A 50194-nucleotide genomic window follows, 5' to 3' on the forward strand; every position below is an offset into this window, starting at 1 on the left:
GCGCCCCACGGGCCCCGGCACCGGTTGCGTGCCGTCGACCGGGACGAGGTGGTGACGGTGGCGGACCTGCTGCCGCCGGGCGCCACCTGGCTGCCGGCTCCGCAGCACACCCTGCCCACGCTGCCGGGGCAGCCGCCGATGGTCGGCTACCTGGTGCTCGTCCCGGCCGACCAGCAGCCGCCGTTCCCGGTCGCGGTGCCCGACCTGCCGCGGTCCGCCGGCCCGGACCTCGGTGCCGAACCGGACGGCGAGCCGCTGATCCGCGTCGACACCGTGCAGCGCACCGCCCGGGTGGCCGGGCAGCCGCTCGACCTCACGTACCTGGAGTTCGAGCTGCTGGCGCACCTGGTGGCGCACCCGAACCGGGTGCACACCCGCGACCAGCTGGTGGGCACGGTGTGGGGCTACGGGCACGTGGGCGACGGCCGCACGGTCGACGTCCACATCGCCCGTCTGCGCCGCAAGCTCGGCGCGGAGCACCGCGACACGATCCGCACGGTGCGCCGCGTGGGCTACAAGTACGTGCCTCCGACAGCACACTGACACCACCCCCGCTCGCCCTGCCCCTCCCCGTCTGCCGACAGCAGATCCCCGTTCCCTCCTCTCCCCCGACCGGGCAGAGTCACCGGCATGAGGCTTCTGATGCTGGGTGGTACGGAGTTCGTGGGACGGGCCGTCGTGGAGGCGGCGCTGGGGCGCGGCTGGGACGTGACCGTCTTCCACCGGGGGCGGCACGACGCGCCGCCGGGTGTGCGGTCGTTGCTCGGCGACCGCACCGCGCCCGGCGGCCTGGCCGCCCTCGCCGACGACCCGGGCGAGTGGGACGTCGTCGTCGACACCTGGTCGGCGGCGCCCCGGGCGGTGCGGGACACGGCGCGGCTGCTGAGGGGCCGCGCCGGCCGGTACGTGTACGTGTCGAGCTGCTCGGTGTACGCGTGGGCCCCGCCCGCCGGGTACGACGAGGACGCGCCGGTGGTCGAGGGGGCGGCGGCCGATTCGGAGCAGACCGACTACGCCCGGGACAAGCGGGGCGGCGAGCTGGCCACCGTCGAGTCCTTCGGCGCGGACCGCTCGCTCCTCGTCCGGGCCGGGCTGATCCTGGGTCCGTACGAGAACGTCGGCCGTCTCCCGTGGTGGCTGACCCGGGCGGCCCGCGGCGGCCCGGTGCTGGCGCCGGGGCCGCGGGACCTCCCCCTGCAGTACATCGACGTCCGGGACCTGTCGGAGTGGATCCTCGGCGCGGTGGAGCAGGAGCTGAGTGGGCCGTACAGCCTGATCAGTCCGCAGGGGCACGCCACGATGGGGACCTTCCTCGACGCGTGCGCGCGGGTCACGGGCGGTGCGGCCGAGCTCCGCTGGACCGAGCCCGGGGTGATCCTGGAGGCGGGCATCGAGCCGTGGACCGAGCTGCCGGTGTGGGTGCCGCCGGGCAGTGACCTGCACGACGCCCTGCACAGCGCGGACGTCTCCCGGGCGGTCGCGGCCGGGCTGGTGTGCCGGCCCGTCGAGGAGACCGTGGCCGACACCTGGAACTGGCTGTGCGGCATCGGCGGTGTCGCGCCCCAGCGCCCGGACCGGACGCGCAAGGGCCTCGACCCCGAGGTCGAGGCGAAGGTGCTCGCGTCCGGCGCCGGCGCCTGAACGACCCGCCCGAGGTGTACGTAGCACCACCCCCGGCCGGGTGTCCCGGCCCCGTGACCGGGCGGGTGTGCTCGGCGAGACTGACGCCATGACCACGGACACGAAGAACGGCAGCGGGCGGACGACAGGGCGGGGCATCGGGCTCGCCGCGGTGCGGGGGCTCGCGCTGGCCCTCGTCTCCCTGCCGGGGGCGGTGCTGTGCTTCTGCCTGTCCCTGGTCTCGATCGCGCTCAACATCTTCGCCAAACCGGGGCTCGAGGTCTCGGACGACAACAACCGCCGCGTGCTGGCGGTTCTCGCCCATCTCGACCACGGCCGGTGAAACCGGACGAGCCGCCCGTTCACCCACCGTGGAGGATCCACAACTTCCGGTGCCAAAGGGGCTGTTGAGGACACACGGTCCTCACGAATCTCGCATCAATTTCCGAGACATCTGAACACCGGTGGGACCACCTCCGTATGGAAGGGAGCCGCTTCACTCCTGTCGGGCGCCTCGATGCCCCCGAAAAAGGAAGTCAGAGGAGTTCCATGGGACGCAACACAAGAAAACGCCGTACGCCGCTGGCCACCAAGGCCATTGCCGCATCGGCGGCCCTAGCGCTCGGTGGGGGCGGGCTGATCTGGGCAAACTTCTACGCCTCGGCGCACGAGGAGAACTCGGCGAACCAGACGAAGTCCGCGGGCGCACAGATCGCCACGATCCAGTGCCCGGACGTCGGACAGAAGCTGACCGACGTGCCGCGACGCGCCCGCAAGGGGGTGGACAAGGAGCTGGCCAACCTCGACAAGCAGATCAGCGAGGCCTACACCCGGCTCGCCTCCACCCGTCAGGCCCAGGCCGGTGACGCGGGCTTCGTCGACAACGCCATCCTCGGCCCGCTGAAGTCGAAGCGGACCGCGGTCATCGACCGGATCGGCATCAACATCCGGCGGGTCGGCGGCAAGGCTCCGGCCAACCTCGAGCAGATGGCCTCGTGTCAGGGCATGGCCGCCGACGCCGACACCACCGACGGCCAGGCCGGCGATGGTCAGAACAACGACGGCCAGAACAATGACGGTCAGAACAACGACGGTCAGAACGACGGCGGTCAGAACGACGGCGGCGGCCAGGACCAGGGGCAGGACAACGGCGGCCAGGACAACGGGCAGGGTGGCAACGGCGGGCAGGCCGACAACGGCCCGGCGGCGGACGACTTCATCAACATCGAGGACGTCCAGCCCAACTCCCGCAACCTGCCGAACGGTCTCGCCGCGAACGGCGACGGCGGTTCGACGGGCACGTTCACCACGCAGTGCGGCACCAACGAGAACGAGAACCGCAACTCGGACAACGTGATCGTGGCGCCCGGCGTGTCCAACGGTGCGCAGCACCAGCACGACTACGTCGGCAACCAGAGCAACAACGCCTTCGCGAGCGACGAGGACCTGGCGAACGCCGACACGTCCTGCCAGAACCAGGGCGACAAGTCCTCGTACTTCTGGCCGGTCCTCCGGATCCAGGACGGCTCGGACGACATCGACGCCGGTCAGCCCGGCGGTGGCCAGGACGGCAACGTCGGCAAGATCGTCGAGCCGGCCGAGGCCCAGCTGAAGTTCGTCGGCAACCGCACCAGCGACGTCGTCGCGATGCCGACGGCCCTGCGCATCATCACCGGTGACGCCAAGTCCCTCACCAACGGCCTGAACAACGCAAACACGGCCTGGACCTGCACGGGCTTCGAGGACCGTCAGGTGACGGACAAGTACCCGATCTGCCCCGACGGCAGCAGCGTGGTCCGACTGTCCAACTTCCAGAGCTGCTGGGACGGCCAGAACATCGACAGCGCCAACCACCGCACCCACGTGGACTTCGTGGAGGCGGACGGCAGCTGCTCGAACGGCTTCAAGGCCATCCCCCAGCTCCAGGTCCGACTGGTCTACGACGTACAGGCGCCGCAGATCGAGAACGGCCAGGTGCAGAACGCCTTCGCGGTCGACTCCTTCCCGGAGCAGCTGCACAAGCCGATCACCGACCACAACGACTTCATCAACTTCTTCGACGACAACGTGATGAACGAGATGGTCGAGTGCATCAACAACGGCCAGGACTGCCAGTAGTCCTGATCCGATAGCGGCAAGAGGCCGGCGGTGGGAATTCCCACCGCCGGCCTCTTGCTGTCGCGGCCCGTGCGTTCAGCCGTGGTGGCCGGCGCCGCCGTCGTGACCGTTCTTGTTGTGGCTGCCGCCGGGGTTCATGTGCTCGGAGCCCTCCTCCATGGTCCCGCCGAGGGTGCCCTGCAGCGACGTGACCGTCTTCTGCTCGCCGACGGCGACCCACTTGCGGCCGACGAGGTAGTAGCCGCCGTAGTCCTTGGCGCTGTTCAGCCACTCGCGCTGGCCGCGGTCGGTGGCGAAGGTGGCGAGGACATACTTCTCCTTGCCCTTCTTGCACAGGGCCTGGCGGATGGTGTCCGCGTCGGTCTGCATGTTCGGCTTGCAGTCGGCCTCGGCCGCGATGTGCTCCAGGCTGCCGCTCACCTCCTTCGGAACGGCCGCTTCGTCCTTGTCGCCGGATCCGCCGCAGCCGGTCAGCGCCAGTATCGCCACCGCGCCGCTCAGCGCGAGCATCGGTCGGGTCACCCTCATCTGTTCCTCCGGTCCTTGTCGGCACGGTCCATGTCACGGCACGGTCCGGACGCATGCCGCACGGAGCCCCGGCAAGAGGCTCTCGCCTTCGATACGGCCGCGGAGCCCGCCGTGCTCAAAATCCCGCTGCCCCGGTGTGCACTCCTGTGCGAGGGTGATCCGGTGGATCAGGACTGGGAAGATCGCGTGGCCGCCCTGTGGGACCGTTTCGACGACTACGCCGAGACGGAGGAGGACGAGGCCCGCTTCCGCGCCGATGTCGACGCCCTGGTCGCCGAGCTGCCCGAAGGCAGTCCGCTCGGGCCGTTCGAGCAGGCCTGCGCCTGGGACTCCACGGGCCACTCCGACAAGGCGGTCCCGCTGTACCGGGAGGCGCTGGAGAAGGGCCTCGCCGACGCCAGTCCCTACAAGGCCCGCCGGACGAAGATCCAGCTGGCCAGCTCCCTGCGGAACATCGGCCGGGCCGAGGAGGGCGTCGCGCTGCTGACGCCCGAACTTCTCGCGCCGTCCGACGAGCTGGACGATCCCGTACGCGCCTGTCTCGCCCTGTGTCTGTCGAGCCTCGGCCGCGACCGGGAGGCCCTGGCACTGGCCCTGGGCGCCCTGGCCCCGCATCTGCCGCGCTACCAGCGGTCCATGGCGAACTACGCCCGGCTGCTCGTGGAGCCCGGGGAGCACCCGGGCGCGTGACGCCGAGGGGGGCAGGTGACCATCCAACGATTCGCTCGTTCTGCTGAACGTGCAGTCACAGGATGTCGCCCAGCGCCCCGCACCTCCCTCCCCGTCCGGCCCGGTCGTCGACGTCGAGCAGGCCGAGGCCGCGCTCGTCGAGCACTACCCGCGGCTCGTCCGGCTGGCCTATCTGGTGCTGCCGCCCGGGCTGGGCCGCAGCCGCCGCGTCCTGACCGCGCACGCCCTCACCCAGCGGGCCCTCCCCCGCACCCGCACCCGCACCCCGGCCCCGATGATCCCGGCCCAGTCCACCGGCCGGGACGGCGACCCGGGGTACGCCCTGGTCCGTCTCCAGGTGCTGCGCACAGCGCTGGAGGCGGGCCTGCCGCTGAGGGCGAAGGCGTGGCCCAAGAGGTCCCAGCTGCCCCCGCTGCTGCCGCACGTGTGGGGTCTGAAGCTGTTCCCGCGCTCCGGCGGTGCCGACGAACTCTCCCTGGACCAGCGGCTGTCCACCCTCTCGGGCCCGGCCCGGGCCGCCTACGCGCTGCTCGGTCTGGAGCGGCTCACGGACGACGGGGTGTGCGAGGTCCTCGCGGCGGCGGGCGTCGCGGACCCGGAGGGCGCCGTTCTGGAGGCCGGCGGGATCCCCGCCCAGTACGGGCTGCTCGACTCCCCCGAGTTCGACCCCTGCTCGCTCCAGGCCCGCCCCACCGACCTGATGCGCCGCCGCCAGCACCTGAAGGCCGCCCTGGCCGCCGGTGCCGCGCTGCTGGCCTGCGGGGCGCTGCTCGGACTGCCCGGCGAGGGCTGGGGGCCCGAGGGCGCCGCGGCACCCCCGTATGCGCAGAACCCGGCCGCGCAGGCCGCCCTGGACCCCTCGAAGCTGACCCGGATGCCCCCGACCGCCTGGCGCAGCTCGGCACGCACCGACTTCTCCGTGTGGCCGGCCCGCGGCGACCTGACCGGCGACAAGGCCCTGCTGCGCCGCGCCCTGGCCGTGTGGGCCCGCCCCGGCGAGACGGTCCAGGTGTCGGTGACCCCCGGCACCCTGTCCGGCGGCCCGGCCGGACCGCCCCAGCTGCTGTACGCGGGGACGGTCGACGCGGCGCGCGTGGTGATCCTCTACGACGGTCTGCGCATCGCCCGGTACGCCGAGCCGAAGGACGGCACCCAGGGCGCCGCCCTCGACTTCGCCCGGGTCGACGGGGCCGGGCGGGCCGAGGCGGGCGCGGTGGTCCTGGGCCGCTCCGACGGCAATGTCCGCTATCTGACGGCCCCTTGGGTGCGCAAGGCCGGCGAGCGGGACCTGATGAAGCCGGGCTCCGGCGCGATGGACCTCGCACTCACCGACGGAGTGACCGCACCGCTGGCCAGCCCGGCGCTGCGGTCCGGCCCCTGCTCCTCGTGGAACGTGCTGCAGGTGACCGACGGCACCAGGACCCGGCTGCTGACCGACCTGGGCGAACTGGTCCCGGCCCGGCTCACCGCCGGACGGCCGGGCGCCCCGCGCGAGGTGTCCGGGACCGAGGCGCTGCACACCTGGCAGCCGTTCGCCTGCTCGCTGGGCACGGTGCGCTCGGCGGGAGTGCGCAGCGTCAACGCCTGGGCGTTCAACGAGCAGCCGCTGCCCGACGCGAGCGGCTCGGCGGCGTGGGTGTGCACCCGGGCCGAGACCTGGCGGGGCGGCGGGGCGCGGGTGCTGGCGCAGTTCCACACGCCGGGCGGGGCGCACGGAGCAGCTGCGGCGCAGGCCGAGAACGTCCCGGCATGCGGGCCACGGGATCCGCATGTGCTGGCCGGGGTGCTGTGGAAGGCGAAGGCCGGTGACTGGTACCTGCTGGCCGCGGGGAGCCGGGAGACCGCGTCGATCCGGGCGACGGGCGCAGTGAACGGGGCGGCGCGCGGCAGTCTGCTGACCGTGCCGGCCGAGCAGGGGGCGCAGGCTCAGCTCAAGGGGACCCTGAAGGACGGTCGTTCGCTGGGCGGGCTGCGCTGACGGAGGCGGATGTGGGGCCCGCTCGGTGAGGCCGGCTGAGCCCCGCGATCGATCCGGGCCGTTCGAGGCCGGAATCGATCGGTAAGGTGTTCGCATGACTACCGGGGTTCGCCGCAGAATGGGAGTCGAGGAGCGGCGGCAGCAGTTGATCGGCGTCGCCCTCGAACTGTTCAGCCGCCGCTCACCCGACGAGGTCTCCATCGACGAGATAGCGTCGGCCGCGGGCATTTCACGCCCGTTGGTCTACCACTACTTTCCCGGCAAACTCAGCCTGTACGAGGCGGCGTTGCAGCGGGCCTCGGACGATCTGGCGGCTCGTTTCGTGGAGCCGCACGAGGGTCCGCTGGGGGCGCGGCTGCTGCGCGTGATGCACCGCTACTTCGACTTCGTGGACGAACACGGGCCCGGTTTCTCCGCCCTCATGCGCGGCGGTCCGGCTGTCGGCTCCTCCACGACCAATGCGCTCGTCGACTCCGTACGGCAGGCCGCGTATGTCCAGATCCTTTCGCACCTGGGCGTGACCGATCCGCCGGCGCGCCTCGAACTGGTCGTCCGTTCCTGGATCTCCCTCGCCGAGTCGACGGCGCTGATCTGGCTGGACGGCCGGCGCATCCCGCGCGAGGAGCTGGAGCCCCAGCTCGTCAACGACTTCGCCGCCCTCGCCGCGGTCAGTGCCGCCTACGACGAGGAGATGGCCACGCTGCTGCGCGGCATCGTCAAGGACGAGCCGGCCGACGGCCCGTTCGCGCTCCTGGCCGGCCGGCTCATCGCCCTGGCGAGCTGACCGAACTCAGCTCTCGAACTTCGCGTACGACGGGTCCAGGTCGCGGACCTCGGCGGAGGCGTGCAGCGCGAGCCCCCCGGCCGGCTTCAGATGCGCCCGCAGCAGCTCCAGCGCCCTCTGCGTGAGCCGGGCCTTGACGTCGTCGGTGCGGCCGGCGAGCAGGGCGATGTGGATATGGACATGGGCGTGCCCCTCGGTCTCGGGGCCGACCACGATGTCCTCGGTCGGGCGGAACCGGGTCTTGCAGGCGGGCGGCCTGGCGGCCGCGATCTCGACCGTCGCCTCGTGCAGCGCCTTCGCGAAACCGGGCCGGTCGAAGTCGCCGGCGAGGTCGGCCGAGTAGTCGACGGTGATCTGCGGCATCAGTGCTCCTGTTCCGGGCGGCCATCACGCTCACCCTAACCGCAGGGCCAGCATCGCGATGTCGTCCTCGCGGTCCTGGCCGAAGCAGCCCAGCAGCACGTCGCAGAGGTCGTCGAGACCGGCCGGGGCGCCGGCGGCGGCCGTGCGGAGCTGGTCCATGGAGGTCGTCAGGGGGGTGCCGCGGGTCTCGATGAGACCGTCGGTGATCATGAGCAGGCGATCGGTGCGGTGCAGCCGGCACTCGGCCGCCGGGGGCCGCTCCAGGCCCAGGCCGAGCAGCGGACCGCGGGCGTCGGCGTACCGGGCGTCGCCCCCGTCGCGCAGGATCAGCGGCGGGATGTGACCGGCGTTGGCGATGCGGACCCGCCCGCTGCCGGGGTCGAGCAGGGCCAGGCACACGGTGGCGGTGACGTCGGGGTGGTACCTCTGGAGCATCCGGTCGAGCCGTGTGGCCAGCACGACGGGGTCGGACTCGTCGACGCAGTAGGCGCGCAGGGCGTGGCGGATCTCGACCATGACGGTTGCCGCGTCCAGGGAGTGCCCGACGACGTCCCCGACCGCAGTGAGGACCCCGTCGCGGGTGCGCAGGGCGGCGTAGAAGTCGCCGCCGATCTCCGCCTGCTCGGAGGCGGGCACGTAACGGACGACGATGTCGACGCCCGGCAGGTGCGGCAGCTTGTGGGGCCGGGGCAGGAAGCTGCGCTGGAGGGTGAGGGCGACGCGCCGCTCCACCTGGTACATCAGCAGCGGTTCGGCGGCGAGCACGGTGGCCTGGGCGAGGCGGGCGCGCAGCCCGTCGTCCGCGGGGTCGCCGGTCGCCGGACGTCGCACGGGCGTGGCGAGGCACACCGTGGTCCGGCCGTCGTGGGCCGTCGCCACGGTCAGGCGGGCGTCCTCCTCGACGCCGGTCCGGAAGACGCCGGCCGGCCACAGCGGCGCGGGGACGACGGTGGTGAGCGCGCCCGTGCGGCCCTCCGCGAGCCGGGTGACGAGCCGGGCCGCCGCCTGGTGGGCGGTGCTGTCCGCGTCCGCGGGGCCGCACCGGGCGGTGCCGCGGTACGGCTCGCCGTCCGGGCCGACGACGAACACCACGGCGGGTGAGGGGGTGAGGCGTGCGGTGCCGTCGGCGGCTGCGGTGGCCAGTTCCCGGGGGCAGCGGGCCGCCTGCACGCTGATGACGGCCTCGGCCAGCAGGGTCAGCCGCCGGACGGTGGTATCGGTGCCGGTGGTGCGGCGGGCGCCGCGTACGGCGGCCCGGACGACGGCCTGGATCTCCAGTGGTTCGGCGGGCACGGTCAGATAGGCGTCCCCGCCGGAGTCGAGTCCCCGGCACCGGTCGCCGGGCGCGGTCGCCGCGGCCGAGAAGTGCACGACGGGGAGTGCGGCCATGGGCGGCTGGGCCCGGAGTCGGCGGCACAGTTCGAAACCGCTCATGTCGGGCAGACCCACGTCGACGAGAGCCACGTCGGGCAGGGTGCCGTCCCGCAGCCGGACGTCGAGCTCCATGAGCGCCTCGCCGCCGCTGGCGACGGGCACGACGCGGTGACCGGCCCGTTGCAGCACCGCGCCCATGGCGTAGCGGCTGGCCGCCACGTCGTCGACGACCAGCACGGTGGTGCCGGGGCTCTGCTGCGTGCCACTGGGGTCCAAGTCGGTGGCCCCTCGGGAGCGTACGGGGATGGGGCGGACCGTGGTTCACGGCCCGCCCCACCCAACGTAGTGCGCTATCCGGCGGACCGGGTGAAGACGGCGACCGTGCGCCCCGGAACGGCGAACGTGCCCGATTCGGCCGCGTAGGAGGAGGACTTGACGGTAGAGTCCGCCCCCGCCGCCTGCACCGGGTGCAGCCGGTAGCCGGCCCCGGCGAGTGCCGCGACGCGCTGTTCCTGCTTCTGTGGCGTGGCGTTGAAGACGACGACGAGGTCACCGAGCCGCATGGTGATCACACCGGGCGTCTCGTCCTGGCCGGACAGCGGGAAGGACAGCCGGGACTGCACCCGCTCGGCCGTGCCGAGGGAGAAGTCCTTCTCGGTGCCGCGGATCCGCAGCAGGTCGCGGTAGGCGGCCGAGGTGCCCTCGATCTGCTCGCAGCCCACCTCGACCGTGCTCAGCAGGGGCTTGGCGTACGGCCACTTGTCGGTGTTGTCGGCCGCCATGGGCAGTCCGCGGCCGAAGCCGTTGCCGTCCTGGCACCTCCAGTGGACGGCGTTGAACCAGTCGCCGCTGTCGTAGGAGTTGCGGTCCAGGGACTTGGAGCGCAGCAGGTCGGTGCCCGCCTGGGAGAGGGCCGGGCCCTGCGAGAGGGTGGCCGTCGCCATGGCCAGGACCTGCATCCGGGCCCGGTCGTCCGCGCTCGTCGAAGCGGGCAGCTTGAAGGCGAGCGCGTCGAACAGGGACTCGTTGTCATGGGCGTCGGCGTAGGCGAGGGCGTCACCGGGGGCGTCTGCGTAGCCGGCGGGCGCGCCGTTGTAGTCGACCTCGGAGCCCTTGACCTCCTTGCCCGCGGTGTCGGTGAACCGGTAGCCGGCGAGGTTGCCGGACAGGCCGACCTTGATGAGGTCCTGGTAGTGCAGCAGGCGGGCCTTCTGCTCGGCCTCGGTGCCGTTGCTCTTCGACGAGTTGGGGTCGGTGTACAGGCCCGAGGCGAAGCCCTGGACGCCGGGGTCCTCGTCGAAGGGGCCGCCACCGCGGACCGCGTCACGGGCCCGGTCGGAGAAGGTGGCGATGCCCGTGCCGGCCATGTTCTTCTGCGTGGCCTGGACGAACCGGGCGTCGTCGGCGATCTCGCCGAAGTTCCAGCCCTCCCCGTAGAGGATGATCTTCTTGCCGTCGACGCCGTCCTCCTCGAGGGTCACCGCGTCGAGGGCCTTGCGCACGGCGAGGATGTTGGCCTTCGGGTGGTGGCCCATGAGGTCGAAGCGGAAGCCGTCGACCTTGTACTCCTTCGCCCAGGTGACGATCGAGTCGACGACGAGCTTGCCCATCATGGCGTTCTCGGTGGCGGTGTTGGCGCAGCAGGTGCTGTTGGCGACCGAGCCGTCGGCGAGGAGCCGCTGGTAGTAGCCGGGCACGATCCGGTCGAGGACGCTGGTCTTCTCCTGGCCGCTCGCGGCGGTGTGGTTGTAGACGACGTCCATGACGACCCGCAGTCCGTCGTCGTTGAGGGCCTTGACCATCTTCCGGAACTCGACCGTGCGGGCGGTGCCGTCCGGATCGGTGGCGTAGGAGCCCTCGGGGACCGTGTAGTGGTACGGGTCGTAGCCCCAGTTGTAGGCGTCCTTCGCGGCGGTCTTCCCGACGCACTCCTGCTGCTTGTCGGAGTCGGCCGGGAAGGAGGCCAGGTCGCAGTCGGGCTTGGCCTGGTCGGCCTTCTTCTCCGGGATGGTGGCGATGTCGAAGGCGGGCAGCAGGTGGACGTAGGAGGTACCCGCCTTCGCCAGCTCGCGCAGGTGCTTGCTGCCGTCGGCGGCCTTGTCGGTGAAGGCGAGGTAGGTGCCGGGGTGCTTCGAGGTCCGGTCCTCCACGGAGAAGTCCCGGATGTGCAGCTCCTGGATCTGCGCGTCCTTCAGCGGTACGGCCCTGGGCTTGGTGTACGCCGACCAGCCGGAGGGCTTGAGGGCCTTGTCGCCCAGGTCGACGACGAGGCTGCGCTCGGAGTCGGCGGTGAGGGCGAGGGAGTAGGGGTCGGTGACCTTGTTGGTGACGACCTTGCGGACGCTGGGCGCCCAGACCTTCACGACGTAGCGGTAGGGCTTGCCCTTCCAGGATTTCGGGCCGGTGACGGACCAGACGCCGGTGGCGGCGTCGCGCTTCATCGGCGCGGTGGAGTCACCGATCTCCAGTGACACCTGCTGGGCGGTCGGCGCCCACACGGACAGCGTGGGGCGGCCCTTGGAGAACGTCGGGCCCAGGTCGGCCTTGGTGGCGCCGGGGTACAGGTCGTCGAGGACTCCGGCGATCTGCACGCCGGTCGCGGCGAGCACGGCGCCGTTCGCCGCGTGCTGGGTGGCGACGACCTGGCCGCGCAGGGCCTCGCGGACCCGGTCGCGGTCACGCGGGTCGACGGTCCAGGCGTCGTACTCCTTCAGATGCGGGAACTTCGCCTTCTGGGCGTCGGACAGCTCGCCCTTCGACAGGCGCAGCCACTTCGCGTCACCGGTCAGGGCGCCGTCCTTCGCGGCGATCGAACCATCGCGGGAGTACAGCAACTGGGTGGAGGCGGCGGCGTCCGAGCCGTTCCAGGCGAGGGTGTTCCGGTCGATCCAGACGGCCTTGGAGGTGGTCGGGTCGAGGGCGGCGGCACTGCCCGCGGGCTGCGGGAGCAGGTACTTCTCCTGGCCGTTCACCAGCCACACCTCGTGGCCGTTCGCCTTGAGGTCGAGCGACTGGTCGGTGGGCAGATCCTTCTCGTCGCCCTTGTGGATGATGTAGCTGAGGCTGGTGGCACCCTCGGTGAGCGGCACCTCGTAGACAGCGCCATAGGAGTCAGTCTTCACCGGCTCGAGGGGGTTCGACCAGTCGGTGGGGTTCGCGGCGCCGGTCCAGACGTGCAGGCCCCAGCCGTCGTAGGTGCCGTCGGCCCGGTGGTAGTGCAGGACGGCCTTGGTCTTGTCCGGCGCCGGATGGTCGGGGCGCTCGGTGGTGACGGTGTCCTTGCCCTGCTCGATCCAGACCTCACCGGTCTTGGTGACGTCGATCGTGCGGTCGGTGGCGACGTCCTTGTTCCCGTCCTTGTCGATGACGAGGAAGCCCACGTCCGAGGCGCCGGGCTTGAGCTTGACCCAGGCGAAGGCTCCGTAGGCGTCACGGCCGGTGAAGGGGTGGCTCTTCGGCCACTCGGTGGCCTCGCCCTCGGCGAGGTCGCCCCAGGCGTACAGGCCCCAGTCGGCGTAGTCACCGTCGGTGCGCTTGTAGTGGACGATCGCGTAGTCGCGGGAGGAGGCGGTGGGCGGCTCCTCGGCGGGCGGGGTGCCGGTGGTGGAGGCGGCGAGGGCGCCGGCGGTGCGGCCGGCCGAGTCGATCACGACGGCCTTGTAGCGCAGGGCCGTGCCGGGCGCCACGTTCGTGCCGATGGTGTGGGTGACCTTGTACGGGGCGTGGTCGGCGGAGCCGAGGGTCTGCCATTTGCCGTTGCCGGTCTGCGCGGCGAAGACGACCCGGTTGAGCTGTCCGCCGTCCGTGTCTGCGATGACCTCGACGGTTCCCGTCGCACCCGCGGCCGGGGCCTTCAGGGTGATCGTGGGCGCGGTGGCGGGCTTGGCGAGCCGGCCGGAGGCCTTGAGGACGACCGCCGAGCCGGCCGGGACGGTGACGGTGAGCTTCTTGTCGCCGTCGCTCTTGGGGGAGGCGTCGGTGCCGTGGATGCCCTTGAAGGTCATGCCGGCCGAGCCGGTCGGGAAGGTGGCGGTCTCTGCCTTGCCCGCATTGTTGAAGGCGACGACGTACTCGGTGCCGGTCTTCGCGTCGGTGCGGGAGAAGGCGTAGACGCCCGGGCCGTCGGCCGCGTACCGCTGCTGCTGGACGCCGTCGGTGAGGGCCGGGTGGGCCTTGCGCAGTGCGGCGAGGGCGCTGATCTGCCGGTAGAGCGGGGCCTTGGTGTCGTAGGCGTCCTCGGCGTGGGTGCGGTCGGTGCCGATGCGGTCGTCGTCGAGGTAGTCGGCGGTGCGCGAGGCGAACATGCTCTGCCGGGCGTCCTTGTCACCGCCCGGGCCGGTGAAGCCCTGCTCGTCGCCGTAGTAGACGACCGGGTTGCCGCGGCTGAGGAACATCAGCTCGTTGGCGAGCTTGTCCTTGGCGAGGAGCTCGGCGTCGGTGGCCTTCGGGTCGTCCTGCTTCAGGAACGACCCGATGCGGCCCATGTCGTGGTTGCCGAGGAAGGTGACCTGCTCGTACGCGTTGGCCTTGCCGGTCGTGTACTTGTAGTCGTCGCCGAAGACAGCCGCGAGCTTCTGCGCGCTCGCGCCCTGCGAGGCGTACTGCCGGGCGGCCTCCTGGAAGGGGAAGTCGAGCGTGGCGTCGAGCCGGCCCTGGGTGACGTACGGGGCGGTGACGTTCGTGTCGGCCGAGTAGACCTCGCCGAACATGAAGAAGTCGTCCCGGCCGCGCTTGGCGGCGTAGGCGTCGAGGGCGGTGGCCCACTGCGTCCAGAACTCCATGTTGACGTGCTTCACGGTGTCGATCCGGAAGCCGTCGACGTCGAAGTCCCGCACCCAGCGCTGGTAGATCTTCTCCATGCCCCTCACGACCTCGGGGCGTTCGGTCCACAGGTCGTCCAGGCCGGAGAAGTCGCCGTGTTCGGAGCTCTCACCGGCGAAGGTGGAGTCGCCCCGGTTGTGGTACATCGTCGGGTCGTTGAGCCACGACGGGACCTTGACGTTCTTCTTCGCCGCGGGGACGGTCGGGGTGCGTGGGAAGGAGCCGGTGCCGACCTCGGGGAAGTCCCGTCGTCCGTCCGCGTAGTCGGCGTCGTCGAAGGGCTCGCCGTCCTTCGTCAGGTACGGGAAGGCGCCCTTGGAGAGGTAGTCGTAGGACTTCTCCTCGTAGTCGACGACGTCGGCCGTGTGGTTGGTGATGACGTCGAAGAAGACCTTCATGCCCTTGGCGTGGGCCTTGTCGATGAGGGTCTCGAGGTCCTTGTTGGTGCCGAAGTGCGGGTCGACCTGGGTGAAGTCCGTGATCCAGTACCCGTGGTAGCCGGCCGAGGCGTTGGCCCCGGTGCCCTGCACGGGCTGGTTCTTGAAGATCGGGGCCATCCACAGGGCGGTGGTGCCCAGGCCCTTGATGTAGTCGAGCTTCTTGGTCAGGCCCTTGAGATCGCCGCCCTGGTAGAAGCCCTTGTCGGTGGGGTCGTAACCGGTGGCGAGGCGGGAACCGGTCAGGCCGCCCTTGTCGTTGCGCGGGTCGCCGTTGGCGAAACGGTCCGGCAGGACGAAGTAGAACTGCTCACGGGTGGCGTCGTGCCGTGCGGGCGCGGCGGCCAGCTTGGCGTCGGAGGGGGGCGGAGGCGGTGTGTCGGCCCGCGCGGCGAGGGGCTGGACGAGCGCTGCGGCCAGCGCGGTCACGGTGACCGCAGCGACCCGTCCGGCATGGGTGGTTCGGCGCCTCGACGGCGTCGGCCATCTCGGTATCACAGATGGGCTCCTTGCGATTACGGCTCTTCGGGTCCGACCCCGCGCGACCGTATCGCCGCCGCAACGCTTACAGCAAGAGGCTTGAAACCATCGGTAAAACTTTTCAAGAGGCCGCTCAGCAGCTCGACTTGCCCGCGTGGATCGCCAGGGCCGTGTTGGAGCCCAGGGAGGCGGTGAACTGCCCGCTGGAGTTCACCGTCACGGTCGTGTTGTTCTGCACGTTGCAGTACGACCCCGCCGGCAGCGACGTCTGGTACGTCCGGGTCAGCGGTCCCGACTCGTGATTGATGGCCACGAAGCCCTTGCTGCCCCGGCCGAAGGCGATCGCGTCGCCGCCGTTGTCCCACCAGTTGGTGACGGCCTGGCCCCGGGTGGCGTTGCGGAAGCCGACCATGGACTTGATCTCCGGCCAGTTGTGCTGGCACTTCCAGCCGTTCTGCCAGCAGGCGTTCACCTGGCCGCCGTTCGGCGGGCCGGCGTCGTGGTCGGAGAACTCGTAGCCGGAGTTGATGTCCGGGGCGCCGTAGGGCCAGGCCAGCATGAAGACGTTGGCCAGCGTGTAGTTGGCGTTGTCCTTGTAGCTGAGGGTCGAGCCGTTGCGCTCGGTGTCGTGGTTGTCGACGAAGACACCGGAGACGCCGCTGCTCATGTAGCCCCAGCCCTCGCCGTAGTTCTTCAGGTAGGCGAGGTTCTCGTTGTTGAAGACCCGCTTGAGGTCGTAGGCGTAGCGGAACTCCTGGACGTCGCCGTTACTCGTGTATTCGGTGGGCTGAACCGCCTCGCCGGAGCCGTAGATGACCTCCTGCTTCCAGTACACCGACGGGTTGCTCAGCCGGGACTTGATGTTGGCGAGGTCGGCGGTGTCGATGTGCTTGGCCGCGTCGATGCGGAAGCCGTCGACCCCGAGGGAGAGCAGGTCGTTCATGTAGCCGGCGATCGCGCCGCGGACGTAGTTCTCGCCCGTGTCGAGGTCGGAGAGGCCGACCAGTTCGCAGTGCTGGACGTTCCAGCGGTCCTGGTAGTTGCCGATCTGGCCGGTGCAGTCGTCGAAGTCGGGCGCGGAGTACAGGCCCGGGTAGGTGTACTTCGTGTACGACGAGCCGCCGGTGCCGGTGCCGCTGCCGGCCGCCATGTGGTTGATGACGGTGTCCGCGACGACCTTCACACCAGCCGCGTGACACGTGTTCACCATGTTCCGGAAGGCCGTGCGGTCGCCGAGCCGGCCGGCGATCTTGTAGCTGACCGGCTGGTACGAGGTCCACCACTGCGAGCCCTGTATGTGCTCGGCGGGCGGGGAGACCTGGACGTAGCCGTATCCGGCGGGCCCTAGGGTGTTGGTGCACTCGCGGGCCACCGAGGCGAAGTTCCACTCGAAGAGGACGGCGGTGACGTCCTTGGTGCCAGGTAGGGAGGCCTGCGCACTGGTCGGGTTCATGACAACCACAGCCGCGGCGAGCGCGACGGCGGAAGCGAGATATCTGCGTGCCATGTGGGGTTTCCTTCTTCGTTGAAGGTTCTTGCAGCAAGGTTCAGAAACCTTGCGGTAACGCAGATGGTAAAGGCCCGCCACCCGAAAGGGCAGCGGGCCGTACGAAATTCAAAGGAAAATCAGGCGCGGTCCCCCGCGGTCGCGGTGGTCCACCACACCGTGGTGTCGGCCGGCACCTTCGCCTCGTCGTCCACCTCGATGATCTCTCCGCTCGCCACCAGCACCCGGCCGTACGCAGGCATCGCCACCGACTCGGCGGTGGTGTTCGCGACGCACACGAACTCCCCGCGCCGGAAGGCCAGCACGCCCTCGGGCGCCCGCAGCCACTCCACGGAGGTGCCGGCGCCGAGGTCGGGCTGCTCGCGCCGCACGCGCAGCGCGGTCCGGTACAGCTCCAGGGTCGAACCGGCCTCGCCGGTCTGCGCCTCGACGCTCAGCTCGCCCCAGCCCTCCGGCTGCGGCAGCCAGCTGCCGCCGTCACCGAAGCCGTACGACGAACCCGTCCGGGTCCACGGGATCGGCACCCGGCAGCCGTCGCGGAAGCCGTCCTGGCCCGCGCCCCGGAAGTACGCCGGGTCCTGACGCACCTCGTCCGGCAGGTCGACGACGTCGGGCAGGCCGAGTTCCTCGCCCTGGTAGACGTAGGCCGAGCCGGGCAGTGCCAGCATCAGCAGGCTCGCGGCCCGGGCCCTGCGCAGGCCCAGTTCGCGGTCGCCGGCCAGGCGGATCTGGGTGCCGAGGCCGGGCGGGTTGGCGAAGCGCGTGGCGTGCCGGGTCACGTCGTGGTTGGAGAGCACCCAGGTGGCGGGGGCGCCGACCGGGCGCATGGCCTCCAGGGTGCGGTCGATGACCGCGCGCATCTCCTCGGCGTCCCAGTGGGTGCTGAGGTACTGGAAGTTGAAGGCCTGGTGCAGCTCGTCCGGGCGGACGTAGTGGGCCGTGCGCTCGATGGTCGGCGTCCAGGCCTCGGCGACGAAGATGCGCTCGCCCGCATACTCGTCGAGGATGAGCCGCCACTGCCGGTAGATCTCGTGCACGCCCTCCTGGTCGAAGAACGGCATGACATCGTTGCCCAGCAGCTTCACCTGGTCGTGGGATCCAAGGTCGGGCAGGCCTTCCGCCTTCACCAGACCGTGGGCGACGTCGATACGGAAGCCGTCGACGCCCATGTCCAGCCAGAAGCGCAGGATGGAGCGGAACTCGTCGCCGACCGCCGGGTGCTCCCAGTTGAAGTCGGGCTGCTCGGGGGCGAAGAGGTGCAGGTACCACTCGCCGGGCGTGCCGTCGGGCTCGGTGACCCGGGTCCAGGCCGGGCCGCCGAAGATCGACTCCCAGTCGTTGGGCGGCAGTTCGCCGTTGTCGCCCTTGCCCGGGCGGAAGTGGTAGCGGTCCCGCAGCGAGGAGCCGGGGCCCTCGGCGACGGCCCGCTTGAACCACTCGTGCTGGTCGGAGGAGTGGTTGGGCACCAGGTCGACGATGATCCGCAGGTCCAGCCGGTGGGCGTCGCGGATCAGCGCGTCGGCGTCCAGGAGGTTGCCGAACATGGGGTCGACGGCGCGGTAGTCGGCGACGTCGTAGCCGGCGTCGGCCTGCGGCGAGGCGTAGAAGGGGCTGAGCCACACGGCGTCCACGCCGAGGTCGCGTAGGTACGGCAGGCGGCTGCGGACACCCTCCAGGTCGCCCATGCCGTCGCCGTTGCTGTCGGCGAAGCTGCGCGGGTACACCTGGTAGATCACCGCGTCCCGCCACCAGTCGCGGCGCTTGGCGACGGCCACTGTGGGGGTGGGGGCAGGTGCAGCTGAGTGCTGGCTCATGTCGTCCTTGATGCGTAACAGGATGTCGGTCATGGAAGCGTGGGTGGGGAGAGGGGGCGGCCGCGGTACAGCGGGGTCGGATGGGCACCGCGGCCGCCCGCCCCGCGCCCCGTCAGGGGCGCGGGGAAACTGCGCGACCGGCCACGACGAATCCGCGGCCGGTCACTCACGAAGGTCACCCCTTCGTGCCGCCGGCGGTGAGCCCGGTCACCAGGTTCTTCTGCACGAGGTAGAAGAACGCGGAGACAGGTATCGCGATGAGCACCGCGGTCGCCGCCATCAGGTTGCGCTGGGCGTCGTGCTCGCTGATGAAGCTCTGCAGGCCGACGGCGAAGGTGTACTTCTCGTCGTCCAGCATGAACACGGTGGCGAAGGCGACCTCACCGAAGGCGGTGATGAAGCTGTAGAAGGCGGCCACCGCCAGCCCCGGCCGGGCGAGCGGCAGGATCAGCCGGAAGAACGTGCCGAAGGGCGTCAGCCCGTCGACCCGGCCGGCCTCGTCGATCTCGAACGGGATGGTGTCGAAGTAGCCCTTCAGCAGCCAGGCGCAGTAGGGCACCGCGGTCGAGCAGTAGACCAGGATCAGGCCGAGGTAGGTGTCGACGAGCTGCAGGCTCGACAGGATCTGGTACATCGGCACGATCAGCACGGCGATCGGGAACATCTGCGTGCACAGCAGGACCCACATGAACTTCTTGTAGCCCGGGAAGCGCATGCGGGACACGGCGTACCCGGTCGTGGCGGCGATGACCACTCCGATGACCGTGGTCCCCAGGGACACGATCAGCGTGCTCTGCAGCCAGTGGAAGAAGGCGGTCTCCTGCAGCACGAAGCTGTAGTTGTCCAGGGTCATCTTCGACCAGATGCCACCGGGGTGCAGGTAGTCGTCCTTGTCCGGGCCGAGGGACAGGAAGACCAGCCAGGCGATCGGGAAGAGCGCGATCAGGCTCGCGATGATCAGCAGGCCGTGGGAGAGGAGGCTCCCGGCCGTGCCGCGCCGGCCGCGCCGGCGCACGGGGGCGGGCACGGGGGCGGTGGCGGGGACCGGAGCCCCGCCCGCGGACTGCTGGACGGTCGTGGTGCTCATGGGGACTCCTGCCTCAGATCGCGAGCTGCTGCTCATCGCGGTTCAGCCAGCGGCGGTAGAAGGAGGTGAAGACGATCAGGATGCCGAGCAGCAGGATGCCGTAGGCGGCCGACTGCGCGAAGTCGCGCGGCTGCTGTCCGAAGCCGAGCTGGTAGGCCCAGGTGACGAGGATCTGCGCGTCCGGCGCGGTGTTGCCGAACAGCAGGAAGATGATGGCGAACTGGTTGAACGTCCAGATCACGCCGAGCAGCACCACGGTGGAGCTGACCGACCTCAGGCCCGGCAGGGTGACGTAGCGGAACTGCTGCCAGCGGGTGGCGCCGTCCATCTCGGCGGCCTCGTACAGGGAGGAGTCGATGGACTGCAGGCCGCCGAGCAGGGAGACCATCATGAACGGCACGCCGCACCAGGTGTTGACCATGATCGCGGCGAAGCGCTGCCAGAAGGTGTCCTCCAGCCACGCTGGGCTGGGCAGGTGCAGCATCTCCAGGGCGGAGTTGATGATGCCGGAGTCGGCGAGCATGAAGCGCCAGCCGAAGACGGTGACGAAGGTCGGCACGGCCCACGGCAGGATGAGGATCAGCCGGTAGAAGGTGCGCCCGCGCAGCTTCTGGTTGAGCAGCAGCGCCAGGCCCAGGCCGATGGAGTAGTGCAGGGCGACGCACAGGGCCGTCCACACGATCGTCCAGATGAAGTGCGACCAGAAGCGGTCGTAGGCCGTCTCCCCCCACAGGATGTCGGCGTAGTTGTCGAAGCCGATGAACTTGTAGGTGGCCTCGATCTCGTTGACGCCGATCGTCCGGGCCGTGTTGAGGCTGGTCGCGTCGGTCAGCGTCAGGTAGAGGCCGTAGGCCAGGGGGTACAGCACGAGGACGCCGAGCACGACGGCCACGGGCGCGATCATCACGTAGGCGTACCAGTGCTTCTGGTAGCTGTGCTTGAGGCGCCGGCCCAGCCCGGACCGGGGACCGCGGTCACCGCTCCGCTTGCCGGTCGCTCGGTCGATGGCGACTGTCATGTTCGACAACCTTCTTCGCGAACTGGAGATCAGCTGGAGATCAGGGGGTACGGCACACAGGCCGATGGCCGCCGGATCCTTCCCCCTCTGAGCTGGAGGATCCGGCGGCCACAGGGCCTACTTGCTGTAGTCCGGGAGCAGCTTGGCGATGGAGGTCTCGGCGCTCTTCAGCCCCTCGTCCAGGGACTTCTTGCCACCGGCGATCGCGAGCAGCTCGTCGTCCAGCGGCGTCCACAGGGAGCTGTACTCGGGCAGCTCCGGCCGCGGCTGGGCGGCGGCGAGCACACCCTGGTAGCCGGCGATGCCCGGGTCGGCCTTGACCTCGGCGGTGTAGGCGTCGTCGCGCGTCGGCAGCGTGTTGTTCTTCAGCGCGATGGTCTCCTGGGCCTTGGCCGAGGTCATGAACTTCACGAACTTCAGCGAGGCCTCCTGGTGGGCCTTGTCCGAGCCCGCGTACACCGAGAGGTTGTGGCCGCCGGTCGGGGCGCCCGCCTTGCCGGAGGAGCCGGCCGGGACGGTGGCGATGCCGAGGTTGGCCTTGTCCTTGAACGCCGAGCCCTTGTAGAAGTTCGTGATCTCCCACGGGCCCTGGATGATCGAGGCGACCTTGCCGCTGACGAACGCCTCCTGGATGTGGGCGTAGGCGTCGGCGGTGGTGTCGGCCTTGTGCAGGCCCTTGCCCTTGAACAGGCTCAGCCAGGTGCCGTAGGCCTTCTCGGCCGCGGGCGAGGTGACCGTGATCTTCTTGGCGTCGACGTCGACGGTGTCGGCGCCCTCGCCGTAGAGGAAGGAGTGTGCGTAGTAGGACTGGGTCGAGCCCCAGTAGCCGTCCACGCCGGTCTTGGCCTTGATCGTGGCGGCGGCCTTCTTCAGGTCGTCCCAGGTCTTGGGGGCCTCGACGCCGGCCTTCTCGAACAGGGCCTTGTTGTAGACCAGGGCGAGGGTGTCCGTGGTGAACGGCGCGCCGTAGGTCTTGCCCTCGTACTGGGCCTGCTTGATCAGGTTCGGCTTGAACTTGTCCTGCTCGGCCAGGGCGTCGGTGCCGTCCAGCGGCAGGAAGAAGCCCTTCTTGGCGAAGGCGGGGGTCCAGCCGACCTCGGAGCGCAGCACGTCGGGAGCACCCTTGGAACCGGCGGCGGTGTCGAACTTGTTCTGCGCCTGGTCGAAGGGGACGTTGACGTACTTGACCTTGACGCCCTTGTTGGCGGCCTCGAACTCCTTGACGAGGGCCTTGTAGGTCGGCGCCTCGTTGGTGGCGTTGGAGGTGTCCCACCAGGTGATGGTGACGGGACCGTCGGCCTTGTCGCCGCTGTCGCTTCCGCCGCACGCCGTCGCTGCCAGGGCGAGGGACGCCACCAGCGCGGTGGCCGCTATGCCACGCCGCATGAGTTCTCCTTGAGGGTGAAGCCCGTTTCGTGCTGCCGACTGCGCCGTTGGCCGCCGGGCGTCGGTGACATTAGCTCCGCTGCAAGGCGTTGCGAAAGACCTTGCAGCAAAAAGTTGCAAGAGGTGCGGATGGTTATCCCGCCGTGACCTCCCCTCGACCGCTCCGAGGCCCGTGTTTCCGGCTGCTCGGCGGGGACTCGGACAGTTGTGCAAGACTCTGCAAGCACTTGCCATCCGCTTCCGTCGGGGGAAATATCCGTTGCGGAGCGGACGCCGACCACGAGTTGAGGGACCGCGATGACCAAGCCACCCGCAGTGGGCCGCGCGACCGCGCGCACCAGGCGTCCCGTCGGTGTGCAAGGAGAACCTCGGCCGCTACAGTCCAGTGCTGTGACCACACGGCTTGCGGACATCGCGTTGCAGGCGGGGGTGAGCGAAGCGACCGTCAGCCGGGTCCTCAACGGGAAGCCGGGCGTCGCCGACACCACCCGCCAGTCCGTGCTGGCCGCCCTCGATGTCCTCGGCTACGAACGCCCGGTGCGCCTGCGCCAGCGCAGCGAGGGGCTGGTGGGGCTGATCACCCCGGAGCTGGAGAACCCGATCTTCCCGGCCCTGGCGCAGGTCATCGGCCAGGCGCTGACGCGGCAGGGCTACACGCCGGTGCTGGCCACCCAGACACCGGGCGGCTCGACCGAGGACGAGCTCACGGAGATGCTCGTGGACCGCGGGGTCGCCGGCATCATCTACGTCTCCGGACTGCACGCGGACACCACCGCCGACATGCAGCGCTACGACCGGCTGCGCGCCCAGGGCGTGCCCTACGTGCTGGTCGACGGCTTCTCGCCGAAGGTGCAGGCGCCGTTCATCTCCCCCGACGACCGCGCGGCGATGAGCCTGGCGGTCACGCACCTGGCGTCTCTGGGGCACACCCGGATCGGTCTGGCCCTCGGGCCCAAGCGGTTCGTGCCGGTGCAGCGCAAGATCGAGGGGTTCGTGCGGGCGGTGCAGGACCAGTTGGGTCTCGACGCCGCGACCGTCGAGTCGGAGCTGGTGCAGCACTCCCTGTACACCCTTGAGGGTGGTCAGGCGGCGGCCGTCGCGTTGATCGAACGGAACTGCACGGCCGTGGTGTGCGCCAGCGACATGATGGCGCTGGGCGCGATCCGGGCGGCCCGGCAACTCGGCTTGGACGTGCCGAAGGACATCTCCGTGGTCGGCTTCGACGACTCCCCGCTGATCGCCTTCACCGACCCGCCGCTGACCACGATCCGCAAGCCGGTCCCGGCGATGGGGCAGGCGGCCGTGCGCACGCTGCTGGAGGAGATCGGCGGGACGCCCGCGCCCCACAGCGAGTTCGTGTTCATGCCGGAGCTGGTGGTGCGCGGTTCGACGGCCTCGGCTCCGGGGGAACGCGGTCGCTCCTGATACCTTCGGCCTGATTTCGCCGTAGAACATGCGGCTCGTGCGGGGCCGCGGGATGATCGGTGGGGAAGTCCTTTTCTGGCAGACTTTGCGCCTATGGGTGAAACGACCGTGACGAAGCCGGAGGGCCTGGAAGCCGCCCTCCCGGAAACAGTTGCGGCCGATTCGGGGCGCGGTCCGCTGCGCCGGCTGCGCACCCCGCACCGGCCCCGCTTCTGGTTCGAGATCCTGCTGATCGCGGTGAGTTACTGGACGTACTCGCTCGTCCGCAACGCCGTGCCCGAGCAGAAGACCGAGGCGCTGCACAACGCCGATTGGATCTGGCAGGTCGAGCACCATCTGGGCATCGCCGTCGAGCAGTCGGTCAACCACGCCGTGAACTCGGTGCATTGGCTGATCGTCGGGATGAACTACTACTACGCGACGCTGCACTTCATCGTCACACTGGGTGTCCTGGTGTGGCTGTACCGTCGCCACCCCGGCCGGTACGCGGCGACCCGCCTGGTGCTGTTCGCGACCACGGCCGTCGCCCTGGCCGGCTACTACCTGTACCCGCTGGCGCCCCCGCGGCTGATGAACGGCGGCGGCTTCATCGACACGGTCATGGTCCACCAGACCTGGGGTTCGATGGCGTCCGGCGACCTGAAGCACATGTCGAACCAGTACGCCGCGATGCCGTCGATGCACATCGGCTGGGCGCTGTGGTGCGGGCTGACGATCGCCGCCCTGGCGACGGTCCCCTGGGTGCGGGTGCTGGGCCTGCTGTACCCGGCGCTGACGCTTGTGGTCATCGTCGCGACGGCCAACCACTTCTGGCTGGACGCGGTGGGCGGCTTGCTGTGCCTGGCCTTCGGGTTCACGGTCGCGCGGCTCTGGTACGGCCGGCAGCCGTACGCGCTGCCGCGGACGGTGCCGGCTGCGCGCGGGCCGCGCGCAGCCCGGCCTGCGGTCGGGGGGCCTGGGGCCGGGAGGACCGAGGTCAGGAGGTCTGAGGCCGGGAGGCCTGAGGCCGGGACGTCTGAAGCCGGGACGTCTGAAGCCGGGAGGTCAGGGCGTGACGTGTCGGACAGGTCCCGACGGTCGCCGGACTGGTCCCGGGGGCTGGCGGACAAGTCCCAGGGGCTGCCGGACAGGCCCCATGGGCTGCCGGACAAGTCCCATGGGCTGGCGGACAAGCCCCAGGGGCTGCCGGACAAGTCCCGGGGGTTGTCCGGCAGGCCCTAGCGCTCCGCGACGCCGTAGAACAGTTCCTCCACCACACCGCGTGCCCGGCGGGCCGTGCGCCGGTATGCGTCCAGCATGTCGCCCGCGTGGCCGGGGCCATAGCCCAGATACCTGCCCACGGCGGCCAGCTCCCGGGGTTCCGTCGGGAACGTGTCGCCGGCCCGGCCGCGGACCAGCATCACCGCGTTGCGGACGCGGGTGGCGAGGACCCAGGCCTCGTCGAGGGTCGCCGCGTCCTCGTCCGTGATGAGCCCGGCGGCGCGGGCGGCGTCCAGCGCCTCGCGGGTGCGGGTGGTGCGCAGGCCCGGCTCCTCCGAACCGTGCCGCAGCTGCATGAGCTGTACGGTCCACTCCACGTCCGACAGGCCGCCCGGCCCGAGCTTGGCGTGCAGCTTGGGGTCGGCGCCGCGCGGCAGCCGCTCCGACTCCATGCGGGCCTTCAGGCGCCGGATCTCGCGTACCGCCTCGTCGGTGAGCCCGTCCGCCGGGTAGCGCAGCGGGTCGATCAGCTCGATGAAGCGGCGGCCCAGGTCCTCGTCGCCGGCGACGGGCTCGGCCCGCAGCAGCGCGTGCGACTCCCACGTCAGGGCCCACCGGCGGTAGTAGGCCGCGTACGACGTGAGGGTGCGGACCAGCGGCCCGGACTTGCCCTCGGGGCGCAGGTCGGCGTCGATGAGCAGGGGCGGGTCGGCGCTGGGGATCTGCAGCAGGCGGCGCATCTCGGAGACGACCTTGTTGGCCGCCTGGGACGCCTCGCGCTCGTCGACGCCGTCGCGCGGTTCGTGCACGAACAGCACGTCCGCGTCGGAGCCGTAGCCCAGCTCGTGGCCGCCGAACCGGCCCATGCCGATGACGGCGAACCGGGTGGGCAGGTCGTCGCCCCAGCCCTCCCGCACCACGGCCCGGAGCGTGCCGGCGAGCGTCGCGGCCGTCAGGTCCGACACCGCGCCGCCGACCATGTCCACCAGGGCGCCCTGATCGGCCTCGGCGGGCTGCTCCTCTGTGCCGTAGGAGCCGACGATGTCGGCGGCGGCCGTGCGGAACAGCTCCCGGCGGCGCACCCCGCGGGCGGCCGTGACCGCCTGGGTGGCTCCGTCGGCCCGTTTCACCGCGGCGAGTATCTCCTGCTCCAGATGGGGGCGGGAGCGCGGTTCGAGACCGCCGCCATCCCCGTCGCCGAGCAGCGCCACCGCCTCCGGGGCGCGCATGAGCAGGTCGGGCGCGAGCCGGCCGGCGGACAGCACCCGGGCGAGGTTCTGCGCGGCGGCGCCCTCGTCCCGCAGCAGCCGCAGGTACCAGGGGGTCTTGCCGAGCGCGTCGGAGACCTTGCGGAAGTTCAGCAGGCCCGCGTCCGGGTCGGCCGAGTCGGCGAACCAGCCGAGCAGCACGGGCAGCAGGGTGCGCTGGATGGCGGCCTTGCGGGTGACGCCGGAGGCCAGCGCCTCCAGGTGACGCAGGGCGGCGGCCGGGTCGGCGTAGCCGAGGGCGACCATGCGCTCCCGGGCCGCCTCGGTGCTGAGCCGGGCCTCGCCGGTGGCGAGCTGGGCGACGGCGTCGAGCAGCGGCCGGTAGAAGAGCTTCTCGTGCAGACGGCGTACGACGCCCGCGTGCCGGCGCCACTCGCGGTGCAGATCGGCGACCGGGTCCGCGCGCAGGCCCAGGGAGCGGCCGATGCGGCGCAGCTCGGCCTCGTCCTCGGGGACGAGGTGGGTGCGGCGCAGCCGGAACAGCTGGATGCGGTGCTCCATGGAGCGCAGGAAGCGGTAGGCCTCGTCGAGCTGCGCCGCGTCGGTCCGGCCGACGTAGCCCCCGGCGGCGAGGGCCCTCAGCGCGTCGAGGGTCGTGCCGCTGCGCAGTGAGGTGTCGGCCCGGCCGTGCACCAGCTGGAGCAGCTGCACGGCGAACTCGACGTCCCTGAGGCCGCCCGGGCCGAGCTTCAGCTGGCGGTCGACCTCGGCGACGGGGATGTTCTCCACGACCCGCCGGCGCATCTTCTGCACGTCGGGGACGAAGTTCTCGCGTTCGGCGGCCTTCCACACCAGGGGCTGGACGGCGGCCACGTACTCCGCGCCGAGGTCGAGGTCGCCGGCCACCGGGCGGGCCTTGAGCAGCGCCTGGAACTCCCAGGTCTTGGCCCAGCGCTGGTAGTAGGCCAGGTGGCTGGAGAGGGTCCGCACGAGCGGGCCGTTCCTGCCCTCGGGCCGGAGATTGGCGTCGACGGGCCAGATCGAGCCCTCGACCGTCGTCTCGGAGCAGATCCGCATCATGTGCGAGGCGAGCCGGGTCGCGGCGCGTAGGGCCTTGGTCTCGTCGGTCCCCTCGGTGGCCTCGCCCACGAAGATGACGTCCACGTCGGAGACGTAGTTGAGCTCGTGGCCGCCGCACTTGCCCATCGCGATGACCGCGAGCCGGCACAGGGCGGCGTCCTCGGGCGCGGCCGCCTCGGCGATCTTGAGGGCGGCGCGCAGGGTGGCGGTGGCGAGGTCGGCGAGCTCGGCGGCGGACTCGGCGACGCCGGTGGTGCCGCAGACGTCCCGGGCGGCGATCGACAGCAGGCAGCGCCGGTAGGCCACGCGCAGGGAGACCGGGTCGGTGGCCTCCGCGAGGCCGGCCTCGAACTCCTCCACCCCGGGGTGCAGGTCGTAGGCCTCGTACATGACGAGGGCCTGCCAGTCGTCCGGGTGCCGGGCGAGGTGGTCGGCGAGTGCGGTGGAGGCGCCGAGGACACCGAGGAGGCGGTCGCGCAGGGGCTTGGCCGCGATCAGGGTGTCGAGCAGTTCCCGGCGGGCGCCCGGGCCATGCTGGGCCTCCAGCAGCCGGACGAGCCCGAGCAGCGCGAGATCGGGGTCGGCGGTGCCGCCCAGCGCCTCCAGCAGCACCGGGTCGTCGCGCAGCGGCGCGAGCTCAGGACTGTCCAGGAGCCGCTCGGCGGCGGTGGCGTCGGTGAAACCGTGCCGCAGCAGCCGTGTGAAAGTACTGCTCCTGCGCCCCGGCGCCGCCGTCATCCGGGCCTCCCTCGCACTGTTCCTCGGACACGCATCGGATCAAGGTCCTACGGCTTTGAGCCTAACCGCACGGGGCGGGGGAAGCGCCGGTGAGTTCGGCAGGCGGACGAGGCAGGCGCGTGGCTACGGCGACTGGCCACCGAGGGGGAGGCGCGCTACGGCGGATTCCGGCCACTGGGGGTACGGGAGGGCCATTTCCACTGCGGCACGGGCCGTGCGGCCGTCCACTCGGTGGCGCGGCACACCGTTATCGGCTTCGGTGAGGGGAACCGTTCAGCCGGCTTCAGCCCGCGTCTGCGGCTTCTGCCGGACCAGGTGATCGGTTCTCTCATCAAGGTGATCGGTTCTCATGAGGCCGGACGAAGGAGTCACGCCATGGACATCACCCTCGAAGTCATCCCGCTGCCCGTGTCCGACGTCGACCGTGCCCGGGACTTCTACCGGGACAAGGTCGGCTTCCACGTGGACATCGACCAGGAGGTCATGCCCGGGATGCGGATCGTCCAGCTGACCCCGCCGGGTTCCGGCTGTTCGATCGCCCTGGGCGAGTCGATCTGGCAGATGACGCCCGGCCCGACCCCGGCCCCGGGTTCCTACCAGGGTCTGCAGCTGTGCGTCGCCGACATCAAGGCGGCCCACGCGGAGCTGGTCGCCCGCGGCCTCGACGTCTCGGAGCCCGTCCAGTACTCCCCGGACGACGGCGCCACGTTCATGCACTTCCAGGACCCGGACGGCAACGGGTGGGCGGTGCAGGAGTACCGGCGCAGGGCCACGGAGCCGCTGCACCAGCTGCTGGCGGACCTGAAGCGGAAGCAGACGTGAGGCGGCGGCAGGGCTGAAGCAGCGGCGGGCCTGAAGCAGCGGCGGGCCTGATGCGGCAGCAGGCGTGAGGCGGCGGCAGGCGTGAGGCGGCAACAGGCCTGGTGCGTCGGCAGGCCTGAACAACCTGGTCAGGAATCGAGAAGCAGGGTGCGTGGAGCGCGATTAGCGTCGTCGTCATGACTTCCATCGCATCCGTCACCCTCGAGGTGGCCGACCCCGCAGCCGCCGACCGCTTCTACTCCGCCGCCTTCGGTCTGGGCGACCGGCTGCGCCTGCGGGCGTCGGAGGAACCGACCTCCGGCTTCCGCGGGTTCACGCTGTCGCTCGTGGTCTCCCAGCCGGCCGACGTGGACGCCCTCCTCGACGCGGCCGTGCAGGCCGGCGCGACGACGCTGAAGCCCGCCGCCAAGTCGCTCTGGGGCTACGGGGCCGTCGTGCAGGCCCCCGACGGGACGATCTGGCAGCTCGCGTCGCCGTCGAAGAAGAACACCGGCCCGGCGACCCGGCAGGTCGACGAGTTCGTCCTGCTGCTCGGCGTCGAGGACGTGAAGGCCAGCAAGCAGTTCTACGTCGAGCACGGCCTCGCCGTGGGCAAGAGCTTCGGCAGCAAGTACGTCGAGTTCGCGGCCGAGGGTCCCGTGAAGCTGGCCCTGTACAAGCGCCGGGGCCTGGCCAAGGTCGCCGGCGTCTCCCCCGACGGCACCGGCTCCCACCGCCTGGCCATCGGCAGCGACGCCGGGCCGTTCACCGACCCGGACGGCTTCGCGTGGACGACGGCGTCGGAGAGTGCGGCGGTGTGACGGGGGCGCGCCGGGCTCAGGACGGCGCTGCCGTCAGACGGGTCACCGCCAGCCGTGTCAGCTCACGGCTGTGCGGCTCGCCGTCGAGGGAGCGGTGCAGGGTCAGCCCTTCGATCAGCGCGTCCAGCTGACGTGCCGTGACCGGGTCGAAGTGCAGCTCCAGGAGCAGACGGCTGCGGCGCATCCAGGCCTGTGTCAGCTCGCGGTACTCGGGCCGCCTGGCGGCCAGCGTGTACAGCTCATGAGCGAGGACGAGGTCACGCCGGGGCCCCTCGGACAGGGCGTGGACCAGGTCCGTGACGGCTTCACGGACCTGCTCGGGCGTCTCGGTACGGCCGAGGTGATGCTCGAAGACCGCCACGATGTGGTCGGCGAACCGGGTGAAGGCCTCCCGCAGCAGCTCGTCGATGCCGCTGAAGTGGTAGGTCATCGAGCCGAGCGGCACCCCGGCCCGGGCGGCGATCCGGCGGTGGGAGACACCGGCGACGCCCTCGTCGGCAATGTGGTCGAGCGTGGCGGCGAGAATGCGCTCGCGACGCTGCGGATCGGCGTGCCCGGTGGCCATGGCGGTCGTCCGGCGGGTCAGAAGGTGCGGACGGGCCGGGCGGGATTGCCCACGGCGACGACGTCGGCGGGCACGTCCCTGGTGACGACCGCGCCCGCGCCGACGACGGCGTTGTCGCCGATGGTCACGCCCGGACACACGATGACCCCACCCCCCAGCCAGACGTTGTCCCCGATCACGATCGGCCGCGCCGCCTCCAGCTTGTCCCTGCGCGGTTCCGGCTCCACGGGGTGGGTGGGCGTGAGGAGTTGGACGTTGGGCCCGATCTGGCATTCCTCGCCGATGGTGATCCGGGCGACGTCCAGCGCGGTCAGGTTGTAGTTGACGAAGGTCCGGGCCCCGATGGAGATGTTGCTCCCGTAGTCGACGTACACCGGCGGCCTCAGATCGACCCCCTCCCCCACGGCACCGAGCAGCTCGCGCAGCATCGGCCGCGCGGACTCGGCGTCCTCGGTGTAGGCGGCCAGATACCGCGCGGCAAGCCGCATCGCCCGCTGCTGCCGCCGGGCGATCTCGGGGTCGTCGGCGATGTACAGATCACCGGCGAGCATGCGCTCGAGGTTGGTACGGGGGTCGTCGGCGAAGTGGTCCGTGGCCATGCGTACGATCGTACGCTCTGGAAGGTACGAACGTACACTCATGCCCACCCAAAAGGGGGCCCGCGGTCCGCGACCGCCGGCCCCCCAGGGACGTTCCACCCGCTCTTACAGCGCCGGCAGGTTCTTCCGCAGCTCGAACGCCGTGACCTCCGAGCGGTACTCCTCCCACTCCTGCCGCTTGTTGCGCAGGAAGAAGTCGAAGACGTGCTCGCCGAGGGTCTCGGCGACGAGGTCGCTGCGTTCCATGAGGGTCAGGGCCTCGCCCAGGTTCTGGGGGAGCGGCTCGATGCCCATCGCGCGGCGCTCCGCGTCGGAGAGGGCCCAGACGTCGTCCTCGGCGCCCGGCGGGAGCTCGTAGCCCTCCTCGATGCCCTTGAGGCCGGCGGCCAGCAGGACCGCATAGGCCAGGTACGGGTTGGCGCCGGAGTCGAGGGAGCGGACCTCGACCCGAGCCGAGCCCGTCTTGCCGGGCTTGTACATCGGGACCCGGACGAGCGCCGAGCGGTTGTTGTGGCCCCAGCAGATGTAGGAGGGCGCCTCGCCGCCCGCGCCCGCGGTGCGCTCCGCGCCGCCCCAGATGCGCTTGTAGGAGTTCACCCACTGGTTGGTGACGGCGGAGATGTCCGCCGCGTGCCGCAGCAGGCCCGCGATGAAGGAGCGGCCCACCTTGGAGAGCTGGTACTCCGAGCCCGACTCGTAGAAGGCGTTGCGGTCGCCCTCGAAGAGCGACAGGTGCGTGTGCATGCCGCTGCCGGGGTGCTCGGAGAACGGCTTCGGCATGAACGTGGCGTGCACGCCCTGCTCCAGGGCCACCTGCTTCATTACCAGGCGGAACGTCATGATGTTGTCCGCCGTGGACAGCGCGTCGGCGTAGCGGAGGTCGATCTCCTGCTGGCCGGGGGCGCCCTCGTGGTGGGAGAACTCGACCGAGATGCCCATCGACTCCAGCATGGTGATCGCCTGGCGGCGGAAGTCCATGCCGACGTTGGTCGGGGTGTGGTCGAAGTAGCCGGAGTTGTCGGCCGGCGTGGGCCGGGAGCCGTCCAGCGGGCGGTCCTTCAGCAGGAAGAACTCGATCTCCGGGTGGGTGTAGAAGGTGAAGCCCAGGTCGGAGGTGCGGGCCAGGGCACGCTTGAGCACGTAGCGCGGGTCGGCGAAGGACGGGGAGCCGTCCGGCATGAGGATGTCGCAGAACATGCGGGCCGTGCCCGGGGCCTCCGCACGCCAGGGCAGGATCTGGAAGGTCGACGGGTCCGGCTTGGCGATCATGTCGGACTCGTAGACCCGGGCGAAGCCCTCGATCGCGGAGCCGTCGAAGCCGATGCCCTCGTCGAAGGCCTGCTCCAGCTCGGCCGGGGCCACGGCGACGGACTTGAGGAAGCCCAGCACGTCCGTGAACCACAGGCGTACGAACCGGATGTCGCGCTCCTCCAACGTCCGGAGCACGAACTCCTGCTGCTTGTCCATCTTCCGCTTCCCCATCCTTGCTGGTCAGGCCGCCTTCTCTTCCGTACCACGGGAGGCGGTCGGGCACCTGAGCATCCCACCACACCACGATTTCGTACGCGTTGCGGACCATGATCGCCCGGCCGGCCCGGGGTCGAACGCCTCGCATACGGCAGGTGAACTGCTCTTCCGCCCATAGTGCCTGCTCGCACCGGCATCCGTAACGGCCGGTTCCCTTCGCCGCACCACCTGCTTAATTTGCATCTCATATGCAACTTTAAATAGCGTGCCTCCAGTCGAGCCCCGAGGAGCCCAGATGCTGTCCGAGCAGTCCGCCGCCACCGTCCGCGCCACGCTCCCCGCCGTCGGCGCGGCCCTCGGCACGATCACCGAGCGCTTCTACGCCGGGCTGTTCGAGGCCCATCCGGAACTGCTGCGGGACCTGTTCAACCGGGGCAACCAGGCCGCCGGCACCCAGCGCCAGGCCCTGGCCGGTTCCATCGCCGCGTTCGCGACGCACCTGCTGGAGCGTCCGGGGCAGCGGCCGGACGCGATGCTGCAGCGCATCGCCCACAAGCACGCCTCGCTGGGCGTCACGCCGGAGCAGTACGGCGTCGTCCACGAGCAGCTGTTCGCCGCCATCGCCGAGGTGCTCGGCGAGGCGGTCACGCCGGAGGTCGCCGCCGCCTGGGACGAGGTCTACTGGCTGATGGCGAACGCGCTCATCGCCGTGGAGCGGCGGCTGCGCGAGGAGCACGGCGGGTCCGCCTGGCGGACCTGGGAGGTCGTCGAGCGGGTCGCCGAGACCGCGGACGTCGCCACGTTCCGGCTGCGGCCGGCCGACGGCGGCCCGGTGCGGGACTTCCTCGCGGGCCAGTACGTCTCCGTCCGCGTCACCCTCACCGACGGCGCCCGGCAGATACGGCAGTACAGCCTGTCCGGGGCGCCCGGCCCGGACCTGCGGCAGATCAGCGTGAAGCGCGTGCACACGGCCGGCGCCCCCGACGGCGAGGTCTCGAACCACCTGCACGCGCGCGTGCAGGTGGGTGACGTCCTGGAACTGTCCGAGCCGTACGGCGATCTGGTCCTGGACGCCGGCTCCGGCACGCCGCTGCTGCTGGCCTCGGCGGGCATCGGCGTGACCCCGATGACCGCGATGCTGGCGCACCTCGCCGACTCGGGGCACCGCGCCCCGGTCACCGTCGTGCACGCCGACCGCTCCCCCGCGACCCACGCCCTGCGCACCGACCACGAGGCCTACGCGGCCAAGCTCCCGGACGCGGCCGTCCACCTCTGGTACGAGCAGGACGCCCCGGCGGGCGCCCACCCGGGCCTGGTCGACCTCACCGGCGTTCCGCTCGCCCCGGGCACGCGCGCGTACCTGTGCGGACCGCTTCCCTTCATGCGGGCGGTGCGGACCCAGCTGATCGAGAAGGGCGTGGCACCCGCCGACATCCACTACGAGGTGTTCGGCCCGGACCTGTGGCTGGCGGGGCAGGCCTGAGCGAGCCCGCAGTTCGGCGGCGGCTCAGATCTCGCGGGGATCGACGCCCCGCGAGATCCCCAGCAGCAGCACGCCCGTCGGCTCCGCCACGATGTCCTCCACCGTGACCGGGTCCAGTGAGGCGAAGAACGCCTCCTGAGCCCGGCGCAGGGCGCCGCGCAGGCGGCAGGCGGAGTTGAGGGGGCAGGGGGTGGGGCCCTCGCAGTCGACGACGTCGCCGCTGCCCTCGAAGGCACGGACCACGGCGCCCACCGAGGCCGTGCGGCCCTGTTCGGTGAGGGTGAGGCCGCCGCCCCGGCCGCGGCGGGCCTCCAGGAGGCCCATGTGCTGGAGCTCGGCGACGACCTTCGCAAGGTGGGTGTACGGCACGTCCATGCCGTCCGCGACGTCCCGGGTCGTCGGACTCGACCCGCCCGCGACGGCGAGCCGCATCAGGACCCGCAGGGCGAGGTCGGTGGAGCGCAGCAGCCGCATGCAGGCAGCGTAGGTAATAGGAATCCGCCGTTCAAATTATCCGGGGGCCGCGGGCGGCGGTCCGGGCCGCGCCGGGCGGCGGGGAGACAGCCCCGGCCCCGGCCCCGGCCCCGGCCCCGGCCCCGGTGAACCTGTCGTGCGGCTGTCGGTGCCGTATCGATTCGGTCCATTCCGGTGGCCGCTCTACGAGGCGCCCCGTCTCCCCCATTACGATCAGCGAACCCGACTGTCACTTTTCCCACGAAGGACACCTCATGGGCTCCGCCGAGAAGAGCAACACGGACCGCAGGGCGCGAATAGAGGAGATGCGGCGCGCCGAGCAGTCCCGTGAGCGTCGCAACCGGGTCCTCACGATCGCGGCCAGTGTCGTGGTCGTCGCCGGACTCGTGGTCGGCGGCGTCGTGCTCGTGCGGTCCCAGGACGACAAGGGCGGTGACACCGCGGCGGCGAGCGACTCCTCGGGCAAGGGCAAGTTCGTGACGGGCAAGGACGGCGTGAGGACGTGGGAGGGGAAGCTGTCCCGCAACCACGTCGCCAAGGCCGTGAAGTACGCCTCCGAGCCGCCGGTCGGCGGTGACCACAACCAGGCCTGGATGAACTGCAACGGCGACGTCTACACCGAGCAGGTGAACAACACCAACGCCGTGCACTCGCTGGAGCACGGCGCGGTGTGGGTGACGTACAACGCCGACGCGAAGAAGGCCGACGTCGACGCGCTCGCGGCGAAGGTGAAGAAGACGCCGTACACGCTGATGAGCCCGCTGGACGACCAGAAGGACCCGATCATGCTCTCGGCGTGGGGCCACCAGCGCACGGTGACGGGCGCGAGCGACCCGAACGTGGACAAGTTCTTCGAGAAGTTCGTGCAGGGCGAGCAGACCCCCGAGCCGGGCGCCGCCTGCACGAACGGCCTGTCCAAGTGAGGCATGCCGGCCTGATCGCCGGGGCCGCGACGGCGGCGCTCGTCGCCGCCGGCGCGATCACCTACGCGGTCGCCGGGGACGACGGCGGTGGCAGGACGCCGTCCGCCGAGTCCGCGGACGCCGGGTTCGCCCGGGACATGGCGGTGCACCACCAGCAGGCCGTGGAGATGTCGTACATCGTGCGCGACCGCACGAAGGACGAGGAGGTCCGGCGCCTGGCGTACGACATCGCGCAGACGCAGGCCAACCAGCGCGGCATGATGCTCGGATGGCTCGACCTGTGGGGCCTGCCCAAGGTGTCCTCCGAGCCGCCGATGACCTGGATGGAGATGGGCGGCATGGCATCCGGCAAGGACGGCGCGCTGATGCCGGGCATGGCGACCAACTCCGAGATGAAGAAGCTCGGCGAGCTCGCCGGGAAGCAGGCGGAGGTCTTCTACCTCCAGCTGATGACGGCCCATCACAAGGGCGGCATCCACATGGCCGAGGGCTGCGTGGCCAGGTGCCAGGTCGGCGTGGAGAAGCGGCTCGCGCAGGGCATGGTGGACGCGCAGCAGTCGGAGATCTCCCTGATGGCCGACATGCTCAAGAAGCGGGGCGCGACGCCGCGGGCGTAGAGCGGTGGGGGCGGGCGCGGAGCGGCCTGCCCGGGCATGGAGCGGTGGACGCGGGGCGTCGAGCGGTGGACGCGGCGTCGAGCGGTGGGCACGGAGCGGCCTCCCGGGCGCGGAGCCATCGCCGCGGGCGTGGAGCGGCGCACGTGGCCCGCGTCGACTTCGTGAACGGCTACGACGCCACCGGCGGTCTGGCCACGTCCGTGCGCAGCCTCGGCAAGGACAGCTCGCTGTCCGCCGTGAAGGGCTACGACGACATCACCGGCGTGGGTACGCCCGCGAACGGTTACGTCGAGTCGTACCGGCGCCGCTGACCTCCACAAGGGGACCGGGGTGGTGCGGGGTGACCCAGACCACGGTGACCCGCACCACCCCATTGTGTCGCACTGACGATTACACTGAGCGGCGTGCCTCAACTACGTCTCGCCCTGAACCAGATCGACGCCCGCGTGGGCGACCTCGCCGGCAACACCGAGTCGATCGTCCGCTGGACCCGGCACTCCGCCGAACAGGGAGCGCATCTCGTGGCGTTCCCCGAGATGGTGCTGACCGGGTATCCCGTCGAGGACCTGGCGCTCAGGTCGTCCTTCGTGGAGGCCTCCCGCGCGGCGCTGCGCGCGCTCGCGGCGCGCCTGGCCGACGAGGGCTTCGGCGAGCTGCCGGTGATCGTCGGCTATCTCGACCGCAGCGCGACCGCCCAGCCGAAGTACGGCCAGCCAGCCGGCGCGCCGCAGAACGCGGGGGCGGTGCTGCACCGCGGCGAGGTGGTCCTGAACTACGCCAAGCATCACCTGCCGAACTACGGCGTGTTCGACGAGTTCCGCTACTTCGTGCCCGGCGACAGCATGCCGGTGCTGCGGGTGCACGGCGTGGACGTCGCCCTGGCCATCTGCGAGGACCTATGGCAGGACGGCGGGCGCGTCCCCGCCGCCCGTTCGGCGCAGGCGGGCCTGCTGGTCTCGATCAACGCCTCTCCCTATGAGCGCAACAAGGACGACACGCGTCTGGAGCTGGTCCGCAAGCGGGCCCAGGAGGCCGGCTGCACCACGGCGTACCTGGCCATGATCGGCGGCCAGGACGAGCTGGTGTTCGACGGCGACTCGATCGTGGTCGACAGGTACGGCGAGGTCGTGGCGCGGGCGCCGCAGTTCTCCGAGGGCTGCGTGGTCCTGGACCTGGACCTGCCGGCGGCGTCGGCGGACGCGCCGACGGGCGTGGTCGACGACGGTCTGCGCATCGACCGCGTCGTCCTGTCCGAGGAGCCGCTCGCCCCGTACGAGCCCGAGCTCACGGGTGGCTACGCGGACCGTCTGGAGGACGACGAGGAGGTCTACTCGGCGCTCGTCGTGGGCCTGCGGGCGTACGTCGCGAAGAACGGCTTCTCCTCGGTCCTGATCGGCCTGTCGGGCGGCATCGACTCGGCGCTGGTCGCGGCGATCGCGTGCGACGCGGTGGGCGCGCAGAACGTGTACGGCGTGTCGATGCCGTCGAAGTACTCCTCGGACCACTCCAAGGACGACGCCGCCGAGCTGGCCCGCCGTACGGGTCTGAACTTCCGCACGGTGGCGATCGAGCCGATGTTCGACGCCTACATGGGCTCGCTGGGGCTCACGGGCCTGGCGGAGGAGAACCTCCAGTCGCGCCTGCGCGGCACGATGCTCATGGCGATCTCCAACCAGGAGGGCCACATCGTCCTGGCCCCCGGCAACAAGTCGGAGCTGGCGGTCGGCTACTCGACGCTCTACGGCGACTCCGTCGGCGCGTACGGCCCCATCAAGGACGTCTACAAGACGTCGGTCTTCCGGCTCGCCGAGTGGCGCAACCGGGCGGCCGGGGAGCGCGGCCAGACCCCGCCGATCCCCGAGAGCTCCATCAGCAAGCCCCCGAGCGCGGAGCTGCGCCCGGGCCAGGTGGACACCGACTCGCTGCCGGACTACCCGGTGCTGGACGCGATCCTGGAGCTGTACGTCGACCGGGACCGGGGCGCGGACGAGATCGTGGCGGCCGGGTTCGACGCGGAGCTGGTCGCGAAGACGCTGCGGATGGTGGACACGGCCGAGTACAAGCGCCGCCAGTACCCGCCGGGCACGAAGATCTCCCCGAAGGGCTTCGGCAAGGACCGCCGCCTGCCGATCACGAACGCGTGGCGGGAGTCTCTCTGAGGGACATGCCGGGAGGGGTCCTGATAGGCAAGTGAACACTTGCCTATCCTGGGGTCGTGGCCGATGACCTTTTCAAAGCCTTGGCCGACCCCACCCGTCGCACCATCCTCGACGAGCTCGCCGAGAAGTCCGGGCAGACGCTGTTCGAGATCTGCTCGCGGCTGAGCATGAAGCATCAGCTCGGCATCTCGCGTCAGGCGGTCTCCCAGCACCTCGCGGTGCTGGAGGCCGCCGGGCTCGTCGAGACCAGGCGGGAGGGCCGCTACAAGTTCCACGACCTGAACACGGCCCCGCTGCGCCACATCACCGAGAGATGGCTCGAACGCGGGGCGCCCGGACCCGAAGAGAGCACCCCATGAAGATCCATCTCACCAGCGTCTTCGTCGACGACCAGGCCGAGGCCCTCCGCTTCTACACCGAGGTCCTCGGCTTCGTGAAGAAGTACGACGTCCCCGTGGGCGAGACGGACCGGTGGCTGACCGTCGTCTCCCCCGAGAACCCCGGCGGCCCGGAGCTGCTCCTGGAGCCCGCCGGTCATCCGGCCGTCAAGCCCTACCGTGACGCGCTCGCCGCCGACGGCATCCCGCTCGCCCAGTTCGCCGTCGACGACGTCCGGGCCGAGTACGAGCGCCTGAGCGGCCTCGGTGTCCGCTTCACCCAAGAGCCCCTGGACATGGGCCCCGTGACCACGGCCGTCTTCGACGACACCTGCGGCAACCTGATCCAGATCGCGACCCGGCCGCAGGAGTAGCGCGGCGGTACCTCCGCGGCGGCCGGTGGACGCATCCCGGGAGAACGCATGGCGGAGCTCCGTGACGTCGGGGTCGACGTCGTCGACGTCCTCGGCACCATGGTCGACGAACCCGGCGGCCGGCGGTCGGCCGTACAGGAAGCGACAGGCCTGCCCGACGCGGCGACCGCCGACGAGTTCGTCGCCCTGCGGCAGCAGCCGTTCACCGGTTCGGCGGTCGTCGCGGCGCGCCTAGGGGCGCCCCCGTAGACGCGTCGGCGGCCCGCGGGAGGTGATCCCGCGGGCCGCCGCCCACCACAAACCGTCAGTTGTGCACCGCTTCCGCCTCCTGCGGGACGTGGCTCGCCACGATCCGCTCGCGTCCGGCGGCCGGAGCCCGGCGCCGGTCCACCGCGTAGGCCAGCGACGCCACGGCCAGGCCGAGGACGGCCAGGGCCACACCGGCCAGGGCCGGGGAGGTGACGCCGAAGCCCGCGGCCAGCGCGAGGCCGCCGATCCAGGCGCCGCCGGCGTTGGCCAGGTTGAAGGCGGCCTGGTTGGCGGAGGAGGCCAGGGACGGGGCCGCGGAGGCCTTCTCCATGACCATCAGCTGGAGCGGGGAGCCGGTGGCGAAGGCCGCCATGCCGAGCAGGGTGACGGCGACCGCGGCGGTGAGCTCCGTGCGCATCAGGAGCGGGAACAGCGCCAGCACCGCCACCAGCGCGGTCAGGCCGCCGAACAGCGTGCCGCGCAGCGAGTGGTCGGCCAGCCGGCCGCCCAGCAGGTTGCCGGCGGTCGCGCCGACACCGAACAGCGCCAGCAGCAGGGTGACGCTGGCGCCGGCGTAGCCGGCGGCGTCCGTGAGCATCGGCGTGATGTAGCTGTAGGCCGCGAAGAGGGCGCCGAAGCCCGCGACGGTGGTGCCGAGCGACAGCCAGACCGGGAGGGAGCGCAGGGCGGCGAGTTCGCCGCGCAGACCCTGGGCGGTGGTGTGCTTGTGGTCGTGCGGGATGAGGAACGCGAGCGCGGCGATCGCCGCCAGGCCGATGGCGCTGACGCCGAGGAAGGTCGCCCTCCAGCCGAGGTTCTGCCCCATGAGGGTGGCGGCCGGCACGCCCAGGACGTTCGCGACCGTCAGACCGAGGAACATCAACGAGACCGAGCGCGCCTTGCGTTCGGGGGCGACCATGTTCATCGCGACGACGGCGCCCACGCCGAAGAAGGCGCCGTGCGGCAGTCCGCTCAGGAAGCGGGCGGCCAGCAGCCAGCCGTTGTCCGGCGCGAGGGCCGACAGGGCGTTGCCCACGACGAACAGTCCCATCAGGCCGATCAGGACCGTGCGCCGGGACATCCTGGCGGTGACCGCGGCCAGCAGCGGGGCGCCGATGACGACGCCCAGCGCGTACGCCGACACCAGATGGCCGGCGCCGGGTATCGAGATGTTCAGGTCGTCCGCGACATCGGGCAGCAGCCCCATCATCACGAACTCGGTCGTACCGATGCCGAAGGCGCCCACGGCGAGGGCGAGCAGGGCCAGGGGCATGAGTGAGCCTTTCGAGACTTGCTTGAAGATCCGTACGCGTATGTTCAAGTACGGAACAAAGTCTCTCAGGCGCGCTATTCCACGAGGTGACGCCTCAGCTGCGGATTTCTGACGGCAGCGCCCTGACCAGCGGCTTTCAGGAACCGCTTGTGGTGACCCTCACACGGGCCGCGACCGGCAGATGGTCGCTGCCCGTCTGCGGAAGGGTCCACGAGCTCTCCGGCTTCAGGCCCCGGACCATGATCTGGTCGATGCGCGCCATCGGGAACGACGCGGGCCAGCTGAAGCCGAACCCGCTGCCGGCCGCGCCCTGCGTCGAACGCATCTGGGAGGTGACGGCGTTGAGCGCGCGGTCGTTCATCGTGCCGTTGAGGTCGCCGAGCAGGACGACGTTCTTCAGCGGCTCGTCGGCGATGGCCTCGCCGAGGTAGTCGGCGCTGCGGTCGCGCTGGCGGGCCGTGAAGCCGGCCTCCATCTTCACGCGCACGGACGGCAGATGGGCGACGTAGACCGCCAACTGCCCGGACGGGGCGGTCACCGTGGCGCGCATCGCACGCGTCCAGCCCATGTCGAGGTCGACGTCGCGCACGCCGCTCAGCGGGTACTTGCTCCATACGCCGACCGTGCCCTGCACCGAGTGGTAGCGATATGTCGACGCCAGCGCCTTCTCGTACGTGGGGACGGCGGCCGGCGTCAGCTCCTCCAGGGCCAGCACGTCCGCGCCGGAGGCGGCCACGTCACGGGCGGTGCCGGACGGGTCCGGATTGTCGGCGTTGACGTTGTGCGTGACCACCGTGAGGTCACCACCGGCCGCCGCCTTGTCGCTGAGCTGGCCGCCGAAGAGGTTCAGCCAGACCACGGACGGCAGCACCACCGCGATCAGCGCGGTCGCGGACCTGCGGACCAGGGCGAGGACGAGCAGTACCGGGACGAGCAGCCCCAGCCACGGCAGGAACGTCTCGATGAGGCTGCCCAGGTTGCCGAACGCGTTCGGGATGCGCGAGTGCAGCACCATGACCAGGGCCAGCAGCACCGCGCACGCGGTGACGAGCAGTCCGCGCCGCCAGATCCGGGGGTCGCCCCGCCAGGGGCCCGCCAGCCGGTCGAACAGGCGCCGAAGCCGGGTTCCCCGGTGCTCGGGCCCCGAGCCGCCGTTTTCCGTCTCCGTCATGTACGCCTGCTGCGCCATACCGTCGCCTCACTGCCTGCCGTGCACACCATCGCCCCCGTGTCCTTACGACCCTAGGGGATGATCCGTTCCGTTCCCGCCGTCCTCCGACGGCCGTACGGGGGCGATGACGTTCGAGTCCCCGCGGGGAGTTCCGATGGGACCCCGCGAAAGCGCCCTCTGTGACGAAACGCGCACACTAGTGCCGCGGCAGGCAACGTTTGCCCGTCAAGGAGCGGCGTCCGGTGCGTGCTCTCGGCGTGCCGGCCGGAAGCCCTTGTACTGGATGTACTTGGGCTTTCGGCCGGTGCGGCGAGAGGGCGTGCCGGACGTCGTGACGGGGCGAACGTTGCCTGTCGGGGCACTAGGAGCCGTCGGAGGCCGATCTGACGGACGGTGAGCCGCCGGGGCGCAGGCCTTCGAGCAGGGTGTCGACGACCTGCTCGGCGAGGTCGTCGGGGAGGTCGGCGTCGGGGCGCAGCACGGCGCGTACGAGAACCGGGCCGACGAACAGGTCGTTCAGGAGTTCGAGGTCGAGGTCCGTGCGCAGTTCGCCGTTCTCCCGGCCGCGGCGCAGGACCTCCAGGCCGAGCCGGCGGCGCGGGGCGACGACCGTGGCGTGGTACGCCGCCCACAGCTTCGGACTGCTCTTCATCTGGGCCTGCACGCTGTGCAGGATCGCCGAGGAGCGGTTGGCCAGTCCGCGCCGGCGCACCTGCTCCAGCAGGACCACGAGGTCGTCGCGCATGGAGGTGCCGGGCAGCGGCGGGTCCGGGGGCTCCGCGGCGCGCACGACGTCGACGAAGAGTTCCTCCTTGCCGCTCCAGCGGCGGTAGATGGTGGCCTTGCCGACGCCGGCGGTGCGGGCGATGCGCTCGATGGACAGCTCCGCGAGGGGCACGCCCTCCTCCAGGAGCTTCATCACGCCCTCGATGATGGCGCGCTCGACGGCCTCGCTTCTGGGGCGGCCCCTCGCGGGTCCGCCGTGCGGGGAGTGCCGTTCGGCGAGGCTCACGTCGCTGCGTCCTTTCCTGACCGGGTGGAGACCGTTCCTGACTTTCACGACTGTCACGGACGGTGAATTCTTCCCTAGGCCTACGCCCGCGTGTGCGACAACTCCTTCTCTCCCTCGCCCTGCTGGGGCGGCGCCGGTGGCCTGCCCGGCAGGAACAGCGCCACGACGACCGCACCGATCAGCGCGATGCCCGCACCCCACAGGGCGGTGGTGTGCATCGCGTGCAGGAACGCGTCGTGGGCCGGGGCGACGAGGGACTCGCCCCGGGGGCCGAGCTTGTCCGCGACGCCGAGCGTGGCCTCGATGGACTCCCCCGCGGTGTGCCGCAGGGCCGGGGGCAGGACGCCGAGCTTGTCCTCGATGCCCGTGCGGTACGCCGTGGACAGCACCGAGCCGAGGACGGCGACGCCGAGAGCCCCGCCGACCTGCCGGAAGGTGTTGCTGAGCGCGGAGGCGGAGCCGGCCTTCTCGCGGGGCAGGGCCTGCATGATGACGACGCTGACCGGCGTCATGATGTGCGCCATGCCGGCCCCCATGAGGAAGAAGATCACTTCCAGGATCCAGATGGGGGTGTCCGTGTCCAGGGTGGCGAAGGCGGCCAGCATGGCGGCGATGACGACCATGCCGGCCGTGGTCGTGACCCGGTTGCCGAACCGGTCGACCACCAGCCGGGTGCGCGGCGCGAAGATCAGCTGGGCGGCGGCCAGCGGCAGCATCAGCAGACCGGTCTGCAGCGGCGAGTAACCGCGCACGCTCTGCGTGTAGAAGACGGCGAAGAAGGTCACGCCCATCAGGGCGAAGAAGACCAGCGCGATGGCGGCGATGGCGGCCGAGAAGACCTTGTCCTTGAAGTACGTGACGTCTATCGACGGGTGGTCGCTGCGCTTCTCGAACACGACGAAGGCGACGAGCACGGCGAGTCCGGCGGCGATGGTCGCCAGCACGGTCGCCTCGGTGAAGTCGGCGAGCTGGCCGCCCTTGATGATGCCGTAGACGAGCAGCACCAGACCGACGACGGACAGCACGACGCCGACGGGGTCGATCCGGCCGGGACGCGGATCGCGCGAGTCGGGCACCAGCCAGAGCATCAGCGCCAGCCCGAGCACCACGATCGGCACGTTGACCAGGAAGACCGAGCCCCACCAGAAGTGCTCGAGCAGGACGCCGCCGGTGATCGGGCCGATGGCGACGGCGAGGCCGACGCCGCCCGCCCAGATGCCGATGGCCTTGGGCTGCTCCTCGCGCTCGAAGACGTTCATGAGGACGGCGAGGGTGGCGGGCATGACGAACGCGGCACCCAGCCCCATCACGGCCCGGAAGGCGATCAGCTCGCCCGGCGAGCCGGAGAACGCGGCGAGCGCGGACCCGAGGCCGAACACGGCCAGACCGCCGATCAGCACCTTCTTGCGGCCCAGCCGGTCGCCGAGCAGCCCCGCGGTGAACAGCAGGCCCGCGAAGACGAGGGTGTAGGCGTTGATCGCCCACTCCAGCTGGCTCTGGGTGGCGCCCAGGCCGGTGGGGGCCGGGGTGGAGATCGTCTTGATGGCGACGTTCAGGATCGAGTTGTCGAGCACGACGATCAGCAGGCTGAGCATCAGCACGCCGAGGATCGCCCAGCGGCGCCGGTGCACCGCTTCCGGTACGCGCGGGCCGGTGGGGGCGGCCGGGTCGGCAGGATTAGTCATGGGTCCGAGCCTAGAACCATTTCGATACGAGACCGTCTCGTATTGGAATACTCTTACCCGGATCTTACGTGGCTTTCGCTTCCGGGATCGGTTCCGGTTCCGGCTCCGGCTCCGGTTGGGGCTCCGGGCGGAACTCACGGGGGCGGAACTCACAGGGGCTCCCCTAGCCCTCGATGGCACGAGGTGCCACCATGGACGTGGTCCGGGGACGCCGTCAGGGCGCCTCGAGATGACGTGTTAGGAGCCGTGCAATGACGCAGCTTCCGGCTGCCCAGACTGCTCAGACCAAGCCCTCCGACGGCGGCAAGGCGCTGTACGGGGGCAAGGGCACCCGCCGTATCACCGTGCGGGACATCGCCGCCGCCAAGGAGCGCGGCGAGAAGTGGCCGATGCTCACCGCGTACGACGCGATGACCGCGTCCGTCTTCGACGAGGCCGGCATCCCGGTGATGCTCGTCGGCGACTCGGCGGGCAACTGCCACCTGGGGTACGAGACGACCGTGCCCGTCACCCTCGACGAGATGACGATGCTGTCGGCGGCGGTCGTACGGGGGACCTCCCGGGCCCTGATCGTCGGCGACCTGCCCTTCGGCTCCTACCAGGAGGGTCCGGTGCAGGCGCTGCGCTCGGCGACCCGGCTGGTGAAGGAGGCCGGAGTGCAGGCGGTGAAGCTGGAGGGGGGCGAGCGGTCGCACGAGCAGATCCGGCTGCTCGTCGAGTCCGGCATCCCGGTCATGGCGCACATCGGCCTGACCCCCCAGTCGGTCAACGCCATGGGCTACCGCGTGCAGGGCCGGGGCGAGGAGGCGGCACAGCAGCTGCTGCGGGACGCGAAGGCCGTGCAGGACGCGGGCGCGTTCGCGGTGGTGCTGGAGCTGGTCCCCGCGGAGCTGGCCGCCGAGGTGACGCGGGTGCTGCACATCCCCACCGTGGGGATCGGGGCGGGCCCCGAGACCGACGCGCAGGTGCTGGTGTGGACGGACATGCTGGGCCTGACCGGTGGGCGGGTGCCGAAGTTCGTGAAGCAGTACGCCAACCTGCGTGAGGTGATGGGCGACGCGGTGAAGGCGTTCGCCGACGAGGTCGTCGGCGGAACGTTCCCGCAGGAGGAGAACTCCGTCCACTAGAGAGCCACAGCGGTACCTCGTCCCCTAGAGAGCCACAGCGGTACCACGGACAGCCCGTCGGCCTTCCCCCAGCCGACGGGCTGTTCCCTTTCCGCCGGGAGCATCCCGCCGCCGGTACCACCGACAGGGGGTGTCGGCGGCCTGTCGGTGATTTGTCGGTGGGCACTGAGACCGTCTGTCTCATGACGCGAATCGACACACGAACCGGCGGCGCCGCTGTGACCGTGCGGGGGCTGGTGAAGCACTACGGGGAGACCAAGGCTCTGGACGGGGTCGACCTGGAGGTGCGGGAGGGCACCGTGATGGGGGTGCTCGGACCGAACGGCGCCGGGAAGACCACCCTCGTGCGGATCCTGTCCACGCTGCTGGCACCCGACTCGGGCCGGGCCACGGTGGCCGGCTACGACGTCGTACGGCAGCCGCGGCAGCTGCGGCGGGTGATAGGCCTCACCGGGCAGTACGCCTCCGTCGACGAGAAGCTCCCCGGCTGGGAGAACCTGTACATGATCGGCCGACTGCTCGACCTGCCCCGCAAGGAGGCACGCAGGCGGGCCGACGAGCTGCTGGAGCGGTTCTCGCTGACCGAGGCCGCCAAACGGCCCGCCAGCACCTACTCCGGCGGCATGCGGCGGCGGCTCGACCTGGCCGCCTCGATGATCGGCCGGCCCGCCGTCCTCTTCCTCGACGAACCGACCACCGGGCTCGACCCGCGCACCCGCAACGAGGTGTGGGACGAGGTCAAGGCCATGGTCGGCGACGGTGTGACCGTGCTGCTGACCACGCAGTACATGGAGGAGGCCGAGCAGCTCGCCTCCGAGCTGACGGTCGTGGACAAGGGGCAGGTCGTCGCGGGCGGGGGCATCGAGGAGCTCAAGGCCAAGGTCGGCGGGCGGACCCTGCGGATCCGGCCGGCCGACGCCGTGCACCTGCGGCCGCTCGCCGGATACCTGGACGAGCTCGGCATCACCGGGCTCGCGACCACCACCGTGGACGCCGCCTCCGGCACCCTGCTGGTCCCGATCCTCAGTGACGAGCAGCTCACCGCCGTCGTGTGCGCCGTCACCTCCCGCGGCATCACACTCGCCGCCGTCACCACCGAACTGCCCAGCCTGGACGAGGTGTTCCTGTCCCTCACCGGCCACCGTGCCAGTGCCCCGCAGGACGCCACGCCCGCCGAGGACCGCGAAGAGGTCACCGTATGAGCGCCGCCACTGTCCCCACCCCCGTGACGAAGGACGACGCCCACATCTCGCTGCGCGGGCACATGCGGCACACCGGTGCCCTCGTCCGCCGCAACCTGCTGTGGATCCGCCAGGACCCGGAGTCGATGGCCGACGCGCTGCTGATGCCGGTCATCTTCACCCTGCTGTTCGTGTTCGTGTTCGGCGGCTCGATCGGGCAGGCGCTGGGCGGCGGGCAGGACCGGTACGTGCAGTACGTGATCCCCGGCATGATCGCGATGATGAGCATGACGCTGTCCCAGGGCGTCGGCACCGGCTTCAGCCAGGACTTCAACTCCGGTGTCATGGACCGCTTCCGGTCCCTGCCCATCGGACGCGGCTCGGTGCTGTTCGCGAAGATCTCGGTGGAACTGCTGCGGATGCTGTTCGCGACCGCGGTCCTCATGATCGTCTCCGTGGCGGTCGGGTTCGAGATCACCAACTGGCCCGGGCTGTTCGCGGCCGTCGCGCTGTCCACCGCGTTCGCCTCGTCGATCATGTGGGTGTTCCTCACCCTGGGCGTGATGATGAAGAGTGCGCAGTCCGTGCAGGCGATGGGCTTCCTGGTGCTGTTCCCGCTCCAGTTCGGCTCGTCGATCTTCGCGCCGACCACGTCCATGCCCGGCTGGCTCCAGGCCTTCACCGACTACAACCCGCTGTCCACGCTCGCGGACGCCGCGCGCGGTCTGATGGTGGGCGGTCCGGTCGCGCACGACCTGTGGGTGACGCTCGGCTGGTCGGTGGCGATCACGGCCGTGATGGCGCCCGTCGCGATCCACAAGTTCCGCACCAAGAGCTGACCGGGACGGACCGGTCCGATCCGCGTCAGAGCAGGGCGGTGGCCTCCTCGATGGACAGGCCGCCGCCCTCGGCGTACGCGGCCTCGTACACCTGGTCGCCCAGCAGCGCCCGGGTGTGCCGCTCCGCCTGCTCGCGGGTCTCGCGCTCCTGCGACTGGGCCACGTGGCCGGGCGGCAGCAGGGTGTCGAAGGCACCGAGGCAGCGGGCCGCGTCCGCGGCACGCCGCCCGCCGTCGAGGGCGGCCAGCGCACGGGCACCGATGACCAGGTAACTCGAGCGCATATGGGGTGCGATGGCCTCGGACAGCGGGTCGGCGGCCCGCTCGATCCCCTTGCGGATCCGCTCCAGGCAGTCCTCGTACCGTCCCTCCGCGGCGTCCAGCCATGCCTCGGTCGCCAGGATGAACGTGTCGAAGACGATGAAGTGGGCGATGCGGAAGTCCTGGCGCAGCCGCCGCAGTTGCTCGCGCGCCTCGGTGGCACGGCCCGTCATGCCGAGCCGGCCGGCGAGGAACAGCCGGGCGGCGGGCATGGCCTCGCTGTGCGACTCCTCGTGCTGGGCGATCACCTCGCGCAGCAGCCGCTCGCCGCGTTCGCCCTCGCCGGCCTCCAGCAGGGCGCTGCCGAGCCGGGCGCTGAGGACGGCCGCCTGGGCGCGGGCGCCGAGATGCTCGGCGTGCCCGATGGCCGCCTCGTAGTCGGCGGCGGCCAGGGCGTAGTCACCCCGGCGTTCATGGGCCTCGGCGCGGGCGGAGAGGGCCTCGGCGGTGCCCCAGGCGTCGCCGATGCGCCGGTAGATCTCCAGCGACTCGTCGGCGTCACGGGCGGCGTCGCCCGCCCAGTCCGTGCGGTTGGCGAGGAAGTTGGCCCGCATCTGGAGGCCGGAGGCGAGCTCCCAGTCGAAACCCGGGGTCTGCCGGCAGGTGCGGATGGACGCGTCGATGATGACGCGCAGCCGGTCCATGTCGCCGGTCAGCATCACGGCGAAGAACCAAAGCAGGCCGGGCAGCCGGCAGTTCTGCGGCAGGCCGGGCTCGTAGGTCCGGGCGATGGCGCGCAGCTTCTCCTGGGAGCGCGGGTTCTGCCAGGCGTCCAGCTCGGTGTCCATGCAGGCGAGATGGGCCAGGTGGATGCCGCGCCGGGCTTCCGCGAGGACCTCGCCGGTCATCGGGGGCGGGGCGTCGGTGCAGCGCTCCCACACCGCGACGGCCGGGCGGACGGGCTCGGCGAAGGGGTCGGGTCCGAGCGTCATGACCTCACGGCACCAGTTGCGCGCCTCGATGCGCAGGTCGCGCATCTGCCAGTACCAGACGAGGGACAACGCCAGGCACAGCGCCTCCTGCTCGTCGCGCAGGGCCACGGCGTGGCGCAGCGCGGTCCGCAGGTTCTCGTACTCCCGCTCCAGCCGGTGGATCGCGGCGAGCTGGCCGGGGCCCCGCAGCAACGGGTCGGTCAGGCGGGCCAGTTCACGGAAGTACGTCAGGTGGGCGCGCTCGGCGTCGGCGCGCTGCCCGGACTCGTCCAGCCGTTCACCGGCGTACTCGGCGACGGTCTCCAGGAGCCGGTAGCGCATCTCCCCGCCGGCCGAACCGTCCGGCGGGGCGGCCACGACCAGGGAGCGGTCGACGAGGGAGCCGAGCGCTTCCAGGGCGGCCGGTCCGCACACCGCCTCGGCGGCGGGCAGGTCGCAGCCGCCGGCGAACACCGACAGCCGCCGCAGGACGTCGCGTTCGTCCTTGTCGAGCAGCTCCCAGGACCAGTCGACGACGGCTCTCAGGGTCTGCTGCCGGGGCAGGACGGTGCGGCTGCCGGAGGTGAGGAGACGGAAGCGGTCGTCGAGCCGGTCGGCGATCTGGCGGGGGGTGAGCACGCGCAGCCGGGCGGCGGCCAGTTCGATGGCCAGCGGCAGGCCGTCGAGGCGCCGGCAGATCTCGGCGCACGCCCCGGGGTCGTCCTCGATCCGGAAGCCGGGCCGGGCCGCCGCACCCCGGTCGGCGAGCAGCCGCAGCGCGACCGGCTCGGGCAGCGGCTCCACCGGGCGGAGCAACTCCCCCGGTACGCCCAGAGGTTCGCGACTGGTGGCCAGGACGGTGAGGTCCGGACAGCGCGCCAGCAGCTCCTCGGTGAGCCGGGCGGCGGCGTCGGCGACATGCTCGCAGTTGTCGAGGATCAGCAGCATGCGGGGCCGCGAGCAGTGCTCGGCGAGCCGTTCGACGGGATCGTCCAGCCGGTCCGCGACAGCCGCCCGGATGCCCTCGGCGCCGGCACCGTACAGCACGGTCTCGCGGGCCCCTACGGCGGTGAGCACGGCCTCCGGTACGGCGTCGGGGTCGTCGACGGGTGCGAGTTCGGCGAGCCACACGCCGCCGGGCATGGTCGCGCGCACGGCCTCGGCGGCCTCCTGCGACAGCCGGGTCTTCCCCGCGCCGCCCGGCCCGAGCAGGGTGACCAGACGGGCCGCCGCGAGGTCCCCGCGGATGGTCTCGATGTCCGTCTCCCTGCCGATGAAGGAGGTGAGACGGGCTCGGAGGTTACCGGCGGACCGGGCCGGCGCGGGCCCGGGTGTGTCCCCCAGCCGGAGCAACTCCGCGTGCAGGGAACGCAGTTCAGGCCCCGGGTCTGCGCCGAGGCGGTCGGCGAGGAGGCGTCGGACGTCCTCGTAGGCGTCCAGTGCCTCCGCCGCGCGGCCGGCGTCCCGCAGGGCGCGCAGCCGCAGCGCATGGAGGGGCTCGTCCAGGGGGTGGCCGTCGCACAGGGCGGTCAGTTCCGGCAGGGACTGCTCGGCCTGGCCGAGGGCGAGGGCGGCGGTGTGGCGGGCCCGCAGCACGTCCAGGCGGCGGGTGTCCCGGCGGGCCGCCTCGGCGGTGCGGTCGGGCAGGTCGGCGAGGGCAGGGCCGCGCCACAGGGCGAGGGCGTCGTCGAGGACCACGACGGCCTTGGCGGGGTCGCCGTCGGCCAGGGCCCGCAGCCCCTCGTCGGCCAGCCGCTCGAACCGGTGCAGGTCGACGTCGTCGGGGGCGGCCGTGAGCCGGTAGCCGCCCTCGACGGAGGCGACCGCGTCCGCCCCGAGCGCCCGCCGCAACCGCCCGACCAGCGCCTGCAGCGCGCCGGACGCGTCGGCGGGCGGCTGCCCGCCCCACACTTCGTCGACGAGCAGCCCCGCGGGCACGGTCCGTCCGGCCCGCAGCGCGAGCACGGTCAGCAGCGCACGCAACCGCGCCCCACCGACCGAAACGACGGTCCCGTCGCTGCGAAGCGCCTGCGTGGTGCCGAGGATGCGGTAGTGCACGGGCTCATTGTCTCCGGTGTACGGGGGCGGGTCACGGCGGTCGGTGCGGCGG

General features: G+C 71.2%; 39 protein-coding genes and 3 pseudogenes. 23 read left to right on the forward strand and 19 right to left on the reverse strand.

Features of this window, described 5'->3' with window-relative positions; genetic code table 11:
• The 5 genes and pseudogenes from K4G64_RS14465 to K4G64_RS14485 all read left to right on the forward strand — a co-directional run.
• A partial coding sequence (locus tag K4G64_RS14465; RefSeq protein ID WP_221756446.1) for a winged helix-turn-helix domain-containing protein occupies nucleotides 1-543 on the forward strand: 543 nt, incomplete at its 5' end.
• An 87-nt stretch (nucleotides 544-630) separates the two neighbouring features.
• Complete coding sequence (locus K4G64_RS14470; protein WP_221756447.1) at nucleotides 631-1641, forward strand: SDR family oxidoreductase; 1011 nt, start codon at nucleotides 631-633, stop codon at nucleotides 1639-1641.
• An 88-nt stretch (nucleotides 1642-1729) separates the two neighbouring features.
• Nucleotides 1730-1873 (forward strand): annotated as a pseudogene (locus K4G64_RS14475) (sensor histidine kinase); the annotation flags it as partial.
• Nucleotides 1874-1963: pseudogene (locus K4G64_RS14480) on the forward strand (DNA-binding response regulator); the annotation flags it as partial. It lies immediately after the preceding pseudogene.
• Nucleotides 1964-2169: 206 nt separating this feature from the next.
• Nucleotides 2170-3738 (forward strand): DUF1996 domain-containing protein, encoded by a 1569-nt coding sequence (locus K4G64_RS14485; RefSeq protein ID WP_221756448.1) that lies wholly within the window; start codon nucleotides 2170-2172, stop codon nucleotides 3736-3738.
• A 75-nt stretch (nucleotides 3739-3813) separates the two neighbouring features.
• Here K4G64_RS14485 and K4G64_RS14490 read toward each other — a convergent pair whose 3' ends face one another.
• Complete coding sequence (locus tag K4G64_RS14490; RefSeq protein ID WP_221756449.1) at nucleotides 3814-4266, reverse strand: hypothetical protein; 453 nt, start codon at nucleotides 4264-4266, stop codon at nucleotides 3814-3816.
• 162 nt (nucleotides 4267-4428) lie between these two features.
• Between K4G64_RS14490 and K4G64_RS14495 the strand changes: the two genes are divergently transcribed.
• From K4G64_RS14495 to K4G64_RS14505, 3 genes are all read left to right on the forward strand, one after another.
• Complete coding sequence (locus K4G64_RS14495) at nucleotides 4429-4956, forward strand: tetratricopeptide repeat protein (RefSeq protein WP_308122367.1); 528 nt, start codon at nucleotides 4429-4431, stop codon at nucleotides 4954-4956.
• Between the two features lie 49 nt (nucleotides 4957-5005).
• Entirely contained in the window at nucleotides 5006-6934 is a 1929-nt protein-coding gene (locus K4G64_RS14500; protein WP_221756450.1) for a hypothetical protein, read from the forward strand.
• Between the two features lie 94 nt (nucleotides 6935-7028).
• Nucleotides 7029-7718: a TetR/AcrR family transcriptional regulator gene (locus K4G64_RS14505; RefSeq protein ID WP_221756451.1), complete on the forward strand. Its 690-nt coding sequence runs from the start codon at nucleotides 7029-7031 to the stop codon at nucleotides 7716-7718.
• 6 nt (nucleotides 7719-7724) lie between these two features.
• Here K4G64_RS14505 and K4G64_RS14510 read toward each other — a convergent pair whose 3' ends face one another.
• The 8 genes from K4G64_RS14510 to K4G64_RS14545 form a co-directional block, all read right to left on the reverse strand.
• Nucleotides 7725-8081, reverse strand: a complete 357-nt coding sequence (locus K4G64_RS14510) for a 5-carboxymethyl-2-hydroxymuconate Delta-isomerase (RefSeq protein WP_221756452.1) — start codon at nucleotides 8079-8081, stop codon at nucleotides 7725-7727.
• A gap of 30 nt (nucleotides 8082-8111) precedes the next feature.
• The gene (locus K4G64_RS14515) at nucleotides 8112-9731 is read right to left on the reverse strand and encodes a fused response regulator/phosphatase (protein ID WP_221756453.1); all 1620 of its coding nucleotides are present in this window, start codon (nucleotides 9729-9731) and stop codon (nucleotides 8112-8114) included.
• Nucleotides 9732-9805: 74 nt separating this feature from the next.
• Nucleotides 9806-15211 (reverse strand): pullulanase-type alpha-1,6-glucosidase, encoded by a 5406-nt coding sequence (pulA, locus tag K4G64_RS14520; RefSeq protein ID WP_221756454.1) that lies wholly within the window; start codon nucleotides 15209-15211, stop codon nucleotides 9806-9808.
• A 115-nt stretch (nucleotides 15212-15326) separates the two neighbouring features.
• Nucleotides 15327-16700 (reverse strand): alpha-amylase family protein, encoded by a 1374-nt coding sequence (locus K4G64_RS14525; RefSeq protein ID WP_221756455.1) that lies wholly within the window; start codon nucleotides 16698-16700, stop codon nucleotides 15327-15329.
• 119 nt (nucleotides 16701-16819) lie between these two features.
• Nucleotides 16820-18514 carry a glycoside hydrolase family 13 protein gene (locus K4G64_RS14530; protein WP_221756481.1) on the reverse strand — a complete coding sequence of 565 codons (1695 nt, stop codon included), beginning with the start codon at nucleotides 18512-18514 and terminating at the stop codon, nucleotides 16820-16822.
• 175 nt (nucleotides 18515-18689) lie between these two features.
• Entirely contained in the window at nucleotides 18690-19601 is a 912-nt protein-coding gene (locus tag K4G64_RS14535) for a sugar ABC transporter permease (protein WP_221756456.1), read from the reverse strand.
• Nucleotides 19602-19614: 13 nt separating this feature from the next.
• Nucleotides 19615-20619, reverse strand: coding sequence for a carbohydrate ABC transporter permease (locus tag K4G64_RS14540; RefSeq protein WP_221756457.1), 1005 nt, complete (start codon nucleotides 20617-20619; stop codon nucleotides 19615-19617).
• Nucleotides 20620-20736: 117 nt separating this feature from the next.
• A complete protein-coding gene (locus K4G64_RS14545) occupies nucleotides 20737-22005 on the reverse strand; it encodes an extracellular solute-binding protein (protein WP_221756458.1) in 1269 nt (422 codons plus the stop codon).
• Nucleotides 22006-22395: 390 nt separating this feature from the next.
• Between K4G64_RS14545 and K4G64_RS14550 the strand changes: the two genes are divergently transcribed.
• Together K4G64_RS14550 and K4G64_RS14555 are read left to right on the forward strand one after the other, a co-directional pair.
• On the forward strand, nucleotides 22396-23430 hold the full coding sequence (locus tag K4G64_RS14550) for a LacI family DNA-binding transcriptional regulator (RefSeq protein WP_221756459.1): 1035 nt from the start codon (nucleotides 22396-22398) through the stop codon (nucleotides 23428-23430).
• A gap of 93 nt (nucleotides 23431-23523) precedes the next feature.
• Nucleotides 23524-24651 (forward strand): phosphatase PAP2 family protein, encoded by a 1128-nt coding sequence (locus tag K4G64_RS14555; protein ID WP_260460454.1) that lies wholly within the window; start codon nucleotides 23524-23526, stop codon nucleotides 24649-24651.
• Here K4G64_RS14555 and K4G64_RS14560 read toward each other — a convergent pair.
• The gene (locus tag K4G64_RS14560) at nucleotides 24648-27656 is read right to left on the reverse strand and encodes a bifunctional [glutamine synthetase] adenylyltransferase/[glutamine synthetase]-adenylyl-L-tyrosine phosphorylase (RefSeq protein ID WP_221756460.1); all 3009 of its coding nucleotides are present in this window, start codon (nucleotides 27654-27656) and stop codon (nucleotides 24648-24650) included. The two genes, K4G64_RS14555 and K4G64_RS14560, sit on opposite strands and share 4 nt — an antisense overlap.
• A 375-nt stretch (nucleotides 27657-28031) precedes the next feature.
• Here K4G64_RS14560 and K4G64_RS14565 point away from each other — a divergent pair, with 375 nt between their 5' ends.
• Entirely contained in the window at nucleotides 28032-28478 is a 447-nt protein-coding gene (locus K4G64_RS14565; protein WP_221756461.1) for a VOC family protein, read from the forward strand.
• Nucleotides 28479-28654: 176 nt separating this feature from the next.
• The gene (locus tag K4G64_RS14570) at nucleotides 28655-29278 is read left to right on the forward strand and encodes a glyoxalase (protein WP_221756462.1); all 624 of its coding nucleotides are present in this window, start codon (nucleotides 28655-28657) and stop codon (nucleotides 29276-29278) included.
• A gap of 16 nt (nucleotides 29279-29294) precedes the next feature.
• Here K4G64_RS14570 and K4G64_RS14575 read toward each other — a convergent pair whose 3' ends face one another.
• The 3 genes from K4G64_RS14575 to glnA form a co-directional block, all read right to left on the reverse strand.
• Nucleotides 29295-29843 (reverse strand): TetR/AcrR family transcriptional regulator, encoded by a 549-nt coding sequence (locus tag K4G64_RS14575; RefSeq protein ID WP_221756463.1) that lies wholly within the window; start codon nucleotides 29841-29843, stop codon nucleotides 29295-29297.
• A gap of 17 nt (nucleotides 29844-29860) precedes the next feature.
• Nucleotides 29861-30442 (reverse strand): sugar O-acetyltransferase, encoded by a 582-nt coding sequence (locus tag K4G64_RS14580; RefSeq protein ID WP_221756464.1) that lies wholly within the window; start codon nucleotides 30440-30442, stop codon nucleotides 29861-29863.
• Between the two features lie 105 nt (nucleotides 30443-30547).
• On the reverse strand, nucleotides 30548-31909 hold the full coding sequence (gene glnA, locus K4G64_RS14585) for a type I glutamate--ammonia ligase (protein ID WP_031102831.1): 1362 nt from the start codon (nucleotides 31907-31909) through the stop codon (nucleotides 30548-30550).
• Between the two features lie 295 nt (nucleotides 31910-32204).
• On the opposite strand from glnA, the gene K4G64_RS14590 reads away from it, so the two are divergent.
• Complete coding sequence (locus tag K4G64_RS14590; RefSeq protein WP_221756465.1) at nucleotides 32205-33392, forward strand: globin domain-containing protein; 1188 nt, start codon at nucleotides 32205-32207, stop codon at nucleotides 33390-33392.
• A 24-nt stretch (nucleotides 33393-33416) separates the two neighbouring features.
• Here K4G64_RS14590 and K4G64_RS14595 read toward each other — a convergent pair whose 3' ends face one another.
• Nucleotides 33417-33866, reverse strand: a complete 450-nt coding sequence (locus K4G64_RS14595; protein ID WP_221756466.1) for an Rrf2 family transcriptional regulator — start codon at nucleotides 33864-33866, stop codon at nucleotides 33417-33419.
• Between the two features lie 254 nt (nucleotides 33867-34120).
• Between K4G64_RS14595 and K4G64_RS14600 the strand changes: the two genes are divergently transcribed.
• The 7 genes and pseudogenes from K4G64_RS14600 (at nucleotide 34121) to K4G64_RS14630 (ending at nucleotide 38565) form a co-directional block, all read left to right on the forward strand.
• Nucleotides 34121-34789 (forward strand): DUF3105 domain-containing protein, encoded by a 669-nt coding sequence (locus K4G64_RS14600; protein ID WP_221756467.1) that lies wholly within the window; start codon nucleotides 34121-34123, stop codon nucleotides 34787-34789.
• Complete coding sequence (locus tag K4G64_RS14605) at nucleotides 34786-35406, forward strand: DUF305 domain-containing protein (RefSeq protein WP_221756468.1); 621 nt, start codon at nucleotides 34786-34788, stop codon at nucleotides 35404-35406. Before K4G64_RS14600 ends, K4G64_RS14605 begins: the two co-directional genes overlap by 4 nt.
• A gap of 125 nt (nucleotides 35407-35531) precedes the next feature.
• Nucleotides 35532-35717, forward strand: a pseudogene (locus tag K4G64_RS14610) (hypothetical protein); the annotation flags it as partial.
• 93 nt (nucleotides 35718-35810) lie between these two features.
• Entirely contained in the window at nucleotides 35811-37565 is a 1755-nt protein-coding gene (locus K4G64_RS14615) for an NAD+ synthase (RefSeq protein WP_221756469.1), read from the forward strand.
• A 56-nt stretch (nucleotides 37566-37621) separates the two neighbouring features.
• Entirely contained in the window at nucleotides 37622-37924 is a 303-nt protein-coding gene (locus K4G64_RS14620) for a helix-turn-helix transcriptional regulator (RefSeq protein WP_221756470.1), read from the forward strand.
• Nucleotides 37921-38316, forward strand: a complete 396-nt coding sequence (locus tag K4G64_RS14625; RefSeq protein ID WP_221756471.1) for a VOC family protein — start codon at nucleotides 37921-37923, stop codon at nucleotides 38314-38316. The genes K4G64_RS14620 and K4G64_RS14625 overlap by 4 nt, the downstream gene beginning before the upstream one ends.
• Nucleotides 38317-38364: 48 nt before the next feature.
• Nucleotides 38365-38565, forward strand: a complete 201-nt coding sequence (locus K4G64_RS14630) for a hypothetical protein (RefSeq protein WP_221756472.1) — start codon at nucleotides 38365-38367, stop codon at nucleotides 38563-38565.
• A gap of 55 nt (nucleotides 38566-38620) precedes the next feature.
• Here the strand turns inward: K4G64_RS14630 and K4G64_RS14635 are convergent, their stop codons facing one another.
• From K4G64_RS14635 to K4G64_RS14650, 4 genes are all read right to left on the reverse strand, one after another.
• Complete coding sequence (locus K4G64_RS14635) at nucleotides 38621-39838, reverse strand: MFS transporter (RefSeq protein WP_221756473.1); 1218 nt, start codon at nucleotides 39836-39838, stop codon at nucleotides 38621-38623.
• A gap of 136 nt (nucleotides 39839-39974) precedes the next feature.
• On the reverse strand, nucleotides 39975-41027 hold the full coding sequence (locus tag K4G64_RS14640; RefSeq protein ID WP_221756474.1) for an endonuclease/exonuclease/phosphatase family protein: 1053 nt from the start codon (nucleotides 41025-41027) through the stop codon (nucleotides 39975-39977).
• 343 nt (nucleotides 41028-41370) lie between these two features.
• Nucleotides 41371-42021, reverse strand: a complete 651-nt coding sequence (locus K4G64_RS14645) for a TetR/AcrR family transcriptional regulator (protein ID WP_221756475.1) — start codon at nucleotides 42019-42021, stop codon at nucleotides 41371-41373.
• A gap of 80 nt (nucleotides 42022-42101) precedes the next feature.
• Nucleotides 42102-43706, reverse strand: a complete 1605-nt coding sequence (locus tag K4G64_RS14650) for an MFS transporter (protein WP_221756476.1) — start codon at nucleotides 43704-43706, stop codon at nucleotides 42102-42104.
• 251 nt (nucleotides 43707-43957) lie between these two features.
• Here K4G64_RS14650 and panB point away from each other — a divergent pair, with 251 nt between their 5' ends.
• The 3 genes from panB to K4G64_RS14665 all read left to right on the forward strand — a co-directional run bounded on the left by panB (nucleotide 43958) and on the right by K4G64_RS14665 (nucleotide 46853).
• Nucleotides 43958-44833, forward strand: a complete 876-nt coding sequence (panB, locus tag K4G64_RS14655) for a 3-methyl-2-oxobutanoate hydroxymethyltransferase (protein WP_097216257.1) — start codon at nucleotides 43958-43960, stop codon at nucleotides 44831-44833.
• A gap of 182 nt (nucleotides 44834-45015) precedes the next feature.
• Nucleotides 45016-46035 carry an ATP-binding cassette domain-containing protein gene (locus K4G64_RS14660; RefSeq protein WP_221756477.1) on the forward strand — a complete coding sequence of 340 codons (1020 nt, stop codon included), beginning with the start codon at nucleotides 45016-45018 and terminating at the stop codon, nucleotides 46033-46035.
• On the forward strand, nucleotides 46032-46853 hold the full coding sequence (locus K4G64_RS14665; protein WP_221756478.1) for an ABC transporter permease: 822 nt from the start codon (nucleotides 46032-46034) through the stop codon (nucleotides 46851-46853). The genes K4G64_RS14660 and K4G64_RS14665 overlap by 4 nt, the downstream gene beginning before the upstream one ends.
• Before the next feature lie 25 nt (nucleotides 46854-46878).
• Here the strand turns inward: K4G64_RS14665 and K4G64_RS14670 are convergent, their stop codons facing one another.
• Nucleotides 46879-50142, reverse strand: a complete 3264-nt coding sequence (locus tag K4G64_RS14670) for a BTAD domain-containing putative transcriptional regulator (RefSeq protein ID WP_221756479.1) — start codon at nucleotides 50140-50142, stop codon at nucleotides 46879-46881.
• Nucleotides 50143-50194 lie beyond the last annotated feature (52 nt).

The organism is Streptomyces sp. WAC04114 (genome assembly GCF_019733245.1).
GTDB lineage: Bacteria > Actinomycetota > Actinomycetes > Streptomycetales > Streptomycetaceae > Streptomyces > Streptomyces massasporeus_A.

What these genes read in the sequence shown, in the direction of transcription:
- K4G64_RS14470 (WP_221756447.1), top strand. Translation starts at nt 631, where the DNA reads ATGAGGCTTCTGATGCTGGGTGGTACGGAGTTCGTGGGACGGGCCGTC.
- K4G64_RS14485 (WP_221756448.1), top strand. Translation starts at nt 2,170, where the DNA reads ATGGGACGCAACACAAGAAAACGCCGTACGCCGCTGGCCACCAAGGCC.
- K4G64_RS14490 (WP_221756449.1), bottom strand. Translation starts at nt 4,266, where the DNA reads ATGAGGGTGACCCGACCGATGCTCGCGCTGAGCGGCGCGGTGGCGATA.
- K4G64_RS14505 (WP_221756451.1), top strand. Translation starts at nt 7,029, where the DNA reads ATGACTACCGGGGTTCGCCGCAGAATGGGAGTCGAGGAGCGGCGGCAG.
- K4G64_RS14510 (WP_221756452.1), bottom strand. Translation starts at nt 8,081, where the DNA reads ATGCCGCAGATCACCGTCGACTACTCGGCCGACCTCGCCGGCGACTTC.
- K4G64_RS14525 (WP_221756455.1), bottom strand. Translation starts at nt 16,700, where the DNA reads ATGGCACGCAGATATCTCGCTTCCGCCGTCGCGCTCGCCGCGGCTGTG.
- K4G64_RS14530 (WP_221756481.1), bottom strand. Translation starts at nt 18,514, where the DNA reads ATGAGCCAGCACTCAGCTGCACCTGCCCCCACCCCCACAGTGGCCGTC.
- K4G64_RS14535 (WP_221756456.1), bottom strand. Translation starts at nt 19,601, where the DNA reads ATGAGCACCACGACCGTCCAGCAGTCCGCGGGCGGGGCTCCGGTCCCC.
- K4G64_RS14540 (WP_221756457.1), bottom strand. Translation starts at nt 20,619, where the DNA reads ATGACAGTCGCCATCGACCGAGCGACCGGCAAGCGGAGCGGTGACCGC.
- K4G64_RS14545 (WP_221756458.1), bottom strand. Translation starts at nt 22,005, where the DNA reads ATGCGGCGTGGCATAGCGGCCACCGCGCTGGTGGCGTCCCTCGCCCTG.
- K4G64_RS14555 (WP_260460454.1), top strand. Translation starts at nt 23,524, where the DNA reads ATGGGTGAAACGACCGTGACGAAGCCGGAGGGCCTGGAAGCCGCCCTC.
- K4G64_RS14560 (WP_221756460.1), bottom strand. Translation starts at nt 27,656, where the DNA reads ATGACGGCGGCGCCGGGGCGCAGGAGCAGTACTTTCACACGGCTGCTG.
- K4G64_RS14565 (WP_221756461.1), top strand. Translation starts at nt 28,032, where the DNA reads ATGGACATCACCCTCGAAGTCATCCCGCTGCCCGTGTCCGACGTCGAC.
- K4G64_RS14570 (WP_221756462.1), top strand. Translation starts at nt 28,655, where the DNA reads ATGACTTCCATCGCATCCGTCACCCTCGAGGTGGCCGACCCCGCAGCC.
- K4G64_RS14575 (WP_221756463.1), bottom strand. Translation starts at nt 29,843, where the DNA reads ATGGCCACCGGGCACGCCGATCCGCAGCGTCGCGAGCGCATTCTCGCC.
- K4G64_RS14580 (WP_221756464.1), bottom strand. Translation starts at nt 30,442, where the DNA reads ATGGCCACGGACCACTTCGCCGACGACCCCCGTACCAACCTCGAGCGC.
- glnA (WP_031102831.1), bottom strand. Translation starts at nt 31,909, where the DNA reads ATGGACAAGCAGCAGGAGTTCGTGCTCCGGACGTTGGAGGAGCGCGAC.
- K4G64_RS14590 (WP_221756465.1), top strand. Translation starts at nt 32,205, where the DNA reads ATGCTGTCCGAGCAGTCCGCCGCCACCGTCCGCGCCACGCTCCCCGCC.
- K4G64_RS14595 (WP_221756466.1), bottom strand. Translation starts at nt 33,866, where the DNA reads ATGCGGCTGCTGCGCTCCACCGACCTCGCCCTGCGGGTCCTGATGCGG.
- K4G64_RS14600 (WP_221756467.1), top strand. Translation starts at nt 34,121, where the DNA reads ATGGGCTCCGCCGAGAAGAGCAACACGGACCGCAGGGCGCGAATAGAG.
- K4G64_RS14625 (WP_221756471.1), top strand. Translation starts at nt 37,921, where the DNA reads ATGAAGATCCATCTCACCAGCGTCTTCGTCGACGACCAGGCCGAGGCC.
- K4G64_RS14630 (WP_221756472.1), top strand. Translation starts at nt 38,365, where the DNA reads ATGGCGGAGCTCCGTGACGTCGGGGTCGACGTCGTCGACGTCCTCGGC.
- K4G64_RS14635 (WP_221756473.1), bottom strand. Translation starts at nt 39,838, where the DNA reads ATGCCCCTGGCCCTGCTCGCCCTCGCCGTGGGCGCCTTCGGCATCGGT.
- K4G64_RS14640 (WP_221756474.1), bottom strand. Translation starts at nt 41,027, where the DNA reads ATGGCGCAGCAGGCGTACATGACGGAGACGGAAAACGGCGGCTCGGGG.
- K4G64_RS14650 (WP_221756476.1), bottom strand. Translation starts at nt 43,706, where the DNA reads ATGACTAATCCTGCCGACCCGGCCGCCCCCACCGGCCCGCGCGTACCG.
- panB (WP_097216257.1), top strand. Translation starts at nt 43,958, where the DNA reads ATGACGCAGCTTCCGGCTGCCCAGACTGCTCAGACCAAGCCCTCCGAC.
- K4G64_RS14660 (WP_221756477.1), top strand. Translation starts at nt 45,016, where the DNA reads ATGACGCGAATCGACACACGAACCGGCGGCGCCGCTGTGACCGTGCGG.
- K4G64_RS14665 (WP_221756478.1), top strand. Translation starts at nt 46,032, where the DNA reads ATGAGCGCCGCCACTGTCCCCACCCCCGTGACGAAGGACGACGCCCAC.